The organism is Pseudarthrobacter sp. NBSH8, assembly GCF_014217545.1.
Classification (GTDB): domain Bacteria; phylum Actinomycetota; class Actinomycetes; order Actinomycetales; family Micrococcaceae; genus Arthrobacter.
In genome coordinates, this window is the sequence record NZ_CP043178.1 from 1716824 (window position 1) to 1772573 (window position 55750).

Annotated in this window: 52 protein-coding genes and 4 pseudogenes (2 of these 56 cut by a window edge); 23 read left to right on the plus strand and 33 right to left on the minus strand. The window is 63.5% G+C overall.

Annotated features, from left to right (window positions below; all coding sequences use genetic code 11):
• The 3 genes in view from hcaB to FYJ92_RS07870 are tightly spaced (at most 5 nt apart) and all read left to right on the plus strand, a layout consistent with a single transcriptional unit that may run on beyond the window.
• Nucleotides 1–782: the 3' portion of a 3-(cis-5,6-dihydroxycyclohexa-1,3-dien-1-yl)propanoate dehydrogenase gene (hcaB, locus tag FYJ92_RS07860; protein WP_185263342.1), read on the plus strand. It extends 70 nt beyond the left edge of the window; the window shows 782 of its 852 coding nt (coding positions 71–852); the start codon falls outside the window, past its left edge; the stop codon is at nucleotides 780–782.
• Entirely contained in the window at nucleotides 779–2359 is a 1581-nt protein-coding gene (locus FYJ92_RS07865; protein WP_185263343.1) for a long-chain fatty acid--CoA ligase, read from the plus strand. The genes hcaB and FYJ92_RS07865 overlap by 4 nt, the downstream gene beginning before the upstream one ends.
• A gap of 5 nt (nucleotides 2360–2364) precedes the next feature.
• On the plus strand, nucleotides 2365–2826 hold the full coding sequence (locus tag FYJ92_RS07870) for a hypothetical protein (protein ID WP_185263344.1): 462 nt from the start codon (nucleotides 2365–2367) through the stop codon (nucleotides 2824–2826).
• A 51-nt stretch (nucleotides 2827–2877) separates the two neighbouring features.
• Here the strand turns inward: FYJ92_RS07870 and FYJ92_RS07875 are convergent, their stop codons facing one another.
• Entirely contained in the window at nucleotides 2878–3690 is an 813-nt protein-coding gene (locus FYJ92_RS07875; protein WP_185263345.1) for an IclR family transcriptional regulator, read from the minus strand.
• 147 nt (nucleotides 3691–3837) lie between these two features.
• Between FYJ92_RS07875 and FYJ92_RS07880 the strand changes: the two genes are divergently transcribed.
• On the plus strand, nucleotides 3838–4407 hold the full coding sequence (locus tag FYJ92_RS07880) for a helix-turn-helix domain-containing protein (RefSeq protein WP_185263346.1): 570 nt from the start codon (nucleotides 3838–3840) through the stop codon (nucleotides 4405–4407).
• Between the two features lie 16 nt (nucleotides 4408–4423).
• Here the strand turns inward: FYJ92_RS07880 and FYJ92_RS07885 are convergent, their stop codons facing one another.
• Nucleotides 4424–4900 carry a hotdog fold thioesterase gene (locus FYJ92_RS07885; protein WP_185263347.1) on the minus strand — a complete coding sequence of 159 codons (477 nt, stop codon included), beginning with the start codon at nucleotides 4898–4900 and terminating at the stop codon, nucleotides 4424–4426.
• 204 nt (nucleotides 4901–5104) lie between these two features.
• Here FYJ92_RS07885 and FYJ92_RS07890 point away from each other — a divergent pair, with 204 nt between their 5' ends.
• Together FYJ92_RS07890 and FYJ92_RS07895 are read left to right on the plus strand one after the other, a co-directional pair.
• Nucleotides 5105–6076 (plus strand): zinc-binding dehydrogenase, encoded by a 972-nt coding sequence (locus tag FYJ92_RS07890; protein WP_185263348.1) that lies wholly within the window; start codon nucleotides 5105–5107, stop codon nucleotides 6074–6076.
• A gap of 86 nt (nucleotides 6077–6162) precedes the next feature.
• Nucleotides 6163–7899: a bifunctional 3-(3-hydroxy-phenyl)propionate/3-hydroxycinnamic acid hydroxylase gene (locus FYJ92_RS07895; RefSeq protein WP_185263721.1), complete on the plus strand. Its 1737-nt coding sequence runs from the start codon at nucleotides 6163–6165 to the stop codon at nucleotides 7897–7899.
• A 74-nt stretch (nucleotides 7900–7973) separates the two neighbouring features.
• On the opposite strand, the gene FYJ92_RS07900 is transcribed toward FYJ92_RS07895, so the two are convergent.
• From FYJ92_RS07900 to FYJ92_RS07910, 3 genes are all read right to left on the minus strand, one after another.
• Nucleotides 7974–8840, minus strand: a complete 867-nt coding sequence (locus tag FYJ92_RS07900) for an alpha/beta fold hydrolase (protein ID WP_185263349.1) — start codon at nucleotides 8838–8840, stop codon at nucleotides 7974–7976.
• Between the two features lie 405 nt (nucleotides 8841–9245).
• The gene (locus FYJ92_RS07905) at nucleotides 9246–10052 is read right to left on the minus strand and encodes a TIGR03084 family metal-binding protein (RefSeq protein ID WP_185263350.1); all 807 of its coding nucleotides are present in this window, start codon (nucleotides 10050–10052) and stop codon (nucleotides 9246–9248) included.
• On the minus strand, nucleotides 10052–11560 hold the full coding sequence (locus FYJ92_RS07910; RefSeq protein WP_185263351.1) for an AMP-binding protein: 1509 nt from the start codon (nucleotides 11558–11560) through the stop codon (nucleotides 10052–10054). Before FYJ92_RS07910 ends, FYJ92_RS07905 begins: the two co-directional genes overlap by 1 nt.
• A gap of 190 nt (nucleotides 11561–11750) precedes the next feature.
• On the opposite strand from FYJ92_RS07910, the gene FYJ92_RS07915 reads away from it, so the two are divergent.
• Complete coding sequence (locus tag FYJ92_RS07915; protein ID WP_185263352.1) at nucleotides 11751–13061, plus strand: MFS transporter; 1311 nt, start codon at nucleotides 11751–11753, stop codon at nucleotides 13059–13061.
• A 36-nt stretch (nucleotides 13062–13097) separates the two neighbouring features.
• Nucleotides 13098–14018 (plus strand): LysR family transcriptional regulator, encoded by a 921-nt coding sequence (locus tag FYJ92_RS07920; RefSeq protein WP_185263353.1) that lies wholly within the window; start codon nucleotides 13098–13100, stop codon nucleotides 14016–14018.
• Between the two features lie 554 nt (nucleotides 14019–14572).
• Here FYJ92_RS07920 and FYJ92_RS07925 read toward each other — a convergent pair.
• A complete protein-coding gene (locus FYJ92_RS07925) occupies nucleotides 14573–14980 on the minus strand; it encodes a hypothetical protein (RefSeq protein ID WP_185263722.1) in 408 nt (135 codons plus the stop codon).
• 1068 nt (nucleotides 14981–16048) lie between these two features.
• Here FYJ92_RS07925 and FYJ92_RS07930 point away from each other — a divergent pair.
• From FYJ92_RS07930 to FYJ92_RS07940, 3 genes are read left to right on the plus strand one after another with little or no spacing between them, the layout of a single operon-like run.
• Complete coding sequence (locus FYJ92_RS07930; protein WP_185263354.1) at nucleotides 16049–16339, plus strand: transposase; 291 nt, start codon at nucleotides 16049–16051, stop codon at nucleotides 16337–16339.
• Nucleotides 16340–16391: 52 nt separating this feature from the next.
• Nucleotides 16392–17042 (plus strand): IS3 family transposase, encoded by a 651-nt coding sequence (locus FYJ92_RS07935; RefSeq protein ID WP_185263355.1) that lies wholly within the window; start codon nucleotides 16392–16394, stop codon nucleotides 17040–17042.
• Nucleotides 16958–17224 (plus strand): integrase core domain-containing protein, encoded by a 267-nt coding sequence (locus tag FYJ92_RS07940; RefSeq protein ID WP_185263356.1) that lies wholly within the window; start codon nucleotides 16958–16960, stop codon nucleotides 17222–17224. The genes FYJ92_RS07935 and FYJ92_RS07940 overlap by 85 nt, the downstream gene beginning before the upstream one ends.
• Before the next feature lie 948 nt (nucleotides 17225–18172).
• Here the strand turns inward: FYJ92_RS07940 and FYJ92_RS07945 are convergent.
• From FYJ92_RS07945 to FYJ92_RS08010, 14 genes and pseudogenes are all read right to left on the minus strand, one after another.
• The gene (locus FYJ92_RS07945) at nucleotides 18173–18391 is read right to left on the minus strand and encodes a hypothetical protein (RefSeq protein WP_185263357.1); all 219 of its coding nucleotides are present in this window, start codon (nucleotides 18389–18391) and stop codon (nucleotides 18173–18175) included.
• A 232-nt stretch (nucleotides 18392–18623) separates the two neighbouring features.
• Complete coding sequence (locus tag FYJ92_RS07950) at nucleotides 18624–20108, minus strand: aldehyde dehydrogenase (NADP(+)) (RefSeq protein ID WP_185263358.1); 1485 nt, start codon at nucleotides 20106–20108, stop codon at nucleotides 18624–18626.
• Between the two features lie 40 nt (nucleotides 20109–20148).
• Complete coding sequence (locus FYJ92_RS07955) at nucleotides 20149–21612, minus strand: NAD(P)/FAD-dependent oxidoreductase (protein WP_185263359.1); 1464 nt, start codon at nucleotides 21610–21612, stop codon at nucleotides 20149–20151.
• Nucleotides 21609–21941 (minus strand): (2Fe-2S)-binding protein, encoded by a 333-nt coding sequence (locus FYJ92_RS07960; RefSeq protein WP_185263360.1) that lies wholly within the window; start codon nucleotides 21939–21941, stop codon nucleotides 21609–21611. Before FYJ92_RS07960 ends, FYJ92_RS07955 begins: the two co-directional genes overlap by 4 nt.
• The gene (locus FYJ92_RS07965; protein ID WP_185263361.1) at nucleotides 21938–23122 is read right to left on the minus strand and encodes an FAD-binding oxidoreductase; all 1185 of its coding nucleotides are present in this window, start codon (nucleotides 23120–23122) and stop codon (nucleotides 21938–21940) included. The genes FYJ92_RS07960 and FYJ92_RS07965 overlap by 4 nt, the downstream gene beginning before the upstream one ends.
• The gene (locus tag FYJ92_RS07970) at nucleotides 23119–23844 is read right to left on the minus strand and encodes a GntR family transcriptional regulator (protein ID WP_185263362.1); all 726 of its coding nucleotides are present in this window, start codon (nucleotides 23842–23844) and stop codon (nucleotides 23119–23121) included. The genes FYJ92_RS07965 and FYJ92_RS07970 overlap by 4 nt, the downstream gene beginning before the upstream one ends.
• Nucleotides 23841–24797 (minus strand): ornithine cyclodeaminase family protein, encoded by a 957-nt coding sequence (locus FYJ92_RS07975; RefSeq protein WP_185263363.1) that lies wholly within the window; start codon nucleotides 24795–24797, stop codon nucleotides 23841–23843. The genes FYJ92_RS07970 and FYJ92_RS07975 overlap by 4 nt, the downstream gene beginning before the upstream one ends.
• Nucleotides 24794–25795, minus strand: a complete 1002-nt coding sequence (locus tag FYJ92_RS07980) for a proline racemase family protein (RefSeq protein WP_185263364.1) — start codon at nucleotides 25793–25795, stop codon at nucleotides 24794–24796. The genes FYJ92_RS07975 and FYJ92_RS07980 overlap by 4 nt, the downstream gene beginning before the upstream one ends.
• Before the next feature lie 90 nt (nucleotides 25796–25885).
• A complete protein-coding gene (locus FYJ92_RS07985; RefSeq protein WP_185263365.1) occupies nucleotides 25886–26791 on the minus strand; it encodes a dihydrodipicolinate synthase family protein in 906 nt (301 codons plus the stop codon).
• A gap of 152 nt (nucleotides 26792–26943) precedes the next feature.
• The gene (locus FYJ92_RS07990; protein ID WP_185263366.1) at nucleotides 26944–27816 is read right to left on the minus strand and encodes an ABC transporter substrate-binding protein; all 873 of its coding nucleotides are present in this window, start codon (nucleotides 27814–27816) and stop codon (nucleotides 26944–26946) included.
• Between the two features lie 63 nt (nucleotides 27817–27879).
• Complete coding sequence (locus FYJ92_RS07995) at nucleotides 27880–28533, minus strand: amino acid ABC transporter permease (RefSeq protein WP_185263367.1); 654 nt, start codon at nucleotides 28531–28533, stop codon at nucleotides 27880–27882.
• The gene (locus FYJ92_RS08000) at nucleotides 28530–29138 is read right to left on the minus strand and encodes an amino acid ABC transporter permease (protein WP_255482343.1); all 609 of its coding nucleotides are present in this window, start codon (nucleotides 29136–29138) and stop codon (nucleotides 28530–28532) included. The genes FYJ92_RS07995 and FYJ92_RS08000 overlap by 4 nt, the downstream gene beginning before the upstream one ends.
• A gap of 37 nt (nucleotides 29139–29175) precedes the next feature.
• Complete coding sequence (locus FYJ92_RS08005) at nucleotides 29176–29961, minus strand: amino acid ABC transporter ATP-binding protein (RefSeq protein WP_185263369.1); 786 nt, start codon at nucleotides 29959–29961, stop codon at nucleotides 29176–29178.
• A 1486-nt stretch (nucleotides 29962–31447) separates the two neighbouring features.
• Nucleotides 31448–31609, minus strand: a pseudogene (locus FYJ92_RS08010) (adenylate kinase); the annotation flags it as partial.
• Nucleotides 31610–31614: 5 nt separating this feature from the next.
• Between FYJ92_RS08010 and FYJ92_RS08015 the strand changes: the two are divergent.
• Nucleotides 31615–31830, plus strand: a pseudogene (locus FYJ92_RS08015) (DUF485 domain-containing protein); the annotation flags it as partial.
• Nucleotides 31831–31861: 31 nt separating this feature from the next.
• On the opposite strand, the gene FYJ92_RS08020 reads toward FYJ92_RS08015, so the two are convergent.
• On the minus strand, nucleotides 31862–32374 hold the full coding sequence (locus tag FYJ92_RS08020) for a universal stress protein (RefSeq protein ID WP_185263371.1): 513 nt from the start codon (nucleotides 32372–32374) through the stop codon (nucleotides 31862–31864).
• 535 nt (nucleotides 32375–32909) lie between these two features.
• Nucleotides 32910–33566 (minus strand): annotated as a pseudogene (locus FYJ92_RS08025) (acetyl-coenzyme A synthetase); the annotation flags it as partial.
• A gap of 734 nt (nucleotides 33567–34300) precedes the next feature.
• On the opposite strand from FYJ92_RS08025, the gene FYJ92_RS08030 reads away from it, so the two are divergent.
• The 3 genes from FYJ92_RS08030 to FYJ92_RS18955 all read left to right on the plus strand — a co-directional run bounded on the left by FYJ92_RS08030 (nucleotide 34301) and on the right by FYJ92_RS18955 (nucleotide 35280).
• Nucleotides 34301–34447 (plus strand): lmo0937 family membrane protein, encoded by a 147-nt coding sequence (locus FYJ92_RS08030; RefSeq protein ID WP_185263372.1) that lies wholly within the window; start codon nucleotides 34301–34303, stop codon nucleotides 34445–34447.
• Between the two features lie 262 nt (nucleotides 34448–34709).
• Complete coding sequence (locus tag FYJ92_RS08035) at nucleotides 34710–34916, plus strand: hypothetical protein (protein WP_255482344.1); 207 nt, start codon at nucleotides 34710–34712, stop codon at nucleotides 34914–34916.
• A gap of 211 nt (nucleotides 34917–35127) precedes the next feature.
• On the plus strand, nucleotides 35128–35280 hold the full coding sequence (locus FYJ92_RS18955) for a hypothetical protein (protein WP_255482449.1): 153 nt from the start codon (nucleotides 35128–35130) through the stop codon (nucleotides 35278–35280).
• A gap of 161 nt (nucleotides 35281–35441) precedes the next feature.
• On the opposite strand, the gene FYJ92_RS08045 is transcribed toward FYJ92_RS18955, so the two are convergent.
• Nucleotides 35442–36260, minus strand: a complete 819-nt coding sequence (locus FYJ92_RS08045; RefSeq protein WP_185263373.1) for a DUF1206 domain-containing protein — start codon at nucleotides 36258–36260, stop codon at nucleotides 35442–35444.
• 124 nt (nucleotides 36261–36384) lie between these two features.
• A complete protein-coding gene (locus FYJ92_RS08050; protein WP_185263374.1) occupies nucleotides 36385–36816 on the minus strand; it encodes a DUF309 domain-containing protein in 432 nt (143 codons plus the stop codon).
• A gap of 272 nt (nucleotides 36817–37088) precedes the next feature.
• On the opposite strand from FYJ92_RS08050, the gene FYJ92_RS08055 reads away from it, so the two are divergent.
• The 5 genes from FYJ92_RS08055 (at nucleotide 37089) to FYJ92_RS08075 (ending at nucleotide 40825) form a co-directional block, all read left to right on the plus strand.
• Entirely contained in the window at nucleotides 37089–37244 is a 156-nt protein-coding gene (locus FYJ92_RS08055) for a hypothetical protein (RefSeq protein ID WP_185263375.1), read from the plus strand.
• Between the two features lie 114 nt (nucleotides 37245–37358).
• Nucleotides 37359–37649 (plus strand): transposase, encoded by a 291-nt coding sequence (locus tag FYJ92_RS08060; protein WP_185263376.1) that lies wholly within the window; start codon nucleotides 37359–37361, stop codon nucleotides 37647–37649.
• Between the two features lie 52 nt (nucleotides 37650–37701).
• On the plus strand, nucleotides 37702–38538 hold the full coding sequence (locus tag FYJ92_RS08065; RefSeq protein ID WP_185263377.1) for an IS3 family transposase: 837 nt from the start codon (nucleotides 37702–37704) through the stop codon (nucleotides 38536–38538).
• A gap of 98 nt (nucleotides 38539–38636) precedes the next feature.
• Nucleotides 38637–39686 carry an aldehyde dehydrogenase family protein gene (locus FYJ92_RS08070; protein ID WP_255482345.1) on the plus strand — a complete coding sequence of 350 codons (1050 nt, stop codon included), beginning with the start codon at nucleotides 38637–38639 and terminating at the stop codon, nucleotides 39684–39686.
• Nucleotides 39687–39718: 32 nt separating this feature from the next.
• The gene (locus FYJ92_RS08075) at nucleotides 39719–40825 is read left to right on the plus strand and encodes an NAD(P)-dependent alcohol dehydrogenase (protein ID WP_255482346.1); all 1107 of its coding nucleotides are present in this window, start codon (nucleotides 39719–39721) and stop codon (nucleotides 40823–40825) included.
• 117 nt (nucleotides 40826–40942) lie between these two features.
• On the opposite strand, the pseudogene FYJ92_RS08080 reads toward FYJ92_RS08075, so the two are convergent.
• The 7 genes and pseudogenes from FYJ92_RS08080 to FYJ92_RS08110 all read right to left on the minus strand — a co-directional run bounded on the left by FYJ92_RS08080 (nucleotide 40943) and on the right by FYJ92_RS08110 (nucleotide 49394).
• A pseudogene (locus tag FYJ92_RS08080) lies at nucleotides 40943–41580 on the minus strand (NADPH-dependent F420 reductase).
• 212 nt (nucleotides 41581–41792) lie between these two features.
• Entirely contained in the window at nucleotides 41793–42422 is a 630-nt protein-coding gene (locus FYJ92_RS08085) for an RES family NAD+ phosphorylase (protein WP_185263378.1), read from the minus strand.
• Nucleotides 42422–43030 (minus strand): helix-turn-helix domain-containing protein, encoded by a 609-nt coding sequence (locus tag FYJ92_RS08090; RefSeq protein ID WP_185263379.1) that lies wholly within the window; start codon nucleotides 43028–43030, stop codon nucleotides 42422–42424. Before FYJ92_RS08090 ends, FYJ92_RS08085 begins: the two co-directional genes overlap by 1 nt.
• Before the next feature lie 801 nt (nucleotides 43031–43831).
• Nucleotides 43832–46024, minus strand: coding sequence for an alpha-galactosidase (locus FYJ92_RS08095; RefSeq protein ID WP_185263380.1), 2193 nt, complete (start codon nucleotides 46022–46024; stop codon nucleotides 43832–43834).
• Nucleotides 46025–46120: 96 nt separating this feature from the next.
• Nucleotides 46121–47461, minus strand: a complete 1341-nt coding sequence (locus FYJ92_RS08100) for a sugar ABC transporter substrate-binding protein (protein WP_185261562.1) — start codon at nucleotides 47459–47461, stop codon at nucleotides 46121–46123.
• A gap of 73 nt (nucleotides 47462–47534) precedes the next feature.
• The gene (locus tag FYJ92_RS08105; RefSeq protein ID WP_185261561.1) at nucleotides 47535–48437 is read right to left on the minus strand and encodes a carbohydrate ABC transporter permease; all 903 of its coding nucleotides are present in this window, start codon (nucleotides 48435–48437) and stop codon (nucleotides 47535–47537) included.
• Between the two features lie 12 nt (nucleotides 48438–48449).
• Nucleotides 48450–49394 carry a carbohydrate ABC transporter permease gene (locus FYJ92_RS08110; RefSeq protein WP_185263381.1) on the minus strand — a complete coding sequence of 315 codons (945 nt, stop codon included), beginning with the start codon at nucleotides 49392–49394 and terminating at the stop codon, nucleotides 48450–48452.
• A 156-nt stretch (nucleotides 49395–49550) separates the two neighbouring features.
• Here FYJ92_RS08110 and FYJ92_RS08115 point away from each other — a divergent pair, with 156 nt between their 5' ends.
• Genes FYJ92_RS08115 through FYJ92_RS08125 form a run of 3 tightly spaced genes read left to right on the plus strand, consistent with a single transcriptional unit; the run spans nucleotide 49551 to nucleotide 53455 of the window.
• A complete protein-coding gene (locus FYJ92_RS08115; RefSeq protein ID WP_185263382.1) occupies nucleotides 49551–50783 on the plus strand; it encodes a Gfo/Idh/MocA family protein in 1233 nt (410 codons plus the stop codon).
• A gap of 21 nt (nucleotides 50784–50804) precedes the next feature.
• Nucleotides 50805–51911, plus strand: coding sequence for a LacI family DNA-binding transcriptional regulator (locus tag FYJ92_RS08120; protein WP_185263383.1), 1107 nt, complete (start codon nucleotides 50805–50807; stop codon nucleotides 51909–51911).
• Nucleotides 51908–53455 carry a glycoside hydrolase family 32 protein gene (locus FYJ92_RS08125; protein ID WP_185263384.1) on the plus strand — a complete coding sequence of 516 codons (1548 nt, stop codon included), beginning with the start codon at nucleotides 51908–51910 and terminating at the stop codon, nucleotides 53453–53455. Before FYJ92_RS08120 ends, FYJ92_RS08125 begins: the two co-directional genes overlap by 4 nt.
• 35 nt (nucleotides 53456–53490) lie before the next feature.
• On the opposite strand, the gene FYJ92_RS18810 is transcribed toward FYJ92_RS08125, so the two are convergent.
• Nucleotides 53491–53679 (minus strand): hypothetical protein, encoded by a 189-nt coding sequence (locus tag FYJ92_RS18810; protein ID WP_219729690.1) that lies wholly within the window; start codon nucleotides 53677–53679, stop codon nucleotides 53491–53493.
• 781 nt (nucleotides 53680–54460) lie between these two features.
• Nucleotides 54461–55750, minus strand: partial view of a benzoate/H(+) symporter BenE family transporter gene (locus tag FYJ92_RS08130; RefSeq protein WP_185263385.1) — the 3' portion only. 6 nt of this gene lie beyond the right edge of the window; the window shows 1290 of its 1296 coding nt (coding positions 7–1296); its start codon lies beyond the right edge, outside the window; it ends in the stop codon at nucleotides 54461–54463.

Consider the following 55750-nt stretch of genomic DNA (forward strand, 5'->3'; position numbering starts at 1 on the left):
TCGGCCGCGCCGTGGCAGAGCGATTCCTCGCCGAAGGCGCCTCTGTCGTCCTGTTCGGCCGTGACCACGACAAGCTCAAAGCCGTCGCAGAACAAACCGGCGCAGCAGACCGGGTGTTGACTATAGCCGGTGACGTCCGCGAGCCGGAGTCAATTCGGGCGGCGGTCCAGGAAACGGTTGATCACTTCGGCAAGCTGGACATCCTCGTGCCCAACGCGGGCATCTGGGACTACAACCGCTCGGTCACAAGGCTCACCGGGACGCAACTGTCGGAGGCCTTCGATGAGCTGTTCTCCATCAACGTCAAGGGCTACCTCCTGACTGTTGAGGCGGCCTGGCGCGAACTTGTGAAGTCCCGCGGATCCATCGTCATGACCCTGTCGAACTCCTCCTTCCATCCGGCCGGCGGCGGAATCGTCTACACTGCCTCGAAATTCGCCTGCCGCGGCCTGGTGACCCAGCTCGCCTACGAACTGGCCCCCAAAGTGCGCGTGAACGGCGTGGCCATCGGCGGAATGAACACCGACCTGAGAGGCCCGGAATCGCTCGGACTCAACGACCGTTCCATCTCCGATTCCTTCGCCCGCTCGGAGATCACCGGCCACAATCCCCTGATCCCGCTGCACGACTCCTCGGTTGAGCCCAAGGACTTCACCGGCTCCTACGTGCTGCTGGCTTCACGGTCGAACGCCAGCAACATCACCGGGGCCATCATCCCCGCGGACGGCGGCATCGCCGTCCGCGGTTTCGGCAGCAACGCTGCGGGAGGCGACGACCTTTGACGCGCTCAATCGACATCAATCCGGCCGCCGGCGTCCTTCGCCAAGCGCGGTACTTTCCCCGCAACACCGCCCTGATCTATGAGGGCGAGGAGCTTGACTACGCGGCGCTGGCAGCACGGATCGAGGAGTATGCCCGGGCCTTTGCCGCCAGCGGTGTCAGACGCGGTGACCGGATCGGCTACCTGGGGCTAAACAGCAGCACCTTTATCATGACCATGATGGCGGCCTGGTGGATTGGGGCCGTTTTTCAGCCGTTCAACTTCCGTCTGGCGCCCCGGGAGATCGAAAGCCTCATCGCCACGTCCAAGCCGCGCTTGCTGATCGTGGAACCCGGGCATCAGGACGTCATCGATCGCGCGGACGGGCTGGACACCAACTCGCTCCAGCTGGTGCTGGTGGACAACGATTCGGCTGCACCCGCTCCGGTTCAAGCGCAGCTCGAGGACAACTGGACGCCTCTGAGCCGTTTTCTGGCATCTGGCAGCGGCGCGGAGACGCCCGAGCCGGCGACTGCGCACGACGACGACCTGGCCATCCTGATGTTCACCTCCGGAACTACCGGGGAGCCCAAGGGCGTGCAGTTGACGTTTGGAAATATCTGGTGGAATTCCGTCAACGTCGACTCACTCGTCGACACCCGTCGCGGTGACGTCAATCTGGCGGTGGCACCGCTGTTTCATATTGGCGCGCTGAACGCCCTGACCATCCGCCTGCTCGTGCGCGGTGGCACAACGATAGTCCGACGCAACTTTGATCCCCGACAAACTCTCCGGGACATCGAAGAGTACCGCGTAACCCAGGCCTTCCTGGTTCCGGCCCAGCTCTCGGCGATGCAGCAGACGGACGAATTCCAGCAACACGACATCTCCGGCCTGCGTGCCCTGATCTGCGCCGGCGCCCCGGTCCCGCCGATACTGCTAAAGCAGTACGAAGGCAAAGGAGTTCCCGTGCAGCAAGCCTGGGGACTGACGGAGACATCACCGTTCGCGACCTACCTGCCCGTTGAACTCACGTACGCCAAGGCGGGCTCCTGCGGCATCCCGATGCCGCACACCGACATCCGGATCGTCGATCCCTTCACCCTGGAAGACGTAGAGAAAGCCGGCGAAACCGGCGAAATGTGGGTCAAGGGGCCCAACGTCACCAGCGGATACTGGAACAACCCCGAGGCCACGGCGTCCGCTTTCCACGCTGGCTGGTTCCGTACCGGAGACATCGGTTACCGCGACGAGGACGGATTCTTCTTCATCGTCGACCGGCTGAAGGACATGATCATCACCGGCGGCGAAAACGTCTATCCCGCCGAGGTGGAGCGGGCGCTGATGGAATTCCCCGGCGTCCTCGACGTGGCCGTCGTCGGCGTCGAAGATTCAAAGTGGGGTGAGTCCGTAGTGGCCGTCATGAGCTGCAAGGACGGCCAGGTTCCCACAGTGGAAGAGGTCAGGGAATTCACCAGCAAATACCTTGCCCGCTACAAACTGCCCAAGCGTTTGGTCATCACCGGCGCAGTGCCCCGCAACGGCTCGGGCAAGCTGGACAAACTCAGCATCCGGCAGCTCGTCAACAAGGAAGGGTAATCCGAATGTCTTCCGAAGATGTGGACCTGCTCAAATGGCCCGAACCGCTGCCGCCGTCGTGGCAGTGCGTTCCGGAGCCCCCGGTCACGGGCTGGGACGCGGTCTTCAGCGTGACCGAGAACGGCAGGCCGGCCGGCACGGTCAGCGTTGCCTTTGTGGTCTCGACACCGATCGCCGCGGCCTATCCTGCCGGATTACGGGACCGGCTCATCCATCCCGATGCGGAGGCCGGCGCGCCGGTTATTCAGCTGGTCTCGGAGCGGGTCATGGCCGCGGATCCAACCTGCCGCAGGCTGGTACTGGCCGTTGATGAGGGCGATGTCGCCGGAATTGCCCGCGGCGAGGCGGCAGGATTCCGCTACGTCCTCGACGTCGATGTGCCCGGCAGGTCCTTGTCATTGCTCGCCGCCGAACCGGAATCAGTACTTGAGGACTCACGCCACCTAGACGACGTGCCCACGAAGTAGGTCCACAACGTAAGATCCTGCACATCTTGTGCCTGCACAGGAAGGGCGGCGTCAGGCGCCCTGCACCAGCCGTAGTTGATGCTGCCGCTGTGCGCTTGCCGCTGCCACGGCACGGCCGGCCGCGTAGCAGACCTTCCGCAGCGCGGTGGCCTGGGAATCGGGAATAAACTTTCCAGCGGGACCGGAAACCGACAACGCAGCCACCGGCCTGCCGTTGGCCCCCATGACCGGAGCTGCGATGCAGTTCAGCCCCACAAGGATTTCCTCGCGGTCGTAGGCGAGGTTGGTTTCCCGCACTCTGGCCAGTTCAGCGCGGAAGGCGTCCGGCTCCGTAATCGTAGCTGGTGTCCAGGCGGACAACTGCGACTGCAGGACCTGCTCGGTGGCATCCGGGTCATAGGACAGCAGCATTTTGCCCACCGCGGTGCAGTAGGCGGGGGCTTGGCCGCCGATGCGTGAGGGGCTGCGGACCTGCAGGTGGCCGTAGAGCTTGTTCAGGTAGACCACTTCGGTGCCCACCAGAACCGCAAGGTGGACCGTCTGGCGGCTCATCTCATACAGGTCAGCGAGGTAGGGCGTGAGCGCATCCCGGATCCGGCCATGGGCCGCGCTCTCATTGTTGGCACCGAGGTTATGGATCAGTTTGCCAAGCCGGTAGGCGTTGCCTGCCCGTTCCACGGCGCCGCTGCGCTGCAGCATCGCCAGAACCCGGAAGGCCGTGGACTTGGACATGTCCGCCCGGCGGGCAAGTTCACTGACGCCGGCACCGGTGAAGGCATCATTGCCAAAGGCGCTGAGCAGTGCCATGGCCTTGTCGACGGCGGCGCGGTCATCGCGCCCTGCGGCAGCAACACTGGATGCCATATTAATCCTTTAGCAGGGGGTCGCGCCCGTCCACGGACCGTATCCCAATTGGCTTGGGCCGGCTTCGATGACCGGCTCTTCCAGTTTGCGTCCAACACTGGAGTATGTCAAACATGACTAAACGTCATTTATAAGTGACAATGGAGTGTGTCGCTTAACGATCTCGTATCCAGGAACGTCCGCCGCTTCCGGGCGGAGCGGAACCTCACTCTCGGGGAGCTTGCCCGCAGGGCTTCGCTGTCCAAACAGACGCTGTCCAAAATCGAACAGGGTGGGGGAAACCCTACCGTCGGCACACTAGAGGCGATCGGCGAGGCGCTGGGACTGAGCTACCGCGGGCTGCTGACTGAGTGGGGAACCAAGACCCTTGTTTCCCGTGCGATGGACGCTGCTTGGGTCCGCACGCTCGTCGGTGAAGAACGCAATCTGGACCGCATTTACGGCTCGGGCTATGTCCGCACACAGGTTGTCACCGTGGAGCAGACCCAGCGCGTGAGACTCGTTACAGCGCAGACCCTGGGCACCCTGCATCAGCTCTACGTCATCGAGGGCAGGCTGGAAGCCGGCCCGGAGAACGAGATGCTCGTCCTCAGCATGGGGGACTTCGCGCGATTCCCCGGCGACGTGGACCACGGCTACCGCAGCCTCGGCGGACGGGCCATGTTCCACCTGACAACCACAACCCCCGAGGTGCCGCAGTTCACTGCATCCAAATGACGGGCCGGTGAACGGCTCAGCGACCCCCCTCCGGCACCCGGCCACGCTCCTCCGGAACGGCATAACCGCTCGGTACCTCCAGAACGGCGAGAGTGCATCGGGAAATGCACACCAAAGCGCCGGCGTCGTTGGTGATCCGCACCTCCCAGACGTGGGCACGCCGACCGACGTTGACAGGACTCGCCGCACCATGGACCCAGCCCGTCGATGCCGGGCGGATGTGATTGGCATTGATTTCCTGGCCGACCACGTGGAACCGGGTACGGTCCACCGCGAGGTATCCCGCCCAGGAGGCCAGCGTCTCGGCAAAGGCCACGGAGGCGCCGCCGTGCAGGACCCCTGCAGGCTGGACCGTCCGGCCGTCGACGGGCATTCGTCCGTGCAGCGCGGTGTCCGTTACCTCCGTAATTTCGATGCCGAGGTTCGAATTGAGGCTCTGCGCGCCCCTTCCATTGAGGTCTGCCAGGTCGACCGCGCCGTGCCAGAGTGTCATCCGATGCTGTTCCTTCCGAGAGCGGCCTTTTCGTTGAAACGCCGCCCACCACGCTAAGACCCCGATACCGGCGGTGTGCCCGTGCATTCCGCCTGACGGCACGCTTTGTGGCCCATGACACCAAGGCTTGCCACCATGGATGCATAACCAGCGACAGCCCGCCCTCTGGTGCTGTCCGCGACATCCGAGGAGCCCGGAAACCACATGCTTGCCGCTGTTGCTGTCCGCCAGAATGCTGACGATCCGCTGTCCGGACTTGAGTTGCGTGACGTCCCGGTGCCCCAGGCGGGGCCCGGGTGGACGCGAGTGAAGGTTAAGGCCTCATCCCTGAACATGCATGATGTCTGGACGCTCCGGGGCATCGGGCACGATCCCAAGAACATTCCCATCATTCTTGGCTGTGATGTCGCAGGGGTCACCGACAAGGGCCGCGAAGTGGTGGTGCATCCGATCATTGCCGATCCCGACGCCGGCCGCGGCGACGAAACGCTGGACCCCAACCGGGCGCTGCTCTCGGAGCGGCACGACGGCGGGTTCGCCGAGTACATCGTGGTGCCGGACCGCTGCCTCGTGGACAAACCGGCCCACCTGAGCTTCGAGGAGGCGGCCTGCCTGCCCGTGGCCTGGTCCACCGCGTACCGGATGCTCTTCACCCAGGCCAGCGTCACCGCGGGCGACAAGGTCCTGGTCCAGGGAGCCGGCGGCGGGGTGGCCTCTGCTGCCATTGCCATGGCGGCGGCCGCAGGAGTCACCGTCTACGCCACCAGCCGAACCGAAGCCAAACGCCAGCTGGCACTTGAGCTCGGCGCCCATGCCGCCTTCGAATCCGGTGCACGCCTGCCTGAGCGGGTGGACGCCGTCATCGAAACCGTCGGCGAAGCAACCTGGGCACACTCGCTGCGGTGCCTTCGCCCGGGCGGCGCGATCGTCATCGCCGGGGCAACGAGCGGCACGGCACCCGACGCCGACCTTGGCCGGGTGTTCTACCAGCAGCTGCGCGTCCTGGGTTCGACCGGCTCGACCCGGCACGAAACCGCCGCGATGCTGCGTCTTCTGGCCAGCACCGGGCTCCGTCCCCGGATCGACCGTGTCCTACCCCTGGAGCGGATCCATGAAGGCTTCCAGGCAATGATCGATGGCGAGCTACACGGGAAGGTTGTCATCAGCGTCCCCTGAGAACGTTCAGCCCCGACGGATGACGGGCCAACCACCCAGAAGTAATTCCAGCGACCCTGGCAACGCCGCCAGGAGATTAGGTGAAGATGAAAGCCACCCACGAAAGTGAAGTCCTCATCATTGGTGCCGGCCCGTCAGGGCTGGCACTCGCAAACATCCTGGGCATGTACGGACACTCTGTGACTGTTCTTGAAACCCTGGACCGGCTGATCGACTACCCCCGCGGGGTAGGCCTGGACGACGAATCCTTTCGCACCATTCAGACCCTCGGCCTCGCGGAACAGGTCAAGCCGCACACCACTCCGCAGCACATCATGCGGCTGGTCAACGGCGCCGGCAAGACCATCCTGGAAAACAATCCGGAGACCATGGAGTTCGGCTGGCACCGCAAACACAGCTTCATCCAGCCCGAAGTCGACCGGGTGCTGCACGAGGGGCTCTCACGTTTCGACAACGTGCGCGTGCTGTTCGGCCACACGGTTGAAACTGTCGAGGAGGACTCCGACGGCGTCACTGCCGTCGCGCTGTTTGCCGGCGCCGAAGGGGCAGAGGAACGGCGTTTCTCGGCGCAGTATCTGGTGGGCTGCGAGGGCGGAAAATCCCCCACCCGGAAGCGGCTGGGTGTCAGCTTCGAAGGTGAATCGCCGTCAACGCGGTGGCTCGTTGTCGACGTCAACAATGATCCGCTCGGCACCCCGAACGTTTTCCTCGGTGCTGACCCGAAGCGGCCCTACGTCTCCATCGGCCTTCCGCATGCCGTGCGTCGTTTCGAGTTCATGTTGCACGACGGGGAAACGGAAGAACAGGCGACAGACCCAGACTTTGTGAACCGGATGCTCAAGGACCACGTTCCGGATCCGTCTAGCCTGCAGTTCATCCGCCGTCGCGTCTTCACCCACCACGGACGCGTGGCGGGCTCCTTCCGAGGGGGGCGACAGCTCATTGCTGGCGACGCCGCCCACCTGATGCCTGTGTGGCTGGGACAGGGGTGGAACTCCGGAATGCGTGACGCCACGAACCTGGGCTGGAAATTGTCCACCATTCTTCGCGGCGCTGCCTCGGACCGGCTGCTGGACACATACACCTCGGAACGCAAGGAACACGCCAAGGCGATGGTTGACCTTTCGCTGACCTTCGGCGCCGCCATCAAGCTGACCAATCCGGTCGCCGTCGCGGCCCGCGACGCCGCCTCCGCGGTCCTCAACCTGTTGCCCCAGGTCAAGAGCTACTTCACGGACATGCGGTTCAAACCGATGCCGCGCTACACCGTCGGCGTGCTCGCGGACCCCACCACCCTGGAGCCTGGTCATGCCGCCGCAAAGCTGACCAGCCGGCTGATTCCGGTGCGGACGGCCAAGAACAAGGTGTCGCCAGTCGGGGTCCAGTTTCCGCAGCCGTGGGTGACTTCCAAAGCGGGGACCAACATCCTGCTCGATGACGCGATCGGGAACTGGTGGTCCGTCCTGGTCTGGGGCAACAGCCCCACCGATGTCCTGCCTGCGGAGTCCCTTGCCCAGCTCAAGCTGATGGGCGCCCGCCTGGTCTGCCTGCTTCCCGAGACCCAGCGCACTTGGGCCGAAGAGAACATGGATAAGGATGTCCTGGTCCTCGGAGACCACACCGGGCAGATCAAGAAGTGGTTTGATGACCGGCCCACCCCCCTCGTGTTCCTCCGCCCGGACCGATTCGTCGCCGGTGCCTGCCTCGTGCAGAATGCACCGGCCACCTTGAATGCCATCCTGCAGTCGCTGGAGTTCACCGCTGACGGCCCGGCTGTCCCGGCGTCCGACGTCGCGACACCTCTCGTGGGTGTCACTGCCTGAATCCAGGCAAACAAAAACTGGTGGCCGGCTTCCCTGAAGGGGAACCGGCCACCAGCGTTTGGCGGCTGTGCGGTTTAGCGGGTGACGCCGCGGGCAGCCAGGTACTGCTTGATGATCGTGTTGAACTCCTCGGCGCGCTCCACCTGCGACCAGTGTCCACACTGGCTGAAGATGTGCGCATCGGCTGTGGGGATGATATTTAGCAGCTCCCAGGTGCGGGAAACCGGGATCACCACATCTTGGACCCCATGGACGAGCAGTACGGGAATATCCAGTCTGGAAAGAACGTCAAAGTCGAGCGGCAGCTCAGTGCGATCACGGTCACGCGCCGCAACGACATCGGCCAAACGATCGGAGGCTGTATCGTTCAACGCCGCCTGGTAACGCAGTGCGACCAGTTCGTCGGTGACCAGGGACTTGTCCACAACGAACAGCTCCAGCGTCCTGCGGATGCCGGCTTCGGAAAGGTCTGGCTTGGAGTGTCCGGCAAGGGCGCCGGTGAGCTTGGCGCCGCCCGTGCCCATGGAAATGATGCCGAGCAGCCGCTCCGGGTAGTCGATGGCGAACTGGAAGGCCAGCCAGCCACCTAGGGAGTTCCCCACGATCCACGTTTTCTCAATGCCCAGCGCGTCGAGGACGCGAACCGCATGGCGGACCCATTCCTTGATGCCGTACTGGGTGCCTTCGGCCACTACCGACTGTCCATAGCCAATGGAGTCGATCGCGATGCAGCGCGCCTGTTCGCTGATCTCCGGCAGGTTCAGCCACCAGTTGGCTGCAGCGGTGACTCCGGTGCCGGAACCGTGTAGGAAAAGAATCGGTGTGCCCTCGCCGATGTCGTGGTAGTGGGTGATCTCGCCCTCAGCGGTCTCAACCCACTTGTCTTCCAAACCAAAGAACGGGGCGGTGACATAGTTGGGGACTTGAGTTTGTGTCGTCATATCTGTGGCTCCTGAACTGACGGCGGCTAGCCGCGGGAATGGCAAGGCAGGCCCTGCATGGGGTTCCATATCACGTTAGGCATATCCGGCACCTGTATGTGGCTGGCGTTCCGCCATGCGGCACACGGGCTCAGGTTGTCTTTGTCCCGGGCGCAGCCCTGATGGCTACATGTTTAGTAAGGCAGCGGCCAAACGCGCCGGCACCCGGGAACTAGTTGTCGGTCGTAGTCGGCGATGAATGATCGTTTGTAGCGTAAGTTACGTGGCTTCGCTTGAAAACCTCGAAGCCGCCGTGGCCCGTTTGGGGAAGACCTGATCAACAACGGCCTGGACAGGCTTCCTTTCAGATGACCCCGCCGCAGGCTTCCGCGCACACGGGATCTCGCCCGATCGCCCAGAAGTAGTTCATGAGATTTTCGTGGAAGACGATGAGAGCGGTTCCCTCCCATGCCCGGGAGGGCCGGCATAGGCCTGCGCCAGGTTGGCCCACGTTTCCGCAACTTCCCCGGTGGTCTTGAGGGAAACATCGTCGATATGCCGTCGGCGAGTGGCCAGCAGTGCGAACTCCAGCGCATCCCCGATCACCCGCTGGGTTGCATGCTCCGGTCCCCACGACCAAGTTTCGCCTTCGAAGGTTAGTTCGACGCGGATCTCGTCGGGGGGGACGGGCAGTCCGTTGACCTTGAAGCTGTAACCGCGCGCGGCCACGGCCAAATGGGCGATGTGGCGCAGCCGTGAGGAACGTGGGGGTTTAAGGCCCAGGGCGTCCCGGATGTCTTGGCCGTGAGCGAAGGTTTCCATGATCCGGGCGCTGATGGCTGCCGCGGCGCCCATAGGCGGTCCGAACCACGGCATTCGGCTGGAGGGGTCGGAGCCTTCCAGGATTTCCGCAGCGCGGCGCTGCCCTGAGACCCAGCGCCGCATAATGACTTCCGGGGCCTTGGTCGCGCCTGATGCGGCGGCTTCGTTGACGACACCTTCGGGATCGGCGAGAACGCGGTTGCGCAAGGCGTCAAACTCGTCCGGCGAGCATAGGGCCAGCGCGAGGGCTTCGTCAGTCCAGGTTAGGTGGGCGACTTGATGCCTGATATCCCAGCCAGGGGCCGGGGTAGCGAGCTCCCAGTCTTCAGGGGAGAGAGGGGACAGGTCCGCTTCCAAGGCCTGAGTCTCGTCGACCCAGTCTCGGATCAGGCCCCTGATGGATACGGCCATCAGGCGGCCAGCTTTTTCAGTTCATTCTTCATGATCTTTCCTGTGGCGTTCCGCGGCATGTCAGACAGGAACTCGAAACTGGCCGGAACCTTGAATGCAGCCAATCTCTGCCGGCACCAGGACCGAAGCTCGTCTGAAGTGCACGCGTCTGCATTGACGACGACGAATGCTTTGCCGACCTCCCCCCATTTCCCGTCAGGGACGCCGATCACGGACACCAGCACCACAGCGGGATGCTGGTAGATGACGTTCTCTACCTCGGCGGGGTAGACGTTCTCACCGCCGGATATATACATGTCCTTCCACCGGTCCACTATGTGGAAGATGCCGGCAGCGTCGAAACTGGCTGCATCCCCGGTGCGCAGCCATCCGTCGGGCCGGATGGCTGCGGCCGATTCCTCGGGCTTGTTCCAATAACCGCGCATCAGCATCGGCCCGCGGAGCCACAGTTCACCGATGGAACCGGCGGGCAACGGAGAGCCATCTGCACCGCGCACGCTCGCTTCTGCGTGCATCGCCGGGACGCCGACCGCAGACTTGCCATCGCTGCCGCGGGGCGGCATGGCCAGCAGCGACGAGCCCGCCTCCGTGACCCCGTAGATTGACATGACGTTAACGCCGCGTTCCTTCCAGAGGTCGACCAAAGCTCGCGGCACGGGTGAGCCCCCTACGGTGGCATTGACGGGCAGGAACTCGGCTTCCGCAAAGCCCGGCTGTGTCGCCATGAATTGGAAGTTGGCCGGTACACCGCAGAAATGCGTGACTCCAGTCTTCCGGTCTTGGAATAGACGCAACGTTTCGGCGACGTCGAATGACTGCATGATCAGCGCGGTGCCGCCGTGCATCAACAGCGCGTTGGCATAAAGATGCAATCCCGCCACATGGAAAGTCGGCAAGACCGTGAGCCCCACCGATTCCGAACTCACGTCGCCCGCGTAGGCCGAGTTCTCGATGTTGGCTCGCACGCTGCGAAAGGTGTGGACGGCGCCCTTTGGCAGCCCCGTTGTGCCGGACGTGTACACGATGACCCAATCGTCGTCCTCCGTCAGGTCTTGCCGCCACGCGGTTGCCGGAGCGGACGCGACCGCCTGCTCGTATCGGCCTTCCGGGCCCTCTCCCCAGCTCAGCCGGCTGACAAGCGTCTGACCCCCGGCAAGTTCCTGGGCCAGTGCATCGTTGGCGCCGTCGTGGACGAGAAGCTTTGGACTAAAATCCTCCATGATGGCCTTTAACTCATGGGGGGAAAGGCGCCAGTTCATCGGCACCATGATCGCCCCCACTCGGGCACATGCGTAGAGGATCTCAAAGACCCGCGGATTGTTCTGAGCCAACACGGCAACCCGGTCGCCCTTACGGATACCAATGGCCTCCAGATGCCCAGCCAGACGGCTAGTGCGTTCCACCAACTCCGCGTACGTCGTTGTCTGGCCGGTGCTTAGATCCCGGAGTGCAGCTTTGTCCGGAACGCGTGAGGCTTGAAATTCCAGCCACGGGACGGGGTTGCCCATTGATCCTCCTTGATATGGGTTCGCACGATCGAAGACCACTGTATGCATGTGACAATGCGCAAGGGAACGTGAATAAAGCGGCATCCTTCGTTGGAAATAAAGGTTTGACCCGTCGTGATCGTCCACGACACGATCTGTTGAGCGTAAGTGACCGCCGTCACGACGCCCCTCTACCAAATCGAAGGAGCCAATGGTGGCCACTTCTGCAACCACACCAATGCTTACGCCCCAACGCGTCCGCCCCCGAACAGCCCGCGACATGGTCGCCGTAAACATCGGCAACGCGATCGAATGGTTCGACTGGAACGTTTACGCCATCTTCACCCCGTTCTTCGCCGCACAGATCTTCCGCGCCCAGGATCCCGTGTCAGCCACGCTATCGACGCTGGCGATCTTCGCCGTCGGGTTCCTCATGCGCCCTATCGGTGGTTGGGTGTTTGGTCTGATCGCCGACCGTAAAGGACGACGCTTCAGCCTGACGCTCGCTATCATGCTGGCAGCAGTAGGCAGCCTCATGATCGCTGTAGCCCCAACGTTCAATCAGGCCGGCGTATGGGCATCTGTCGTACTGCTGCTGGCCCGCTTAGTACAGGGCTTCTCCCACGGAGGTGAGACCGGCTCAGCGTTCACATATCTGGCGGAAATCGCGCCGCACAACAAACGTGGACTCTGGGCATCCACCCCGTGGATCGGGGTCGCCCTAGGCACAATGCTTGCCACTGGGTTCGGCGTCCTGCTCACCAGCGTGCTGGATAAGCAGCAGATGTCGGAATTCGGGTGGAGGATCCCGTTCGTGATGGGCGCTGTGCTGGGTCTCTACGGGTTGTTCCTGCGGTTCCGCATGGCCGAGTCAGAGGTCTATGAAGCCAACAAGGAAGAGGATGGACACAGCCAATCCCTGCGTGACACTTGGCGTGTGTTGGTCGAGAACCGCCGGGCCGTGCTCAACATCGCGATCCTGTCGTCCAGCGGCGTGGTCATCTTCTACACCTGGTTCATTTTCGCCCCCTCTTACGCCACCACGGTTTATGGCGTTCCAGCGAGCCAAGCCCTACTCGCCGGCTTGGCAGGTCAGGCCGTGTTCCTCCTCGCGATCCCGATAGCGGGAGCGATTTCTGACCGAGTCGGTCGTCGCCCGATGGTGATCGCCTACACGCTTGGATTCGCCATACTCGCCTTCCCGCTGGAATGGATCCTTGGACCATCCGCCCTGCGCGTATTCCTGGCGATGGCCCTGGCATCGTTGATCCTCGCCACGTGCTGCGCCCCGCTTGGGGCCATCTTCACGGAACTCGTTCCGACTCGGATCCGGGCAACGGTCGTCGGAATGACGTACGGCGGATTCTCAGCTATCTTCGGCGGCACGGCCCCCTACCTGAACACCTGGCTTTCGAGTATCGGTCTCCACGCAGTGTTCGTCTGCTTCGCGATCGTGCTTTGCATGCTTACCTTGATCGTGTGCCTGCGGTTGCCAGAGACCAGAGGCATGAAGATGGAGTAGTAACAGAAGAAACCCCCAGCACAGGAGGCGGCGTCGATGCCGAAGTTCACATTCAGGCAGCTCGAGTATTTTCGGACTATCGCGATGAACGGCAGCATCAGCGCCGCCTCTGAGCAGGATCATGTGTCTCGTTCGGCGCTGGCCGCTGCCATGGACGAGCTGGAGCGGTCCCTCGAGTGCCAACTATTCGTCCGGCACAAATCACAAGGCATGGTGCTGACGCCGGCTGGCGAACAGGTGCTGGGCATGGCCCATGATTTGCTCAATGCCGCTTCTGACTTGGAAACAACCGCCCGTGGAGGGAACCTAAACGGCAATCTTGCCTTTGGATGCTTCACCTCACTAGGCCCAACACTGATTCCGCGGCTCTTCGACTACTTTCGGCAGCAACACCCCGGCGTCACTCTGCGTTCCTACACCGAGCCACTCGATAAGCTCCTGGATCTCTTACGCACGGGCGAGATCGAGATGGCGGTCAGCTACAACCTCGACGCCGACCCCATTCTGCAGACCGAGCCCCTCTACAACGCCCGGCTTCACGCCATATTGCCTGTCTCGCACCCCCTTGCATCGGCGGATGTTGTCGATGCCGCCACGCTTGCGGCCGAACCACTTATCCTCCTAGATACACCGCCGAGCCCGGAGTTCGTTCGCAGCTACTTCGCCGTCCAAGGACTCACTCCTAACATTCAGCACCGCTTCAAGAACTTCGAGGTCATCCGCTCCCTCGTTGCCCGCGGCGTAGGATATTCCTTAGTCATCCAGCGACCGGCAATAGACCTGTCCTACGAGGGACTCGAATTGGTTGCCCGTCCGCTAAATCCTCGACCACGAGAAGAAACTGTCTCCTGTGCGTGGCCGTCGAACAGAAAACTCTCACCAAACGCACGGGCCGCCCTTGACGGACTGCGTGCGGTCGCACGTCCTGTCCATAGCTTGGACCCCTACAGCCCCTAGTGTCGGCGCAGAGGTTATATAGGCTTCAGGATCACCGGCGCGCTGGATTTCCCGAACGCGCCATCACCATTCCCAACCTTTGGAAACCTCACCTGCGGTTCCAGGAACGACCGCAGCGTCCGGTACAGCCTGAGTTCTCTTCACCAATGGCCGTCGCGCTGTCGCAGGAGGCGCGCCTCCAATGTCGGACCTTCTGTCGCGTTACCGCCCAAAACTAATGACGCACCCGAGAAACCCGAGGGTTTGCGCGACTCCAAGTGAGACGTGCGGGAGCTGTAGCCTGAGGCTCACAATGCCTCGCCAGCGCTGACACACGCATTTCAAGTCTCCGAGAGAGCGGTACTTAGTGGAAGTTGCGAGGATCCTGCCGTGGTGGTCGGCGGTATCACTGGCATCGGAACTGCTGCGATCCGACGGACACGTCACGCAGACCTGCCCGTAACTCCCGGAGTCAGATTTGACTGTTTCGACGGGAAAGAATTTGAAAAAATGAGCCCGCACCGGGTGTCGGGACAGCCCTCCCGGTTAAGCACCTACTCATACCGCCCACGCGTTCAGAAGGCCAGCGGAGCTGACATCACAAGACTCTCAAAGGAGGGGCGTGCGAAGGCGGGCTCAACGGACAGCTCCTGCCGGACGAGATCGTCCGAGCCGCCGGGGACTGCCTCAGCCGACGGATGAACCAAGCCGAACAAGACCTCTATGGCAGCGGCGAAGTCGTCCTGACGGCCGGCTTCGGCTAGCTCCCGGGCGCGGACGGTTGGTACATGAAGCAACTGCCTGAGCATGCGACGAAGGGCCAACTCCACTTCCTCTGCATTTGCCTCACTGCCCTGCGTTACTCTGACACGCTCCATTTCAGTGCTGAGGGTTTGCTGAGCGTGTCGGCGAAGGGCAACGATGGCCCAATAAATGGAGCGGCGCTTCTGCTGTTCCTCGAATCGGCGGACCGCTTCCTGGATAAGATCGCGGGCGTTTCGAAGGTCGTCCGAGAAGGCACAAACGCTGAATGATCAGAAAGAGGACAACGCTATGCCGTCGTCGGCCAGCTGGACGCGCGTTCGGGGCGCGGCCCTGATCGTTGGCACCTGTGGCTGCGGCTTGTGGCGCCGCCGGGATTCCGTCGTTTCGTGTGGCTCTGTCAGTCCGCGGTCGGCGTCTGGGCACTGCCCGGTCATGCAGCGGAACGCCTATCGGATCATGAATGGTTTGAAGGGAGATGACCTCGTAAAGCAGAGCCTTGAACCTCAGAGCGCCGTGCGGCCTGCCGGAGACTCGGCAACGAGCGCGGGCAGGACCCGTTTGCAGCCGCGGTTGAACTTCTCGAGCAGGATCAAGTTGTTCAGGGCAAAAGAAGCGCCGCACCCTATCGATGCGGGGTGCGGCTGTTTGGGGGAGGCGTTTGGTGGGGAGAATTGGGGGTGTGGACAGTGTCCACACTTTGGGTCACGGACTGGGCCGTACCGGTGCCGGACTGGGCCGTACCGGTGCCGGACTGGGCCGGATTGCGGAGGTTTTCGGGGGAGTGGCGGAAATTCAAGGGCTGGAACCCGGTTCGAGTCCCACCTCGGGCACGTGTTTTCCCTGGTCAGGGGCTTTTTGGTGTTTTTTGGTGTGCACATTGTGCACACTCTTTCCTCTGACTTGATTTTCCGGGGTGTGTGGGTCCCGGAGGCCCTGTTCGGTTGTGGGGGAGCGGCTCACTACGGCGGGCCGGGTCCCGCCTGGATGGGCTTCTTCTGGGAGTTCATCCTCGTTCGTCCTTCCGTTGGGTTTTTGCCTTCACCACTTCATGATGGCTAAGGCCGCATACAACATGACTTGCTTATTACTCTTTAGATCGACCTGGGGTGCTCTTTTAGGACGACATACTTCTTGACCTCGTCGGGGGTGGCCAAGCCCACCAGCAGGTGCCGTCGTCGGTGACCTTGTGCGGTGACACGCAGAAACGCGCCCTGCCTTGGGGCCTGGGTGCATAATCGGGTGAGGTGTACTACTGATGTGAGACACAGTTTGAAAGGATTGTGCCCATGTCTTCCCGTCCCACTTATTCCGATGAGTTCAAGGCCGATGCCGTGAATCTCGTCATCTCCTCCGGCCGTTCGCCCGCCTCGGTGGCCCCCGAGCTGGGGATCTCCGTGACCGCGCTGAAGCGGTGGGTCCAGCTGCATCGGGAAGGAGAGGCCGGCTCCGGCGGCAAGCCTGATGACCCCGTGGATCCCGCGAAATACAAGGCGTTGGAGGCCCGGCTGCGGGAGCTGGAACGGGAGAATGATTTCCTGAAAAAAGTTTCGGCGTTCTTCGCCAAAGAACAACGGTAGAGGACCTCTACCGGCTTGTTCAGGAGAAGAACGCCGAATCCCTATCACCTGGATGTGCGCCCGGCTGGGCGTCCCGCGGGCCTCGTACTACCGGTGGCTGGACCACGAGGAATCACCGACGGCTGCCCGGCACCGGGAGCTGACCGGACTGGTAAAGGCGATGTTCGATTCCTCCGACGGGATCTTCGGCCACCGCATGGTCCACACCAAACTCTCCGCCGCCGGTGTGGAGATTTCCGTAGGGACGGTCGCTGCCATCATGGCGGAGAACGGCTGGGCGGCCAAGCGGATGCGCGCCTTCAAACGCACGACCATCCCCTCGGACCCGGACAAGGTCTTCGCGGACCTCATCGGCCGGGACTTCACCTCAGATACCCCCGGCACGAAGCTCGTCGGTGACATCACTTACCTGCGCACCGGCGAGGGCTGGCTGTACCTGGCCACCGTCATCGACCTGTGCACCCGCATGGTCGTCGGCTGGGCCATGGCCGATCACATGCGCGCCTCCCTGGTCACTGGCGCGCTGGCGATGGCCAGGGACCGCGGACACCTGGCCCCGGATGCCATTTTCCACAGCGACCGCGGCACCCAATACACCTCCCGGGAAATGGGCGCCTGGTGCACCGGCAACAGAGTCCGCCAGTCCATGGGGGCCACCGGGGCTGGGACAATGCCGTCGCCGAGTCGGCGTTCTCATCCCTGAAGAACGAGTTCTACCACCACCACAGCTTCGCCACCCGCCAGGACGCCCGCCGGGCAACCATGCGCTACATCGAGGTGTTCTACAACCGCTGGCGGCCCCACACCAACAATGAGGGGCTGCCGCCGGCCACAGCAATGGCCAACTTCAAGACCAAAAACCAGCCGCTACCCGCGGCCGCCTAACCCCCAATAGAAACCAACCGGCTGTCTCACATCCTTGACACACCTCATTGTTCTTGGTGGGGTGCTGCTGTGTGTATGGGTCCTTGTTGAACGCCGGGTCGAATTTCCGCTGGTCGACCTGACTCTGATCCGGCGCGGTGGGATCGGCCTCCCGATCATCGTTGCACTTCTCTTTGGCGCACAATTGTTCGGGTCCCAGACCCCTAGCGCTCTGTTTCTCCGGGCCGATCCTGCGACCCTGCATTACGGCCTTGGCATGAGTTCGTCCGCGGCGGGTCTGGTCCTGGCCATCTTTGCCTTTGCCGCTTTCTTGGGGGGCGACTGTGAGCGACCGTGTGGCGAAATGGTTCGGGGGACCCAAAGCCATCATGCTTGCTGGCTTCTTGGGTGCAGCGGCCTACATACTGATGATTTTCGTGCGGGGGAACGCCCTGACTTTTACCGTATGGCTTGGTCTGTCCGGATTCAGTGGCGGAGTAATTATCGGCGCCTTGCCCACCATTGTGGTGAACCGGGCACCGGCAGACTCCGTCGGCATAGACTCGGCTGTATATAACACCGCAAGGACAGTCGCCGGGGCGGTCGCGGGTGCAGTCTTTGCCTTGGTGATGTCCTCACTTATGACCACCAGCACCGCGGGCGGGATCACGGTCCCTGTTTCATCCCACCTGTCGTATCAGGCAGTGTGGGGGATCTGCGCGGTGATTTGCGTTGTTCTCGCCATTTTTGGCCGGCCGGATGGGCCAGCCACTTGCCAGCCCTCCGGCTGACCTGGATGCCGGTGCGGAATCTACAGCAGTAAAAGAACCAGCGGCCACCTGACCGTCGTCGATCCTGGAGACGGGATCCGCGCACCCATCGTCGCGTCCCACTGACGGGCTCCGTGCGAGGCGGCTCATTAGCTGCCTCGGGCGGAGTTCGTCCCTGTGTCAGGGAGTCCCAGCGGCGTCACTGGATCATGGGGATGTATTCGCCCGTATGCCGTTCGGAATCGTCGAAGAAATGCCCCAGACGTTTGGGCGTACGGAGCACAACCTGCCTGCGGACGCTCATGCTTGCCCGGAGCATGCTCTGAATCTTGGCTTCCAGTTGATGCACGGCGGAGAGGCTGCGCAGCCAGACGTCGAACACCGGGTGGCCCGCCGCTGGCGTTGGCTGACCGTGCATTTACCTGTTGGCAAGCGAACTCTATTTGTCCGACGCTTCGGCGTAGGCTCCGAATCCCGGCACATGTATCCCGCCGGCGAGGATCCACCAATAGGAGTCGCTGGCATCCAAGCGCTTGCCTATGCTCTGCCGGCTGGTCTCCTGCTCGGGAACATCCCGGCGCTGTGCCCTGCTCCCGGGCCGGTCCACACACGCCGGCTAAGAATCTGCCACACCGGGACCACAACCACGGCTACGCCTCCCGCCGGCCGTCCACCAGCCGAGGCACCCCAAGGGGATTATCCCCGCGGAGTGCCTCCGGCAGGAGGTGCTGGGGGAAGCCTTGGTAAGCGACCGGCCGCAGGAAGCGTTCGATCGCGGCCGTGCCCACGGACGTGCTTCCGGCGGCGGTGGTGGCGGGGTACGGTCCGCCATGCTGCTGCGCATATGTGACCGAAACACCTGTTGGCCACTGGTTCCAGACCACCCGACCCGCCTTGCGGGCCAGGATCTCCACAAGTTCGGCCACCTGGCAGGAATCAGTTCCATGGACGGTGGCGGTCAGTTGACCTTCGAAGGTCTCGGCGAGCTCGGGGAGTTGGGACTCGTCGTCGTACGTGATGACTACGGCGGTGGGTCCGAAGCATTCGGTTTGGAGGGCATGCGGCTCCGACAGCATGTCCGCGGCAGTGGTGAGGAGGAGCGTCGGACCCGGGGGATCGGCCAGTGGGCCTGCTCCCTGGGCCAGCACCGTGAGGCGCGGGTTTGACTGCAGGTTCGCCAGGACGTCGGTGTAGCCGGACTGGATCCGTTCATTAAGCAGGGGCGCGGCCGGTGGCAGGGCGGCGTCGCGCAGGGCCTCCACCATCCCGTATCCAGCCGGAACAAAAAGCGTCCCGGGCTTGGTGCAGAATTGCCCGGCCCCCATGGTGAAGGAGCCCACGAACCCCTGGGCGATCTCCGCACCACGCTGGCTTGCTGCGGCTTCGGTGACGAAGGCCGGGTTGTTGCTGCCCAGTTCCCCGAAGAAGGGGATCGGTTCCGGCCGGGAATTCGCGATATCGAACAGTGCGCGGCCGCCAGGGATGGACCCCGTGAAGGCGCCGGCTTTGACCCGAGGGTCGCGCAGGGCTGCGGCTCCCGCGGCAGTCCCGGCGATGAGGGCGAACGTGCCGTCCGGAGCGCCAGCCTCGCGAAGCGCGGAGGTCACCACCTCGGCTGTGAGCCGGGACAGTCCGGGGTGGCCGGAGTGGGCCTTGAGCAGCACCGGGCTGCCTGCAGCCAGGGCTGAAGCGGTGTCGCCGCCGGCAACGGAGAACGCGAAGGGAAAGTTGCTGGCCGCGAACACTACTACGGGGCCCACGGGCACGCGAACTCGCCGCAGGTCCGGTCGCGGCGCGCCCATTGGCCACTCGGCGTCGGCGTGGTCGATGCGGGCGTCAAGGTAGCCGCCGTCGCGCAGCTCTTCCCCGAAGAGGCGCAGCTGGAAGGTAGTGCGTTTGAGCTCTCCGCGCAGGCGCGCCCCGGGCAGGTGGGTTTCCTGTTCGGCTTCGGGAATGAGCTGGTCGGCTGCGGCATCCAAGCGGTCCGCGACGGCGTCGAGCAGCCGGGCGCGCTCGGCGGGACGGAGTGCGGCCAGTGGCGCCGCGGCCGTTTGGGCCGCTGCCAGCAGTTGTTCCAGCTCGGCGTCGGTGGTGGGCTGGAGTGCGACGGCGGAGGCCGGGGCGATCGTGGTCATGCGCAGTCTCCTTTCGGGAGGCAGGGTCAGAAGGGGAAGTTCAGTCGTCCGTAGTTTGGAGGGCGGCGAGTTCGCCGATCCCCACGGGTGCAGCCAATGGTCGTTTTGCGGCGGCGGACAGGCTTTCAATGGTGGGAGCACCACCCGGGCCTGCGCCCAGGCAGGCGGCCGCGAAACCGCAGACGCGGCCCTGGCACCAGCCCATTCCGGCGCGGGTGAAGGATTTGAGTGTGCGGGCGTCGCGGGCTCCCAGGTCGTCCCGGGCCCCGGTGATCTCGCCGGCCGTGACCTCTTCGCAGCGGCATACGGTGGTCTGCGGAGCGAGCCAGTCCTGCCAGGCGGCGGGCACAGGGTGGGCACGGTGCATGGCCTCGGCGAAGCGCCGGTGCCGCACCATGGCACGCAGGCCCTGCAGTGCCGCGGCGGGTTCCGGAGCGGCTGCTGCGGAGGTGCCGGCAGTGAGGCCCTCGAGCACCGCCAGGGTAGCGCCTCCGACACCGGTGACCTCCCCGGCAAGGAACAGGCCGGGAATGCTGGATTCCTGGCGGTCGGTGACGACGCCGACCAGGGAGCCATCGGCATCCAGGCGGGTTTCAACTCCGAGGGACAGGGGCAGCTCCATCTGCGGCGTGAAACCCCAGCCGAAGCCGATGACGTCCACGTCCCGGTAAACGCGCTCCGTGCCGGGCCGGACCCGGCCGGCGGCGTCCACCTTGGCTGTGCGCACGCCGGAGGCGCGGCCGTCTCCCAGCACCTCCGTGACGATGGTCCGGATGCGGTACGGGATCCGGTGCCGGGCGAACACGGCCGCGTACTCCACTCCCTCGACGGCCTTCTCGGGCACACCCGCGGCTGCCTTGAGGTGCGGCAGCCAGGCCTTGGGTGAGGACGATTCGAGCACTGCGGGGACCTGTCCGCCGGCTTCGGCAATGCCCGCCGCCACCGGTAAAAGGAACGGGCCGGTGCCGGCGATGACGAAGCGCTTCCCCGGCAGGGCTCCGTTGCCCTTGATGAACGCCTGGATTCCGCCGGCGGCCATCACGCCGGGCAGGTTCCAGCCGGGAACCGGCAGCTGGCGGTCGTAGCCGCCGGGGCACAAGACCAGGCGGCGGGCGACGACGGTGCTGCCGCCGTCGGCCGTTCCGGACATCGGGCCGGCCGTCACGGTGGGCGTTGTGCGGACAACGAATCCGGCGTCGACCTTTTCCGCCATCCAGACCTGTTGGCCGGGCACGTACGTGATCCGGCCCGTGTGGCTGGCGGCGTCGAAACGGGCACGGAGGTCCCTGTAGGTCCGCCAACCATGGTGGCCTTTACCATCGGGGTTGGGCTCGACGGTTTCGGGGCGGTGCCGCCAGAACTGGCCGCCTGGTTGGGGGCCGGCATCCACAACCACGACGGCGGCTCCGGCCTCGGCTGCCGAAACGGCCGCTCCCAGCCCCGCCGGCCCCGCACCCACGACGGCAACATCCGCTTCAACGATGCCCGGAACCGCGGCACTCATTCCCGTCCCCCTTCGGATCCAGCCAATGGACGTACGTTGGGCTCGCAGGAACCCTTGATGTCCATGCCCTCGCGCACTTCCACCAGGCAGGCGCGCTGGTTCGGTACGCCGTCGACCGCGACGAGACAGTCGAAGCACACGCCGATGCCGCAGAACAGCCCGCGGGGACGTGCGTGCTTGCGCGTATCGCGCCAGGCGGTGATGCCGTTGGTGACCAGCGCCGAGCCAACGCTTTGGCCCGCAGATGTCCTGATCGGACGGCCGTCAAAGCTGAGGGTTATCTCGCCCGGCGTGCCAGGCAAGTTGTCTCCTGATGTGTAGGCGCTCATGCTGTGGCCTCCTCTCGGTGTGTTGTGCTGTTGGGGGCTTGTTCGCCGAACCGGGCCGGGGCAAACGGGGCCAGGTCAAGATCCGGAGACTGGCCGGCCAGGGCCTGTGCCAGGAGCTTGCCCGTTCCCGCGGAAAGGCCAATGCCGGCACCCTCATGGCCGGCCGCATGCCACAGTCCGGGGGCGCGATCGTCATGGCCTATCACCGGGAGGTGATCCGGGCAGTAGGGCCGGAAACCGTGGTAGTGGCGGATGGCCTTAACGTGTTCGAGGAAAGGAAAGAGCGCCACGGCGTTACCCGCCAGGAGCCGGAGCGCGTCGGTGCTCACCGTGCGGTCGAAGCCGACGCGTTCGCGGGTGGAGCCGATGAGGATGGTGCCGCTGGGGGTTCCTTCGACCACTGGTGAGGCCTGGAGTCCGGCGTCGGAACTGCCCACGTTGTCGATGTACTCGGCCGCATAGACCTTGTGGTGGACCATGGGCGGCAACGGCTCGGTGACCATAACGAAGCCGCGGCGGGGGAGGAAAGGTACGCTCACCCCGGCCAGCGCGGCGAGTTGGCCGGCCCACGTCCCGGTGCAGTTGACTACGGCCGCGGCGGAGAAGTCGCCGCGCGGAGTCTGGACGCCGGTGACGCGGTCTCCGCTCCTAAGGAAGCCGCTAACGGGCGTATCCGCAACGAAACGTGCCCCGGCCTGAGTCGCCAGCCGGACCAGGTGCCCAGCAACCAGCATGGGCTGCACCTGGCAGTCCTCCGGGTAGAACGCTCCGCCCACGGCGTCCGGTGTGATGTGCGGTTCGGCTTTCCGCAGCTCATCCGGGTCCAGCCTGTCCACAAGAACGCCGTAGCCGGACTGGGAGGCCATCACACGGTTGAGCGATGCCAGACTGCTTTCGCGGGAGGCCACGATGATGCCGCCCTTGGACTCGAATTCCCAGAGCCGCTTGTGCTCAGCCAGGTCGCCATGCCACACGTCCAGGGAGTAGCGGGTCAGTTCAAGCTCGGGGCCGAGTTCCTTGTCAGAGACGAGGATGTTTCCTTCGCAGGCCGACGACGTGCCGCTGGCGGGGAGCCCCTTGTCCAGGACGGTCACGGTGAGGCCCTGTTGCGTTGCGAAATAGGCAGTGGCGGCCCCGATTACGCCTGCGCCGATGACAAGCACATCGCTCGCTGCGTTCATGTCTGCTGCTCCTCGGCTGTCTCGGTCTCTCCGGTGGCCCAAAGGCCACGGGCGTGGCTGATGTGTTGGCGCATCAATTCAGTCGCCGCGGCTCCATCTCCGGCCTCGATGAGGTCCAGCAGGACGTGGTGTTCCTGGGCGGAATCGGCCAGCCGGTTGCTCTCGCTCAGGATCTTGAGGCCGTACAGGCGGGTTCGGGACCGGAGGCTGGTGGCCAATTCAACAAGCTGGCCGTTGCCGGCGTACCGCAGAAGCTCCGCGTGGAAGATGCGGTCCGCGGAAAGGTAGGCAGTGAGGTCGCCCTGCCGCGCAGCATCAACAATGTCGTCGGCCATGGACCGCAGGACCTTGACTCCGGATGGTGGAACAGTGCCGGCCACGTCGCCAACAACCGGCGGCTCGAGGAGCAGGCGGATCTCCGTAAGCTCGTCCAGCTCCCGGTCGCTCATGGTGGTGATCCGGAAGCCTTTGTTTTTGACTGTCTCCACCAGGCCTTCGCGCGTCAGGTCCATCATTGCCTCGCGCACGGGTGTGGCTGAGACACCGAAAGCGGCGGCAAGTGCCGGTGCGGAATAGAGGGTGCCCTCCTCCAACGTGCCGGCGATGATCGCTGTGCGCAGGGAATCGGTCACTGACTCGCGCAGGCTGTGCTGGCGGCCGAGCGGGGCGATCGGAAGCTGGTTGTTGGTTGGCACGGTGAGCACTCCTTGTACGGGATTCATGATCGAGTGCCTCCTTCATACACCAGGCTGGCGATCACGAGGTCTTCCCATGCCATCCCCACCCCGGCGTACAGGCAGGGCTTTCCTGCCGAGCGCCCGAAGTCGCCTTTCACAAGATCGCGGAGGTTGGCGGGACGGATCGCTTGCCACTCCTCTGCAGACCGTGCAGGTATCAGGTCCCCGGCTTCGCGCAGCGCCGAGGCCCGTCCCTCGACCACGACGTCGCTGCGCCGCACAAGGGCGGCATCGACCTCCCGGGCATCCAGGCCGTGCTGGCCCACCGCTGCCACTACGGCACCGGGGGCAACCAAGCCGCCGTCGAACAGCGGCGTACGGGAGGAGGTTGCGCAGATCACCACATCGGCGTCGGGCACCTCCGCAGGGGTTCCGGGGCGGACTTCGATGCCCTCTGCGTCCAGCTGTTCGATCAGCGCCGACACCCGCTCCGGGCGCCGGCCGACGACGGCGAGGCTCGCCTCCGGGAGCACGGCGTGCGCGGCGCGAAGATGGTTGAGCGCTTGTACGCCGGTGCCGAACACGAGCACCCGGGTCGGGCCGGGGTGACGGGGAGCGGCGGGGCGGGGCGCCGAGGCAAGGATGTGCTTGATGGCCAGCAGCGTGGTGGCCGGTGTCCGGATGGCCGTGAGTTCGTTGCCATCCATCGTGGCCAAAGGGGTTGACGTGTCTGAATGGAAGAGAATATAGACCCCCTGGATCTTTTCCAGCCCCCGTGCCGGGTTGGCTGGGGCCACGGTGAGCGCCTTGATCCCGCTGTACTCGCGGTTTGTTGCAGGCATGAGCAGGAATTCGCCGTTTGGCGCGGGGCTGAACAACCGCGGGCTGTCGTCCTCAGGGTCAACCACGTTCAGGAGCGCCTGCTCAATGGCATCGATGGCCGTTGTCCAGGGAGCAGCAGCCCGCACCGACGCCGAATCAAAGTAAGGAATGTTCACAGCAGGAACCCCGCAGGAAAGGGATCGGTGGGATCGAGGAAATACTGTGCGGTGCCGGTCAGCCAGGCCCGTCCTGTGACGGTGGGGATCACCGCTGGACGGCCGGCGACTTCCGTCTCCTCGACTAGGCGGCCGATGAAACGCGAACCTATGTAGGACTCGTTGACGAAGTCCGTGCCCAAGGCCAGCTCGCCGCGGGCGTGCAGCTGGGCCATCCGGGCGCTTGTTCCTGTGCCGCAGGGTGAGCGGTCGAACCAACCAGGGTGGATGGCCATCGCGTGGCGGGAATGCTCCGCTGTGGACCCCTGCGCCTTGAGATACACGTGATGGCAGCCGCGGATGTCGTCGCGCTCCGGGTGGACCGGTTCGTCCGTGGCGTTGATCGCGTCCATGATCGCCAGTCCGGCCTTGAGCAGGTCATCCTTGCGTCCGCGCTCGAACGGCAAATTCAGGCTGTCTAGGTCTACGATCGCGTAGAAGTTTCCGCCGAACGCCAGGTCGTAGGACACCGGACGGAACCCGGGCACTTCGACCTTGGCGTCGAGCCGCTCAACGAACGATGGCACGTTGCGGATGGTCACGGACTCGGCCTGCCCGTCTTTGACTGCCACCTCTGCGATCACCAGGCCGGCAGGAGTGTCGAGCCGTACGGTGGTAACGGGCTCGACGACGTCGACCATGCCGGTCTCCACCAGGACGGTTGCGACCCCGATGGTGCCGTGGCCGCACATCGGCAGCAGACCGGAAACCTCGATAAACAGCACGCCGAAGTCCGCGTCCGGACGCGTGGATGGCTGGAGGATGGCCCCGCTCATCGAGGCGTGGCCGCGCGGCTCGGTCATCAGGAGGGTACGGATCCAATCGCTGTTCTCCATGAACCACAAGCGGCGCTCAGCCATCGTGTCACCGGGGATCGTCCCGATTCCGCCGGTGATGACCCGCGTGGGCATGCCTTCGGTGTGCGAGTCCACGGCGTGGAAGATGCGGCTGGTTCTCATGGAATACTCCCTCTTTGTTCCATCTGTTGCTCCGTAACTGCCCCTTGGCGTCCCAAGGGGCAGTTACGGAACTGGCGGTGAGCTGGTCGGTTATTTGTAGCCCTTGGCGAGTGCTGCTTCGGTGTCACGGATGACGGCGTCGCGCACGGCCGGGGTGAGCGGACCGCGCGGCGGGCGGCAGGCGCCGCCGCGGAGGCCAACGACGTCCATGGACAGCTTGATGGCCTGGACGAACTCCGTCTTGCTGTCCCAGCGGAGCAGCGAGTGCAGGTCGCGATAGATTTCGCGGGCCCGCTCGAGGTCTGCGACATCGCCGGAGGTGGAGAGCCGGTAGAGCTCGAGGGTGGCTTCCGGAATGGCGTTCGGGTAGCCCGCCACCCAGCCCACGGCACCTGCCAGGCCCATTTCGACGACGGTATCGTCGGTCCCGATCAGGAGGTCCACTTCGGGAGCGAGTTCCTTGATCTCGTAGGCGCGGCGGACATCGCCGGTGAACTCCTTGACGCCGACGATCAGGCCTTCGCCGTGCAACCGGGCGATCAGCTGCGGGGTCAGGTCCACCTTCGTGTCGATCGGGTTGTTGTACGCCACGATGGGCAGCCCGACGGCGGCCGCGAGGCGGTAGTGGTCCACTACCTCGTCATCGGTGGCCCGGTAGGAGTTCGGGGGGAGCAGCATCAGGGCGCCGGCGCCGGCTTCGGCGGCCTGTTCCGCCCATTTGCGGGTTTGCAGGCCACCGTAGGCGCCCACGCCGGCCATGACGGTAAAGCCTTCGGGGGCGGCGTCGACTGCCGTGGTGATTACCCGGGCGCGTTCTTCTTCGCTGAGGGTCTGGTATTCACCCAATGAACCATTCGGGGCCACACCGTGGCAGCCTGCGTTTGCCAGGAATCGGACGTGCTCGGCGTAGGCGTCGTAGTCCACACTCAAGTCGTCATTGAACGGCAGTGAGGTAGCGACGAGCACTCCATGCCACGGCTTACGGGTTTCAGTCATGATGGATGATCCTTTCGGTTGGCACGCTTGGCGCGTGTGCTGCAGCCGTGACGTACCTCACGGCCAAACTTACCATGTGACATTGCACAGGTTGCTAAAAATGGGTGATGGATTTCGTTGAGGTCAGGTTCCGATGCGATCGGGCACCGGGGCTAGCTGGCCGGAACCACGTACTGTTCGGCGGCGACCTTGCCAAGCCCCTCGGACAGGCCGGCGTCGATCAGTAGTTTCGCGATCGTTCCGTCTTCGCGCTGGGCGACAATTCCGGCGTCGAGCGCTTCCTTAAGGCTTGTGTTGCCTTTGGTGATCGGGAAGGCAGCCTCGGGGGCATTCTTGATGGCGCCGACGCGCGGATCCGGCTTCTCGTTGGAAAGGGCCACGGTCACACCCTGGGCATCCTTGAACTGGAGCACCTGCACGCCATAGGCGTCGACGTCAGCGTCGAGCCGACCGGCGTCGAAATCGGCCTTCAGCTCCACGCTGCTGGGGTACGTCACCAGGCGGTCGCCCAGGATCTTCTTGAGGTCCTCGACCCAGAGGTAGCCGTCGATGGTGCCGACCTTGTTCATCTTTTCAAGGTCGGTCACTGTGGTGGCGCCGGACTTGGAGACGATGCCCATGCCGTCAAGGTACGTGGAGGCGGAGAAATCAACAGCCTTGAGACGCTTCTCGGTGGCGTCGATCGTGCCGAGGGCGAGGTCGATGTTTCCGCCCGAGATGGACTGGACGGCGTCGGCATAGGTGGCCTGCTGGTACACCGGGGTCAGGCACTCATCCGTGGCGATCTTGTTGACGATCTGGATGTCGATGCCTGTCGGGGTGCCCGAGCCATAGCTGCTGAACGGCGGGATATCGATGACTCCGATAGTGAGCTTTCCCGGGGCGACGGTATGGATGTCTGTGTGCTTAGGCGTGCACCCTGAATTGCTGGCATCCGAGGTCCCTCCGCAGGCAGAGAGGCTGAGGCCCAGTGTGAGTGCGCTCGCGGTCAGGAGTCCGGCTGTCTTGATGCGATTGTTGATCATGATTGCTCCCGTGGTGGTTGGTTGGGGGACTGATGGAACGTTGACGATGATGCGGGAAAACGGTCAGGCGTGGCGGGCCATGCGTTTTTCGAAGAAGACGGTGATCCAGGTGGCGGGCATTGAGATGGCGGCGTAGCAAAGACCGGCGAGGGCGAAGATCTGCAGGTAATTGAAGTCCTGGCTGCCGATGTTGTAGGCGGACTTCATCAGCTCGGGGACTGCGATGGCGTATGCCAGGGACGTTCCTTGGAACATTTGAATGGCAACACCCATGAGCCCGGGGATTGCCGAGCGCATGCCTTGGGGCATGATGACCCGCCAGAAGGTGTGCCGCTGGGCGAGCCCCAGGGCGCTGGAAGCCTCGAGCTGTCCGCGGCCCACAGACTGGATGCCGGCCCGCATGATCTCGGACGAGTAAGCGGCCGAGTTCCAGATCAGTGCCAGGCACGCGGCGGTGATGCTTTCGAAGGCGATGCCGAACTTCGGCAGGCCGTAGTAGAAGAGGTAGAGGATCACCAATGCCGGTGCCCCCCGGCCGATTTCGACGACGGCAAGCGCCAGGGTGCGGACGGCCAGATTATTTGCGCTCACCATGACGCTGAGGACCAGGCCCAGCGGGTAGCCGGCGACGATTGATACCCCTGCGATCAGAAGGCTGACGCCAAGGCCGGACATCATCTGCGGCAGGTATGCTGCCCATTCGGTAAGCCAGGTCATGCGTAAACAGCCTTCCTCATGCGGGAATCGAGTCTGCGGGACAGGTAGGCGACCGGCAGGCTGAGCACGATGTAGAGAATGCCCACCAGCATGTAGGGCAGGATCCCCTCGACGGTGGGGTGCTGCCGGGCGAAGGACTGGGACTGGAAGACCATCTCGGCAACGATGATCGTCGAGGCGATCGAGGAGTCCTTGAGTAGACCGGTCAGGTAGGTGGCGATGGACGGCGACACTATCCGGAAGGCCTGGGGGACCATCACGCCGTAGAACGTGGTTCCGCGGGTCAGGCCCAGTGCGTGGGCAGCTTCGCCCTGTCCACGCGGAACTGCTTGGAGTCCGCCACGATAGATTTCGGCGAGATAGGCCATGGAAACCACACCCAGTCCGACTATCGCTGCGGCAACGGGGTTGAACTTGAAGGTTCCGATCTGGATGCCGAACTTGAGCAGGAACAGCCAAACGATGATCGGCACACCCCGGACCAGGTCGACGAAGAGCCGCGACGCCAGCCGGATAAGCATGTTCGACGACGACAGGCCTACGGCCAGTGGGACGGCGCCTACTATGCCGATGGCGAATGCCGACAGGGTCAGCGCGATGGTCATGGGCAAGCCTTGGAGTACTGCTGAAAGGGCGTCCATATCAGCGCTCCAGCACAGCTCGCAGGAAGCGGCGGGTCCGGGCCTCCCGCGGGTCGCTCATGATGGCGTCCGGGTCGCCCTGTTCGATGATCTTGCAATCGGCCATGACCACGAGCGTGTCGGAAACGTCCCGGGCGAACTGCATCTCATGCGTGACCACGATCATCGTCATTCCATCGGCCGCCAGTTCGCGCATGACGGCCAGGACCTCGAGCCCCACTTCGGGGTCCAATGCCGACGTCGGCTCATCGAACAGCATGATGCTCGGATCAAGTGCCAGGGCGCGGGCGATGGCGATGCGTTGTTGCTGGCCGCCGGAGCACCTCCCCGGGTGTTGGTTCGCCTTCTCCCTGAGGCCAACCCGTTCCAGCAGCTCCAACGAGCGCGCGTCGGCCGCTTCCTTGGTGCGCCCCAGTACTTTCTGCTGCGGAAAGCTGATGTTTTTCATTGCGGACATGTGCGGGAACAGGTTGAAGGACTGGAACACCATGCCCACAGTGCTGCGCAGGGCGGCAAGGTCCTTGTTGTTGACCACCTTGCCCGGTTCGATGGTGTGCCCGGCAACCTGGATGGTGCCGGAATCGGGACGCTCCAAGAGGTTGATGCACCTCAGGAACGTGCTCTTGCCGGCACCCGAGGGGCCGATAAGTGCTGTGACCGTACCCGGCTCGACGTGCAGGGACACGTCGTCGAGGACAGTGTGGTCGCCGTAGCGCTTGGAAATGTTGTCTAACTTGATGCCCGTACGGGGCGCGAGCTTGCCGTCTGCAATTTCTGAAAGGGTCATAGCGATCTTCCATGTGGGGACCAAAGGGCCATCGGTCGATGTGGGCCATGTCACGTGATATGTGAAATGGTACATGTCACAGGGTCTCAATGGAAGAGGGGTTTTCGAATTTACGGACGCGCGGGTCGACGGCCCTCGCTATGGCGCTCCGCCGGTAGGGAGCGACAATCGTGCTGGAAGCATTCAGCGTAGCGTCCCACGAGGTTCTCTTAAATTTGCAGTACGGGTTGGCCTGCCGACCCTGACTGCACACCGCGCCGGTCCCGAGATGACGATTCCAAGGCCCATTAGGATCCCAGAGGAGCCGACAGCACTCCTTTTCGTCAGCCTGCAGGAGAAGTAATCCTGACCACTGAATACGGCCACGCAGGGCGGTTGCCCGCGCAAGGGGCGGAAACCAAAACGAACGGTCCAGGACGTGGGACTGGACACCCAAATCATGAAGGGATAGTGACCTGCCGATAACAATGATTCGTCATGGCGGCCCCCGTCGCGGTAACGCCTGGCTGCGCGCGGGTTTCGCCCAAGGTCCTGGGTTCCGCGATGGCAAGGGCGGATCATACTTGTCAGTCAGGGGTGGTTTTGGCAAACCGGCAAGGCAGCGGTCGGTCGGCGCCGGTGCTCATGGTGTTCAGCGTCTGGCCTCCTCGTGTTTGATCAGGCGTGGTCCGACTCCTTAAGGCATGGCATGTTCGGAGGGAGGGACAAGCCGCGATGTCGTTTTCCATTCCCAGCCTGCGAGTTGCCCCGTATTGGGGGTACTCGATGGCGGCCGTCGGCGGGGCCACGCCGCGGCGCTGGAACAACGTATTCAGAACGGTATAAGCGCACGCACACGACAGAACTGCCTCGGCCGGAGGGTCGCGGCAGTCGCTTGGAAGAGCAGCAAAGTGGGCAAAAAAGAAGTGTGGACACTGTCCACACATTCGGCTTCGGACTGGGCCGTACCGCTGCCGGACTAGGCCGGATTCCGTATGTTTCCGCGGGAGCCCAGTGTTTGCAAGGGTTGGAATGCAGTTCGAGTCCCACCTCGGGCACGTGTTTCCCCTGTTCAGGGGCCGGTGGGCCTCTGAGTGTGCACAAGCTGTTCACTTACGGGCCCCTTCGGGGGCCTTTTTTGGTGGTGGCCGTCGCGGCTCCTACGTTGCTTGCGAGTGGTGTTGCTTGTCACTTGTTCATGGCAGGAGGCGCCAGGAACTGCATGACCGGTCGGTCCCGTGCGGGCGGTTTGCCTTGGATGTACCCATTCCTGATGTCACGACTGCTCATGGGGGAGTTTCAAGGTGACTGCATGACCGAATGACTCAGCCTGCGGAAAGTTGTGGCGTGGCGGGTTCTGGAAGAGTCCTTATGACTCGCTCAGGGCTGTTGCCAATGGTGATTTCTGCCGCTGCCCGAGGTGGACCTGCTGTAGTCGAGGCACGGACCCCGCTCGGTTTAGAGCCATCGCCGTCTTCCAGTCAAGGAAGAAAAAGACTCTGGCCTGCCGGATGACACGCTCGGTGACCTCATCAACGATGCCGATGCCGTCAACTCGGGTCAGGATGCCGCGCTCGGCGGATGTGGCCACCACGGCTTCCGTTTGCTCGTGGTAGAGGCCGAGGCGGTGGCGCATGACGGCTTCGTTGTCGTCGCTGCGGCCCTGCTGGCTATTATGCCGCCGGATTCATGTCCATCAAGGTCTGGGGAAACATCAACATCGGGCTCATCATGGGCCTTCTTCAGTTTGTTTCCACCTTCGCCATTACGGGCTGGTATGTCAGCTACTCCAACCGGAAACTGGACCCCATCGCCGCCGAAATCCGCCACGAAATCGAAGGCCACGAGTTCGACCAATCCGGCAACCGAGTGGACGGAGCGGCGAAATGAGAGGGACCCGGTTCCTGTGAGAAGCCGTGTCTTACGGCTTGAGAGGCGGAATCCCGGCTTTTCCAGGGGTCTGCCCTTTCGCCTTGGAGCCCTTCCACAGATGATGGGAGCGGTGGCTGCTTTCGGCATGCAGCACCAAGACGGGGCAGTCCGCGTGGGCAACACACGCAGAGCTCACAGAGCCGAGGTGCATGCCAAGGAAACCCCCATGGCCCCGGCGTCCAACCACCAGCAATGAAGCGCCGGCCGCCACTTCCACGAGCTTCGCCGCAGCCGGTCCGCGGACCAGTTGCGAGGTCAGTCTTTCCGGAGTCTCCTCACCGAACGCCTTTTCCAAGGCGTCCGCAAGAGTCTTCGCCGCAGCCGCTTCAAACCGGGCGAAATCGGGTGGAACATATCCGGCGTAAATCTCCGGAAAATCCCAACAGGCAATAGCGACAATGGTGGCGTTCAGGGCCGGCGCCAGCTGTGCCCCCAGACGGAGCGCCTGGATGGACGATTCCGAACCGTCCACACCGACAAGAACGTTGGCTTCCGCATCCATGATCATTCTCCTTCGAAGGTGAATCCCCTGGGTTGTTCCTAGTCTGCAGCTCCCATTAGCGGTAGCTGTGTGCCGAGCATATGCGCACCCGCAGGCGAACGGAACTGCCTACGGATGTTTCTCGGGTCTGTCCGGGAATCCGATGCTATTTAGGTCCAATCACCGAAGGAGCCGCATGGGCTAAAGCAGTGTCCACGGGTCCGTCCAAACCGTGTAACCACTCGCCTTATCGACAAATTCGCGGGAGCAAGAGCCTTGAGCTGCTATCCAGAGACCGGACGAGTCGGGCATGACATCTTCGACCATGCCCCGTCGGTGAAGGTCATTGTCGAGATGAACGTCCACCACCCTTCCGGCCATGGATTCCCATTCATCCCTGCGGCGCATCTTTGGGATTGCAACGCGTCTGTTAATCATTCTGTGTACGTCCTAAGTAGGGCCGGGTTCAATTCCTGCTGGCGTTGTGCGTGGGTGAGGAGTCCGTCCGTGCCCAGGCGGCTGGCTTCAGCTAAGCGTTTTTGAGGGTTGGGTGGGGCTATTTTTTCAGTGATTGGGCGATCTGGGTCATGACGGTGTTGTCGGCCAGGGTGGTGGCGTCACCGGATTCGCGGCTCTCAGCGATGTCCTTGAGGAGGCGGCGGACGATCTTGCCGGAGCGGGTTTTGGGCAGTTCCGGGACCACGAGGATGGTTTTGGGTTTGGCGATGGGCCCGATTTCCTTGCCCACGTGGTTGCGGAGTTCGGCGATGGTGGCGTCGCCGGTGTCCACGGCGTCGCCGCGCAGGATAACAAACGCGACGACGGCCTGGCCGGTGGTTTCGTCCGCGGCGCCCACAACGGCGGCTTCGGCCACGGAGGGGTGGGACACCAGGGCGGATTCGATCTCGGTGGTGGAGAGCCGGTGCCCGGAGATGTTCATAACGTCATCCACGCGGCCCAGGAGCCAGATGTCGCCGTCCTCGTCCTTCTTGGCGCCGTCGCCGGCGAAGTACATGCCTTCGAAGCGGGACCAGTAGGTCTCCTTGAAACGTTCGGGGTCGCCCCAGATGCCGCGGAGCATGGCCGGCCAGGGTTCCCGGATCACCAGGAAGCCGCCATGGCCGTCCGGCACGGATTCGCCCTGCTCATCGACGACGTCCACGGCGATGCCGGGCAGCGGGACCTGGGCGGAGCCGGGCTTTAATGTGTGGACATTGACCCTTCTCGGGTCCCTCTGACACTGGCCGCGGGCGGTGCCTGGCGCCGCGGTGGCCTATGAAGTGATGTGGGTGACGGGTTGAGGGCTCTGGCTGGTGGGCGCTTCGCTGCTGGGATGTGGGGCGAATTGGTCTCCTTTCTAACCTTTTGATGTCCGTGGTTGGCCTTCACCTATTCATGTCCCGGCGTTGTGGTGAGGACATTACTTGAGGGAACTTTCTTGAGGATTTTTCTCTTCGGTTCGCTTCTTTCTGTCGCCGCAAGGGGAGGACTTGGGGCCGTTTGTCCGTCCACAGGGGTGTCGACGGTGTCCACACTTGGCTGCTAAGGCAAAAATGGTGTGCACAATGTGCACGCCCTGGACCTCGGCCACCGCTTAGACGTTGGCGGGGGAGAGTATGACCCCGAACCGGTAACGGCCCCAGGCCTGGTCGCCAAGGTCCGGGCCGTCGGGGGATGGGGTTCCGGCTGGCTGCGGTTCGAAGCGTTTGCCACCATCGGCGTCCTTGCACTTTTCTGCTCTCGCAGCCTCGTCTGCAAGTACCCCGGGCTCTGGGGGCGGCGAGCGGGGGCGCACGTCTTCTTCCGCGGTGAGTCGAGGTGCCACAAAGCTTCGGGCTGCCGATCGGATGGTGTCAAGCCTTATCGTTTTGCCATTTGCAACAACCCGATCCTGACATATGGTGTTACGAACCACACGATTTTCGCGGGGTATTAAAGGAGACTCTCATGCTGCTCTGGATAGCTATCGTTATCGCAGTTCTCTGGCTTCTCGGCCTGCTCGGAAACATAGGCGGCGGGTTAATTCACATACTTTTGGTCATCGCCGTGGTCGTATTGGTCATCCACTTCATTCGCGGCAGGTCACGCGTTTAATACGAAACTGTGGTCCGCCGATGCGGGACGGCGAGATGATCTGCCGCCGCGTTCTCGGGTAAGGCTCGGAAGTTGAACACATCCTTCAATCATTGCTGCCGGAGGGGTCCCGGCTCTCTACGTAAGGGCTGGATCGGGCCCTTCCGGGCTCCTTCTGCAACGCCGATAATGGACCCTTCGTCATCTGCCGGTACGCAGCAGAGGTGTTCTCCGAACAGTTTGATACCCTGAGGCGTCGGTACTGGTTTGGTACCATAAATGTATGGCTATGAATCTGCGTGTTCCCGCGGAGCTGGACCGGCGATTGGACCTGCTGGCTGACGAGGAACATACCTCTAAGTCTGCGTTGCTGCTTCAGGGTGCAGAGCTTGTGCTGCAGCGCCACCGGAGCCGTCGGGACATCAGCGAGGGGCTGGATTTCGTTATGAGCCATGACGCGGAGCTCCTGACCCGCCTTGAGGATGCGTGACCGCGAACCTCGAGATTGCGGATGCGCTGCAGGTCGTTGAACGGTACGGGTTCCATATCCGCGACATTGGGCTACTTGCCTCGGCTTAGGCCCGGCCGGCAACAACTGTCTTGGGTGCGGAGGCCTATCCGCAGTTGCCGACGAAGGCAGCTGTCCTCCTGGATTCGGTGGCCCGGTTCCATCCTCTAATCGACGGCAACAAACGCACGGCGTGGACGCTGATGGTTCTGATGCTCTGGATCAACGCTGCCGGCATGACTTCACCACTGATACGGCATTTGATCTCGTGGTGGGGGTGGCCGCCGGCGATGTCTCACTTGAAGTCAGCGCCGGGCTGATTGCCATGCATCTCGTCAGGCGCTAGTCGACGGTTTCGTGCGCTTGCCGGTTGCGTGGTTCCTGAGCCGTCATGTGATTCTGTACCCGTCGGGTCATGAGATGACTGACGCGCTCCTGGCGGCTCCCGGGCGGGTCGGCCGTTCCCCCAGGTCAGTGGAGCAGGAGCCGGCCGCGTCGGCGGGCGGCTTACATCCGCGCGACTTTGGCCTTAACCATCAGGTAGACGCCATAACAGATCAGACCGGCGCCGACGGCGGTCAGCATATAAACTCCGTAGGGCTGCTCGCGCAGGGCCTTCAATCCTCCGTCCAAGCCGGTGGACTCCTGAGGGTGGGCGTTAACTGTGGCAATGATGACCAGCAGTCCCACCAGAAACAGTGCGATGCCCTCTGCTACGTAGCCGACCACGCCCAGCCCCGTCACAACGGACCGGCCGGTGCCCGAGGACGGCAGCCGCAGATCCTTCCTGAACGATGCCTTGCATCCGAGGACCACGAAGACAATGCCGACGACGGCGACCGCGGCCCCGATGGCGATCAGCAGGAACGCACCCCCGGGTGCTTTCATTATTGAGACCGTGAAATCGCTGGTGGATTGTCCGCTGTTCTTGCTGTTTCCGCTTGCCGAGGCAGCGAACGTCAGCGCGATGACGGCGAACACCACCGCCTTGCCTGAGGCGGCAAGTTTGTTCCCCACCTTCTTCTTGGCTTCCAGCTGACCGTAGGCGAACACGGCGTTACCGGTTTGCCAGAGCGCCAGCGCCACACAGGCAGCGAATCCGGTCCACAGCAGCAGCAGTCCGCCGGGCTGGCCGGCGAGCTGGGCGACGGCCCCGCCCTGGTCCGCCTCTCCAGCCTTGCCGGAGGCCAACTGGATAGCGACGGACCCGGTCAGAACGTGCAACACGCCGCTGACGGCAAAACCTGCCCTGGCGGCGATCACGAGAGCCCTGGAGTTCGATGCGTCCTCCACCGCGTCCGCGGCGTCCTTCAGCTCTTTCTTCATTTTCCGATCCTCAGTGCCAGCGCGAGCAAATGCGGTGGTGTGCAACACGCCTATTTTCCCACGGGAACCCACGCTCAAACAGGCCCGGTCTGAGCCGGCGAAGACGAACTGACCCGGAGCCGGCTCAGGGGCCGGTGCGCATGCGCTCGCGCGCGCAATTCACAACGGCGGACAAGTCGAGCCCGTAGGACGGCCCGTCGCCGGAACCGTACTCCTCGAGTCGGGCCGCACCGCGCTCGAAGAGCCGGTGCCCGCCAACACTGTTACCCCGGGCGGCGTGGGTGAGCCCGACGCAGATTTGGGCGAGTCCTTGCCAAAGGTTGCGTTCTTCGGCCGGTCCGGCTTTCCAGCGGGCCTCGAGTACCTCACTGGCGGCGAAGGGCCGGCCAGCTTCCACCAGGCTCCGGGCCGAGACCAACGTCTGCGCCGGTGGCAGCGGCTCCTCCGAGACCGGTTCGACGCCAGCGCTTCCGTACGGCAGCGGCCGTCCAAGAGCGTCACGTGGCAGGGCCTGCCGGGGGCGCCTTGAAGCGTCCCGATCCCTGTCGCCGGTCATTGCAGTTTCCGCCCTGGGCGTCCGTGGACCTTACTAACCTTCATCCGCCCAATCCTAAGACCCCGGTCCTTCGAACATTCGTCACCGCGCTAAAGTCCGCTGGGTGGTCTCGTCGGCGTGTTCATCCACCAGACGCGAGGTGTCGCCACGGTCCATACCCAAAGCCGACTGCGCGGAATATACTTTAGCTCCCACCCCACACTGGGAGAGAAGTGATGATGCGCGGATTTGGCAGACGCAGATTGGGCGGACGCGGACTAGGTCTTATCGGGGTGATCTATCTGGTCATCGGACTGCTGGTTGCTGGAACTCACGGCTACCTCGTGGCCTGGAACATCCCGGGCAATGTTTTGGAAGGTCTGGCTGCCATACTTCTCTGGCCGCTCGTCGCGTTCTTCGCCGTCGATCTGCATGCCCTAATCGCTTGAACCCAACAAGAATCAAGCCGCACGACGACAGGACGTACGCAGCTACGCTTCGGTTGAGGTGAGGTGTATGAGGTGTACTACTGATGTGAGACACAGTTTGAAAGGATTGTGCCCATGTCTTCCCGTCCCACTTATTCCGATGAGTTCAAGGCCGATGCCGTGAATCTCGTCATCTCCTCCGGCCGTTCGCCCGCCTCGGTGGCCCCCGAGCTGGGGATCTCCGTGACCGCGCTGAAGCGGTGGGTCCAGCTGCATCGGGAAGGAGAGGCCGGCTCCGGCGGCAAGCCTGATGACCCCGTGGATCCCGCGAAATACAAGGCGTTGGAGGCCCGGCTGCGGGAGCTGGAACGGGAGAATGATTTCCTGAAAAAAGTTTCGGCGTTCTTCGCCAAAGAACAATGGTAGAGGACCTCTACCGGCTTGTTCAGGAGAAGAACGCCGAATCCCTATCACCTGGATGTGCGCCCGGCTGGGCGTCCCGCGGGCCTCGTACTACCGGTGGCTGGACCACGAGGAATCACCGACGGCTGCCCGGCACCGGGAGCTGACCGGACTGGTAAAGGCGATGTTCGATTCCTCCGACGGGATCTTCGGCCACCGCATGGTCCACACCAAACTCTCCGCCGCCGGTGTGGAGATTTCCGTAGGGACGGTCGCTGCCATCATGGCGGAGAACGGCTGGGCGGCCAAGCGGATGCGCGCCTTCAAACGCACGACCATCCCCTCGGACCCGGACAAGGTCTTCGCGGACCTCATCGGCCGGGACTTCACCTCAGATACCCCCGGCACGAAGCTCGTCGGTGACATCACTTACCTGCGCACCGGCGAGGGCTGGCTGTACCTGGCCACCGTCATCGACCTGTGCACCCGCATGGTCGTCGGCTGGGCCATGGCCGATCACATGCGCGCCTCCCTGGTCACTGGCGCGCTGGCGATGGCCAGGGACCGCGGACACCTGGCCCCGGATGCCATTTTCCACAGCGACCGCGGCACCCAATACACCTCCCGGGAAATGGGCGCCTGGTGCACCGGCAACAGAGTCCGCCAGTCCATGGGGGCCACCGGGGTGTGCTGGGACAATGCCGTCGCCGAGTCGGCGTTCTCATCCCTGAAGAACGAGTTCTACCACCACCACAGCTTCGCCACCCGCCAGGACGCCCGCCGGGCAACCATGCGCTACATCGAGGTGTTCTACAACCGCTGGCGGCCCCACACCAACAATGAGGGGCTGCCGCCGGCCACAGCAATGGCCAACTTCAAGACCAAAAACCAGCCGCTACCCGCGGCCGCCTAACCCCCAATAGAAACCAACCGGCTGTCTCACATCCTTGACACACCTCAATTCAAGGTGAGACCCTTCCGACGGACAAGCCGGGCACACTCTCGATGACGGTGCGACAGCCCGCAGGCGTTGTTGTCAGCATGGCGCCCTGGAATGGAGCCGGCGTGCTCGCAGCCCGGGCCATTGCCTACCCCATCGTTTGCGGCAACACCGTGGTCTTCCGCGCTTCGGAAACCAGCCCGAAGACCCATGCGATCATTGCGGAGGTCCTGCACGAGGCCGGTGTACCTGCCGGTGTCCTGAACTTTCTGACAAGCACGGCCGAGGACTCTGACCGGGTGGTGGAAGCCATCATCGCGCACCCGGCGGTCCGCCGGATCAACTTCACCGGCTCAACAGCAGTGGGACGCATCATTGCCGAAAAAGCTGCCCGCTATCTTAAGCCGGTACTGCTTGAACTCGGCGGCAAGGCACCGTTTGTCGTCCTTGATGACGCCGACATTGATGGCGCCGTCAACGCGGCTGTCTTCGGGTCGTTCCTTTACCAGGGCCAGATCTGTATGTCGACCGAACGATTTGTGGTCGATGAGAGTGTCGCCGACGAGTTTGTTACGAAGTTTGCGGCCCGCGCAGCGCAGCTGACCGCCGGAGACCCCGTCACGGACGAAACCTGCATCGTCGGACCGATGATCCGCGAAGAGTCTGGCGCGCGCATCAATGCATTGATCGATGATGCACTCGCGAAGGGCGGAGAACTTGTTGTCGGGGAGCGTGCCGATGGTGCTTCGATGCCTGCCACCATCATCGACAAAGTGCGGCCCGAGATGTCCATCTACGATCAGGAAACGTTCGGCCCGATCACCACGGTAGTCCGCGTTTCCGGCGTTGAAGAGGCAGTCCAGGTGGCCAATGACACCGAATACGGTCTCGCGGCCGCGGTCTTCGGGGCCGACAGCACGCGTGCTCTGCAGGTAGCCATGCGCATCCAGGCCGGGCATGTTCATGTCAACGGAGCAACTGTACAGAATGAGGCCCAGGCTCCGTACGGCGGGATGAAGAACAGCGGGTTCGGCCGGTTCGATGGCAGGGCAGTTATCAACGAGTTCACGGAACTGAAGTGGATCACGGTGGAGCAGCCGGACCAGCAGTACCCGTTCTGAATCCAACCCCTGACCCATCCTTGAGGAAAGACATGACTATGCAGGTAACCGCAGCAGTGGCCCGTGAACCCCGGCAGCCGCTCACGATTGAAAAACTCGAGCTGGACGATCTCCGTCCGAATGAAGTGCTAGTACGGATGGTGGCCACGGGTGTGTGCCACACGGACGCGATTGTGCGTGACCTAGTCTATCCGACACCCTTGCCCGCCGTGCTTGGACACGAGGGCGCCGGAGTCGTGGAGAAGATCGGGGCTTCCGTCACGACCGTGCAACCGGGCGACCATGTCCTGCTCGCAGCCGCCTACTGCGGAAAGTGTGACCGCTGCCGCTCCGGCGAGATGGCGTACTGCGAGAACCTCTTCGCGGCAGACTTCGGTGGCAGGAGGCCCGACGGAACAACAGCGCTGAGCAAGGACGGCGAAGTGATTTCCTCCCACTTCTTTGGCCAGTCGTCGTTTGCCTCGTACGCCAACGTCGTTGAGGAAAGCGTCGTCCGTGTCGGTTCCGACGTCCCGCTCGAGGTTGTTGCACCCCTGGGGTGCGGCATCCAGACCGGGGCCGGCGCCGTCCTCAACGAACTCAAACCCGCCCTGAACAGCACGCTCGTGGTCATCGGTACCGGCGCCGTGGGATCCGGGGCCATAATGGCCGGTGGGGTTGCGGGGTGCGGCCGCATTATCGCAGTGGACGTCCACACTTCCCGGCTCGACCTCGCCAAAGAACTGGGGGCGACGGACACCATCAACACCCAGGACGTGGACCTCACGGAAGAGATTCTTCGCCTGACGGATGGCCGCGGAGCTGATTACGTCGTTGATACAACAGCCCGGCCGGAGTTGCTCCGCAAGGCAGCTGACGCTCTAGCTCTCCGCGGCACCTTGGCCCTGGTCGCCGCCGCCAAGCCCGGAACAGAGGTCTCCTTTGAGATCGGTCTTTCCCTGGTCAAGGGCTGGACGTTCAAAACCGTGATCCAAGGCAGCTCCGTGCCCCAGGTGTTCATTCCCAAGCTCATCGAGTTGTGGAAGGAAGGCCGTTTCCCCATGGACAAGCTGATGAGCAACTACAGCCTGGACGAGATCAATCAGGGCTTCGAGGACTCCGCCAATGGAACGGTCGTCAAGCCTGTCATTGTCTTCTAGCAGTCTGGTAGTCACCTGACGGCGAGGATTCGTGAACCTCACGCAGGAAGAGGACGACGGCGGGTGCGTACCCGCCGTCGTCCTCTTCCTGTGTCCGGGGGCTGTCGTCCGGTTAAACTACTTGGTGACCAAGAGGCCAGTGTCCCAGTTGAAATCGGCGAACTCGGGGTTTGCCTGCATGGTCATGAGCACGAACTGGAAGCCCTCGAGTTCCCTTGCGCGTTTGAGTGGACCGACGACGAGCGGGCGCATGCCGCCGCCGCTGACGAGGTTGCTGACGGCCGCGTTGGCACCCGCATTGTCTCCGGCGATGAAGACATCCAGCGGCTGTCTACCTGACTCGCCGGCAACCAGGGTGCCCGCAGAGGTCGTGTTGAAGGCCTTCACGACGTTCGAACCTACCGGCGTGAGTTGGGCGATTTCTTCGGCGGCTGAGTTGCCGGGTTCCACAACGAGGGAATCGAAGGTATCGAAGTTCACGGGGTTGGTGATGTCCACGATGGTCTTGCCGGCCAAAGCTTCGCCATAGGCGCTGACGACCGACTTGGCGGCGTCGAAGGGCACGGCCAACACCACGATGTCACCCTGGGGGCATCGTCCGTCGTGCCGAAGGTGACGCCGGTGCCAAGCTCGGTGGCAAGCTTCCGCGCTTTGGTCCCGTCTTGTCCGAGGATCTCAATAGTGTGGCCGCCGGCGAGGGCGCGGGTGGCAATGCCACGAGCCATGGTGCCGTTTCCAACGGTCCGACCGGGCATATCGGAGGGCAGTGGTCTTCGTGACGGCCTTGCGTTCGCTCATCGAAACCTCCATGGCTCACAGTGCCGGGCCAGCGGATACCACCCCAGCAGACGCGCCGCTACGCGGGCATTACCAAATGATTCTTCGATAGCAGCTACGCGGGCATCTTTGATGAGTCAACGCGGGTACTGGTGCCAAATTTCGGATACAGCTAATCTGCTGGTGACGGCTAGAGCACGACGCTGGTCTGGTATCCGATCATCCCGGCAGCGGCGACGATGTCTCTCAGTACAGCGGGGGATTTCAAGGGGGCGGAGAACTCCGGGGCTGCGGGCATTGGATTGTCAGTCCAGAGCGCTGTGACCGGCCGGCCGCCGGCAATTGCGGACGGAGCTACGACGCCGTCCAGGTCCGACCAGGCTTCATGAATGGCTCGGGCCCAGGCCCGGGTGCGGTCTTTCTGCTGCAGGGCGATCTGCGCTGATGCTCCGGCCCTGGTGAGCCACAGCCCTCGAAGGTCGGCGATCTCCACGTCACGGGTCGTCTTGAGTGCCGTCACGTATGGGTCGTCCCGGTCCACGTCGACGAACCTGGTTTGCTGGAACACCTCCGCCAGGCACGTCAGCACGTCGTCGCCGAGGTAGGCGGCTCCAAGAGGTGCGTGGTCGGCCTCGGGAAGAGGATGCGGTTCCCATCGGGCGCTTACGACCGGACCCCAGGTTCGGACCCTGTTCCAGGGTGTGATGAACGCCGATGAGGTGAAGTGCACACGCCACAGGATACTGCCGGCAGGCAGAACCGCGGTCTCGCAGCCGAGTGTCCTGAGGTCATCAACGGAGGGCGGGTACTGGTCTGCCATCAATATCCGGCCGCCAGTGCGGCGGCCATGTTGACGACCGGTTCTGCGGAGCCGCCGGCCTCCAGCCACACCTTCACTGTGACAGGCTCTCCGTCGAGCTGGAGGTCAGGTTGTGGCGTGAGGAAAAACCCTGCCACGGCCTGCGGGTGCAGGTCTTCCGGAAGGGCTCTTAGGACCACGTCAAGGCGAGGCGTGGCTTTGCCGGCGGGGGTGAACTGCCAGTCCGGGAAAACGAGGCGCCCGTTGACCAGATAGGAGTACAGCTTCCGTTCCGCCCTGTAGTGCCTGACGGTGGACGGCGACAGGCCAAGTCTGTCTGCGACGTCCGTGGCAGAGTGTGACGTGGCATCCGTCAGCACCCGGGCCGCGGTGCTGTTCGCCGAGGAGCGTGCCACGTCCTTCTGAGTGGCGGAAATCCCCGAATGAGTCTCCCAGAAGGTGCGGTCCCGCGCTGGCAGGTCGGCGCCCGAGAGCTTATTCTGCATGTCCTCCAGGGCGTCGATCAGTTCAGCGGGGGAAAACGAGAGGGACGTGTGTGAGAACCACTCCTCCACGCTTTGCGTGCGGGCATTTCCTTTGGTCCGGGTCTTCGAGTCCTTGACGGTCATCGCGGCTCCTTTCACTTAACGCACAGTATATGCCAGTGCCGCTAATTGTGGGAAGGAGTCGCCCCTCCGCAGTGCGTCCTCGGGGGACTTAGTCATTGGGAAAACCTCAGGGGCGTAGTTGTAGAAGTCCACTAATTCGGTCAGCTGGGCAGCGCCCGTCATGCAGTGGTTCGGGCGCAGGCTAATGAATGTTGGAGGAGGTGATCTGTTGATGAAATGTGACCAGAGCTTGGCACTGGACGGGGTTCGCCGGCTTCCCGTGGGATCGGACATGGGCATGTGCACTGCGCCTGGGCTGGAGCCTGACCGCCGGCAACGGTGGAAAGAAAAGAGGGTGTGCACAATGTGCACACCCTGGGCTTCGGATCGGGTCGTCCCGGGTTCGGTTCGGGACGGATTGGTGATGTTTTCGGGGGAGTTCAGTGTTTGCAGGGGCTGGAATGCAGTTCGAGTCCCACCTCGGGCACGTGTTTTCCCTGTTCAGAGGCTTGCGGGCCTCTAAGTGTGCACAAACTGTTCACATTTGGGCCCCTCCGGGGACCCTTTTTTGTTGGTGGCCGTTGCTGTCGCCGGCGGCTGCTTGCCTACTTGGTCGATGGTTTTGGTGCGTGTTACCACTTCATTGTCGTTCACGGAGTGGGCTACATGACCGCTTCCTGCAGGGACAAGACTGTGTGCGAACCGATGTACCTGGTGCCACCTGTGACCAGAAATTTCATGTACATCCTCATTGGGCGAAGACTACCCCGACGTTCCGGCGGCTCCGGACATCGGGGAACGTCGGGGCAGTCATTCCCATTGCTACAGGGCGATGATTTTAAGCAGCAGTGCGTGTTCCGGGTTGAGGGCGGGCATGGGCAGGCCCACTTCGGCCAGGAATCGGCCGCGGGCTACTGCGCCGTCCGCTAGCCAGGCCGGGGGCTGGACCTGGGTGAAGGTGTTGGCGTAGTCTGCATCTGCCGGGGCTGGGAAGATGGCTTCCACCCGGTAGTCCCGGTCAGGTTCCAGGCCGGGGATGGCGATCCGTCCCGGCTGTTCTGCGAAGGCGGTGCCGGTGCTGACCAGGGCGAACAGGGCCGCCGTCGTTCCCTGTGTGGCACCACTGGGGGCCACCACACCGTGCAGCATCAGGGAATCGTCGGACATGTCCGCGCGGACCATGCGCCCGGAGTGGATCAGGGCGCGGTGTTCCTTGTAGAGGGCGATGAAGCGTTTGAGTTCCTCGCGCTCGGCGCCCTGGACGCTGCGGACGTCCCATTCCATGCCGAAGTGGCCGAACAGGGCGGTGATGGCGCGGAAGGACAGGTCGTGGGTACGGGCCGTGGTGTGCGAGGTGGTGGGGCCGATGTGTCCGCCCACCAGCTCAGGCGGAACCACGACGCCGGTCCAGCGCTGGATGGTCTGGCGTTCCAGGGCGTCGTTGCAGTCCGAGGCCCAGATGCGGTCGGTGCGTTCCAGGATGCCGAGGTCCACCCGGGCGCCGCCGGAGGAGCAGCTTTCAATCTCGACGCCGGGATGCGCCTTGCGGAGTTCGTCGAAGAGCCGGTAGGCGGCAAGGGTCTGTTCGTGGACGGAGGAGCGGCCGCCGTGGCCGTGTTCGAGGAGGTCCCGGTTCTGGTCCCATTTGAGGTAGCTGATGTTGTTCTCGCGCAGCAGGGCGTCGACACGGTCGTAAATGTACTGCCATGCGTCCGGGTTCACGAGGTCGATCACATGCTGGTTCCGCCATTCAAGGGGCAGGCGGCCGCCGTCCTTGTAGCTGTGGACGGATGGACCAACGATCCATTCGGGGTGTGCGCGGGCAATATCGGAGTCCAGGTTGACCATTTCGGGTTCCACCCAGAGCCCGAATTCCATTCCGCGCGAGGTTACGGCGTCGATCAGGGGCGTGAGGCCGTCGGGCCAGAGGGTTTCGTCGACGTACCAGTCGCCGAGGCCGGCGTGGTCGTCGCGGCGGCCGCGGAACCAGCCGTCGTCGAGGACAAAGCGCTCGACGCCGAGTTCGGCGGCGGAGTCGGCCAGTTCGATCAGGGTGGACAGGTTGTGGTCGAAGTAGACCGCTTCCCAGACATTGAGCACTGCGGGGCGGGGCTTGCCGGCGGGCAGGCCGGTGGTGGCTGCGGGGAGCACGTGGTGGGGGCGGGATCGGAACCAGGTGTAGAACGCCTCGCTGATGCCGTCCAGGCCGTGGTCCGAGTACGCGGCAAAGAGCGCCGGTGTGGTGTAGCTGGCACCGGGTGCGAGGATGACCTCGGCCGGGCCCAGGAGTTCGGAGCCGCCGATCATGGTGCGGCCATCGCCAATGCTGTCCGCGAACTGTTCGTGGTTGCCGCTCCAGGCCAGGTGCGTGGCCCAGACTTTCCCGTGGCGGTTGCCGAACCCTGCGGTGCCGGCGGCGAAGAGCAGTGAGGAATCGTGTCCGGTGCGGCCGTGCCGGCCGGTGCGGACCCAGGTGCCCTGCTGGATGGGGCGGCGCTGCGGGTGGCGTTCCCGGCACCAGCGCCCGGTCAGGTCAAGGAGTTCGACGGCGTCGGGCGCCACCGGGAGGACGGTGGCCAGTTCGTCGAGTTGATAGGGTGTGGCGCCGTCGTTGGTGAGGGTGTGGCGCAGCTCCAGCAGGCCGCCGTCGTGCAGTGTCAGTGCGGACGAGACGGTGAGGCCGGCGTCGGCATCGGTCTGGACGATGATGGCGGAAGTCCCCTGGGCACCGGCGCTCACGACGCGGAGGCGGGCTGAGAAATCGAGGCCGGAGACGCCGTCGGTGATGCGGTGGCCGCGGAGGGCGGGACGGCCGCGCCAACTGGACGATGCCTGCGGCAGGAGGCCGGCAGGCACATTGGCGTCGATGGATGACGGCGGGATAGCGGCCGTGAGGATAGCGAGGTCCGGCAGCGTGCTGCCAAGATCCGCGCCCCAGTGGATGACCTCGGCCTCCCGGCTGTCGAAGCTGATCACCAGGCTGGTGCCGGCGGAACGGAGATGCAGGGGGTCCATAAATACAGTCCTTCTAAAGGGTGGGAGTAATAAAAACTAGGCTGTGCGCCGCGGGCAAGACGATGCCCGCGGCGCACAGCCGGTCACGCGGGTGGCCTACTTGAAGAGGGCGTTGACCTTTTCGTTGGCCTGGGTGAGGGAACTGGCCGGGGCCTTGCCGGAGATCACTGCGTCCATGGCGGGGTTCATGATGCCGTCAACTTTGGCAGCATTGTCCGCGATCGGGAACAGGAACGTCGTGCCGTCCTTGACATGCGTTGTGAAGGCGCTGACGTCGATGCCCTTTTCCTTGAAGGCCGCGGCGGCCTTTTCGGACGAGGAAGTGATGGCGGGGAAGACGACGGCCTTGGAGGCCACGACGTCCTGGCAGTCAGTCGAGGCGAGGTACTCGACCCATTTGACGGATGCGGCCGGGTTCTTGGTGCCGGCGTAGATGGAGTCGGCCAGGCCGTTGAACATGGACGCGCGTTTGCCGTCCGGTCCCGTCGGGGTGGGGGCGATGCCTGTGTCCACTCCCTTGTAGCTGGTGTACTGGCCGGTCGTCCAGTCGCCCGACGTGTTGATGGCGGCCTTTCCTGCGCCAAAGTTGTCCTGCATGCTGGCGCCTACCGTTGTTTCAAGTTTGGGCATGTAGCCCTTGTCCGCCAGCCCGGCCCACCAGGCGATGGTTTCCTGGAACTTGGGGTCGTCGTAGTTGAACTTTGTGCCCCAGGGGTTTTTGTCCGTGTGGGTCCAGCCGGTGGTGGCCGTCAGGAAGCTCCACTGTGTCTGGCCCTGGCCCGAGCCCGAGGACTCCAAACCCAGGCCGTAGACGGCCACTTGGTTTTTGTCGAAGCCGGCTTCGTCTCCGCGTTTACCGTTCTTGTCAACGGTCAGGTGGGCGATGGCCTTTTCGTAGCTGCCACCATCCGTGGGGTTCCAGTTCAGGGTGGCCATCTGTTCGGCCGTGATGCCGGCGGCGTCGGTCATGGCCTTGTTGTAGAACAGGCCCACGGTGTCCCAGTCCTTGGGCAGGCCGTAGCGCTTACCGTCCTGGCCCACCCACAGATCGGCGAGGCCCTTGTTATAGATGTCCACGTCGATCTTGTCGTTCTTGACGGCGTCGTCGAGGGCGAGGAGCTGCTTCTTGTCGGCGTGCTCGGGGTACTTGGAGAGGTGGTTCGTGAAGACATCAGGGGCGTTTCCGGCGACGAATCCGTTGGTCAGGGTGGTCCAGTAGTCACCCCAGCCGCGCTGGGTGATCTTGACCTTGATGTCCGGGTTGGCCTTGGTGAAGTCTTCCGCGCACTGCTCGTAGGCGGGCAGCTGATTGGAATCCCACAGCCAATAGTCGATTTCGCCTTTGGCGTCACCGGCGGTGGTGGATCCGCCGCCGCAGGCGGAGAGGGAGATGGCGATGGCTGCGGCGGCAGCGACTGCGCCGAGGGATTTTTTCATGTTGGACCTTTCGAACAGGGCATGAGGTTGCCCGGAGGGGAGTTGGTAAGGGTGAGTGGTTGGGGTTGGCGGTTTATTTGATGCCGGAGAATCCGATGGAGTTGACCACCTTCTTGCCGAACGCGATGAACAGGATGAGGATGGGCACTGCCGCAACGATGGTGGCGGCCATGAGTCCGGACCAGTCCGGGGCGCCCTGGGGGGACTGGGACTTGAAGACGCTAAGGCCCACGGTGAGGACGCGGATGCTCTCGTCGTTGCCGACCAGCAGGGGCCAGAAGTATTCGTTCCACTGGCCGATGAACGTCAGCAGCGCGAGCGTTGCCATGGGCGCGGCGGCGTTGGGCAAGACGATCTGGAAGAAGATACGCAGGCTCTTGGCCCCGTCGAGCATGGCTGCCTCTTCCACTTCGCGGGACATGCTCAGGAAGAACTGCCGCAGGAAGAAGATGGCGAACGCGGACATGAACAGGAAGGGCAGTGTCAAGCCGGCGAACGTGTTCAGCAGACCCAGGTTCTTGATCATGAGGAAGTTGGGCAGCGCGGTGAAGATCCCCGGAATCATCATGGTGGCCAGGAACACGGAGAAGACCACGTCACGCCCGGGCCAGCGGAGCCGGGCGAAGGCGTAGGCGGCAAGTGCGCTGAAAAAGACCTGGCCTGCGGTAGTCACTGTGGAAAAAAGTATCGAGTTGCGCAGGTACAGCCAGAAGTCGATCGCTGCCCCGGAACCTCCTTCGGCGATGGCCTCTTCTGTGGTCTGCATTCCAAAGACACGCTTGAAGGCGCCCCAGGAGAAGTCGGCCGGCAGGAGATTAGCCGAGTTGGAGGCCAGCGAGTGGTTGCTGGAGAGGGCCGTTCGGAGCATCCAGAGGAACGGGAAAATGGTGAGGGCCAGTGCGAGGGCGATGACGGCCCACGCACCGATGCGGTGCCAGTCGAGGGCTTTTCGTGTGGTGAGTGTTTGAGTGGTCATGGCTGGGGTTCCTTAGTCCAGATCCGATTCGTTGCCTTTGAGGAACTTCATCTGGAGGAAGGCCACGAGTGCAAGGATCACGAAGAGAATGACGGACAGGGCGGAGGCGTAGCCGAAGTCCGATTCGCCGAAGGCTTTTTGGTAGATGTACATCTGGATGACGCGGGTGGCGTTGACCGGACCGCCGCCGGTGGTGACTGCGACGGTGTCGAAGACCTGGAAAGATCCGATGACGGTGACCACCAGGACCAGTGCCAGGACCGGACGAAGGAGCGGCATCGTGATGGACCAGAACGTCCTGGTTGGGGAAGCCCCGTCGAGTGAGGCGACCTCGTAGACGTGGTGGGGGATGGACTGGAGGCCGGCGAAGATCAGCAGAGCGGTGTAGCCCATATGGCGCCAGACGTTGACGAATGCGATGGTGGGAATGGCCCACTGCTCGCTTCCGAAGAACGCGATCCGAGGACCGCCTAGCCAGCTGATGATTTCGTTGACGATGCCCAGCTGGTAGTCGAGCATCCAGAACCACAGGAGAGCGACAATCACGTTGGCCACCAGGAATGGCAGCAGCAGCGCTCCCCGGATGAACGTGGATTTAGCCACGCGGTGCATCAGCACCGCCAGGCCGAGGGCGATGACTGTCTGGAAGACGATGTTGATTGCGACGTACTGGATGGTCACAGCCATCGCATTCCAGAAGAGCTCATCCTTGAAGATCGCCGTGTAGTTGTCGACGCCGACCCATTTGGGCTCTCCGAGGATGCTGTACTCGGTGAAACTCAGGTAGACGCCGCGGACGGTGGGAACCAAGCTAAAGGCCACGAGGCCGATCATCGCCGGCAGGATGAACAGAAACGCGATCCTGACGTCACGCAGTTTGGCCCTGCGACGGCCCCGGCTTGAACCCTGGGGCGCCTTGTGAGTGGCGCCGGGTGGGTGCTTGGTAATTGTGGTCATCTTTGATCCCTCTCCTGTGAGGTAGGTAACAATTGACCGCAACTCTACGCGCGTTGCAACGGAAAATGCAATACCCATTCGCTGGAATACGCAGGTTTACTGCTGGGCCAAAGAAAGACCTTGACGCGCGTAGATTCCATGCGCATACTTTCTTCCATGACTTCTTCAATTGGAATCGTTGGTGCAGGACAGTTCGCAGGCGTGTTCGCCAAGCTCTTCGCTGCCCACCCGGGAATCTCAGACATCTATTTCACCGACCTCATCACTGATCGTGCAGAGACCCAAAGCAGCAGCGCCGGCGCGGCAGGGACGTTCGAGAGTTTCGAGGCAATGCTTGAAAGCGACGTCGACGCCGTTGCGATCTTCACCCAGCGCTGGACCCACGGACCCCTGGTGGTGCAGGCGCTGCGCGCCGGCAAGCACGTCTACTCCGCCGTGCCCATGGCGATCTCCGAAGAGGAGATCGCAGAAATTATCGAAGCAGTCCGGGAGACCGGGCTGACGTACATGATGGGCGAGACCAGCTACTACAACCCCGCCACAGTATTCGCCCGCAAGAAGAATGCCGAGGGTGCCTTTGGCCGAATCTTCTACGCGGAGGGCGACTACGTCCACGACATGGACCTCGGCTTCTACGACGCCTACCAGTACAGCGGCGGAGATAACTGGAAGCGCACCGCCAGCTACCCGCCCATGCTCTACCCCACCCACTCCGTGGGCGGGGTGCTCGGAGCAACCGGCTCCCACGCCGTCAGCGTCAGCTGCATCGGCTACCGGGATGAGCGCGGCGATGGCGTCTTCGACCGCGAGGTAAGCATGTTCGACAACGACTTCTCCAACGCCAGCGCCCTGTTCGAACTCGCCGGCGGCGGGTCCATGCGCATCAACGAGTTCCGCAGGGTGGGCTACCCCTCCCACCTGCGCGAGAGCCGCTTCCGCTACTTCGGCACCGAGGCAAGCATGGAACAGCTCGCCCTGGTCAGCGTCTGGCAGGACAAACACGCCGTGACCGACATCAGTGACCAGCTCGAGACCCAGGCCACCATGGACGTGGATGACCCCATGCTGGCCGACGTCGCCCCCGCACTGCGTGATGCCTTTATCTCCGGCATGGCATCCGTGCACGACGCCGGACGCCTGCCGGCAGAGTTCCGCGGCCTGCCCAACGGCCACGAGGGCAGCCACCACTTCCTCGTGGACGACTTCGTCACCGCCATGAACACCGGCACCCTGCCTCCGGTCAACGCCTGGGAAGCCGCCCGCTATACCCTTCCCGGCATCGTTGCCCACCAGTCCGCCCTGCGCGGCGGCGAACGCCTGCCGGTGTCCGACTTCGGCGACGCCCCGGCAGGGCTGCCCCGCCCGGTACTTCGCGAGTCCGCCAACTGAAACGCCGCTAGCATGGTTGTCATGCCGCACCCGACCTCACAAGCCAAGCCGATCACACGCGACGATGTCGCCAGGCTGGCAGGGGTCAGCCCCGCCGTCGTCAGTTACGTGGTCAACGGCGGGCCCAGGGCCGTTTCTCCTGCGAACGAGGCCAAGGTGCGGCAGGCAATCAGGGCGCTGGGTTACCGGCCCAACGCGGCAGCCCGGGCACTTGCCTTGGGCTCCAGTGAGATGCTCGCCATGATCGTCCCCGATGCCATAAATCCGTTCTACGCCTCGCTCGCCCGCGCCGTCGAAAACGCCGCGGCCGAGCGGGGCTACACCCTCCTGCTGGCGGATTCCCAGGACTCGCTGCGCACAGAGCGCCGCCTGATCAAGAACTTCGCCGCACGGAGGGTGGACGGCCTGTTCCTCTCCAGTGTGCTGTTCGAACCTGATCTGATGGACCTTGAACAGTCAGACATTCCCGTTGTGCTCCTGAACCACCCCGCCGACCTCGCCACGGCAGGCAGTCCCGCTGTGAAGAAAGACGGTGCGGGGGGCCGCGGTCCTTATGCCGTTGGAGTGGCCTTCCGGGAGGGGGCACGCATGGCGGTCGAGCACCTCATCAGCCACGGCCACGAACGGATCGGGCTGGTCATAGGCGGCAATGCCGACAGTGAGCTTGACGCACGCGAGGTCGGATGGCAGCAGGGCATCCAGGCTGCCGGCCTCACGGAGGGCCCGATCATTCGGGTGCCGTTTACCCGCGAGGGCGGGTACCGTGCCGGACAGGAGCTGCTGGCCCGCAGCGAGCGGCCCACCGCCGTATTCGTAAGCTCCGACCAGCAGGCTGCGGGCCTGCTCTGCGCCCTCCACGAGGGCGGCCTCCGGCTACCGGAGGACCTCGCCGTGTTCTCCTTCGACGGCGCACCCGAATCTGAATACACCTGGCCCCGGCTCAGCACAGTCGCCCAGCCCTTGAAGGACTTGGCACAGGGCGCCCTGAACGCCCTCCTAGCCTCGGGGCCCGGACAAGAACCCCACACCAAAATCTTCCCCGCCGAACTGGTATTCCGCGCATCCTGCGGCTGCCACACGCCCGCGGCGTACCCCACCGATTACCCATTAAGGCACCCAACGTCATGACTGCCACTTCCGCCCACGAGGATGACATCTTCAGGCCCGCCATCCACTACACGGCCAAAAACACCTGGCTGAACGACCCGAACGGACTGGTCTACCACGAGGGCATTTATCACCTCTACTACCAGAACAACCCCTTCGGGAACGTTTGGGGCAACATGTCCTGGGGCCACGCCACCTCGGTGGACCTGGTCAACTGGGACGAGCAGCCCGTGGCCATCCTCTGCGACGCGGAAGAGGACATCTTCTCCGGCAGCATCGTCATCGACCAGCACAACACCAGCGGCCTCGGCAACGGGCAGACCGCCCCACTGGTGGCAATTTACACCAGTGCCTACAAAGACAGCTCAGCCCGCAGGGGCACACAGGCCCAGTCCCTGGCCTGGAGCTCCGACGGCGGCTACACCTGGGCCAAGCACCAGGGCAACCCCGTCCTCGACAGGAACTCCGCAGACTTCCGCGATCCGAAGGTGTTCCGCTACGACGGGCCTCCGGGCAGCTATTGGGTCATGGTGGCCGTCGAAGCAAACGAGCACAAGGTGGTCATCTATGGCTCCGATAACCTTAGGGACTGGCACTACCTCAGCAGCTTCGGACCCGCCAACGCCACCGGCGGCGTCTGGGAGTGCCCTGACCTTTTCCCTTTGCCGTTAGACGGCGATGAAGAGCAGACCAAGTGGATTCTCACCGTGAATCTCAACCCCGGCGGGCCCAATGGCGGGTCAGGGGGCCAATACTTTGTCGGCCAATTCGACGGTGTGGCCTTCACATCCGAAACAACCGTCACCGACGGCGGCAGCCAAGCGGGCGAGCTCGACGCCTATCACTGGCTCGATTGGGGACGGGACTACTACGCGGCCGTGTCTTTCAACAACGCACCCGACGGGCGCCGTCTTATGGTCGGCTGGATGAACAACTGGCAATATGGGGCCGTCATCCCGACTTGGCCGTGGCGCAGTTCGATGTCTCTCGTACGCGAAATGTCCCTGGTCACAGACCACGGCCAGCCCCGGCTGTCCCAACGGGTCGCCGACGAATATCGAAAGGGCAACTCACAGTTGGTGAGCGCCTGGTCTGATCTTGAAATAGATGAAGGAACGTGCCAGCTGGACGCCGGAGCACCGGTAGACATAATCGACGTGACCTTCATCCCGGGAGCCGCAGAGGAATTCGGACTCATCATTCGAGGCAAGGGCACCGACGGAACACGCATCGGCATCCGCCCCTCCGAGAACCGGCTCATCATGGACCGGACAAGCTCCGGCAACACGGAATTCCATGACGCCTTTGCCTCCACCGATACGGCCCCACTGAAACCGGCCTCCGACGGGTCATACACTCTCAGCCTCTTCATCGATCGCTGTTCAGTGGAAGTCTTCGCCCAAAACGGCCAGGTCACCATGACAGGGCTTATATTTCCCAGGCCGGACAGCACCAGCCTGTCGCTTTACGCAAAAGGGGGGACCGCCGCCGCCCCCTTTCTGAAAGTGACACGACCCGCGGAGCCACCGGTGCGAATCGCAGAGCCACTGGTCATGAGCCGGTAGCGCCTAACTGACCAAGGAGTAAGGCTTGCCAAGGTTCAGAGTGTGTCTTCGTGGATGTCGGCCGCCCACCCCGAAACAGACACCGTGTGGACAATGTCCACCCCCTTGACCTGCAGGGTCTGCCGGCACCACTTCATGCGTCTGGACGTTCCATGCGACATGACCTGGAGGGAATCGGGCGTCCCTCGCCTCGTGACGGTTTGATCGGCTGCCCAACTGGCCATCTCGTTGGTCCTTTCCTCTGCTCGTCCGGATTGTGATGGCACGTATCCATGTTCTGCGTCGACGATTCTGATATGACCTGCTGGGGGAGGCCGGGCGTGGAAGCTCATTTCGGATTGTGCTCCGCGACCTCGCGCTGTCACCTCTCCATGCCATCCGCCCGCGGTTCCGACATGACCCTGCGAAGAGATGTTCGCGAAGCCCTGCGGTGGACGCATGCGCTATGGGGCTGTGGGATCGCCACGTCGATCAATGCCCTGTCGGCGTGGCTGCTTGCCGGCACAGGCCTGGCATGCAGCCCGAGGGCACAGCCGACAGAGTCCCGACACGGCGTCGGAGGGATGTGGGACCGCGCCACGCCTGCAGCTGAGCAGTGTTGTCACAGCTCAGGAGCATTTGAACCCCTGTGTGCGGACAAATTTCCGAAGAAAGTGCGGACACGCGCACGGTCTTCGGCAAGTCACCAAACGCATCACGCAAATGTGCGGGTTCGCGCGCTTTCGCCTCCGGCCGCGGGCAAACGACATCTTCGAGTTGTCGGATGCCGCCACCGGCGTCCAGTCGTCCTGGGCTGAGTCGGTTGTTACCATCCCCTGTCTGTCTGGGTTTTGGCGGTCTTAGCTAGGCCCACCGGTACTGACGGGGTCGAATCGTGGCCTTGCCTTGAAATTACGACGGCCAGCACCCTTCGCAGCTTCAAGGGCCGTCTGGTTGGAGCGTTGGGGCTACCACGGCGTGATTCCGGTGATGGGCCGAGGGGGTTCTGCGGCTACCACGACCGCGTCAGGTCGCGGCGTGGTCCTGTCGCTCGAGCAGGCGGGACAAGGCGTAGCCGATGAGCACACCCCAGAAAGCGGCATGGATGTTGAACAGATCCAGGCCGGAGATGGTTACGACGAAAGTCACTAAAGCTCCCAGGGTGAAGTTCGTGGCAAAAGCGGTCACGAAGGCCTGTTGGAGGGCACGCATCATGGCGATTCCCCCCAGGGCCAGAACGAAAGCTTCGGGGGTGGCCAGCATGAGGCGGGTGAGTGTGGGCGCTAGTAGGGCGCAGACCAGGGATAGCAGTGCGTAGATCACCGCGGCCGTGTACTGGCGGTTTTTCTGTCCGGAGGCGGTCAACAGGGCGTTGGTGGGCCCAGTGACACAGGCGGAGACCGCGCCGAGTGTGGCGTTGAGCAGTGAGAAGACGCCCGAGATCATGGCGAAGGCATTGATCGGAGGCTGGTGTCCTGCGGCCCGGAGCACAGCTGTGCCTTGTCCGTTCTGTACCACCAGGACCGTGAGCGCCAACGGGATCACGAGTTCCAGTTGTGCGGCCCACGTGAACGCGGGGGCTGTGAACACGGGCATGGCCAGGATCGGTCCGCCCTGGGACATCGCGAACCGGCCACTGAGCACGACGGCTACGACGCCTGCCGCCAAACTACCCAGTACCGGAGGGAGGCGTCGGCCCAGGGAGGGCACGGCGGTGAGAACAAGGAACGCCACCACCATGGGTGCCGCCACTGCGGGGTCGGCCCGTGTGGAGGAGACGATGTCCGTCCCGAACCGCAGGAACACGGCGGCAACCATGGCCATGACGATCGGAACGGGGATCGCGGCCATGATTGGACGGACTACTCCGGATAAGCCGAGGGCGAGAATCAGCACTCCGGCGGAGAAGAACGCCCCTACGACTTCGGGAAACGACAGATGCTGCAGCGACGGCCCCAACAGCACGGTCCCTGGGATGGACCAGGCGAAGCCCAACGGCTGGCGATAGATCAGCGACATGACCAGGGTCGCCGCGCCGGCGGAGAGGAAGATGGCGAAGACCCAGGATGCGAGCTGGGCCTCTGTCAGTCCGCCGAGCGAGCCGACGGTAAGAGTGACTGCTACGGGCCCGGATGCGGAGAATGCCAGTCCGACGACGCCGTTCGAGGCGTAGTGTGGGCCGATGTCCCGCAGGATGTCCCGCAGGATGTCGCGCAGGCCGGCCGGACGGAGCGTGGGCCGTTCGAAGCGTGGGTGGGCTCCATGGCCCGGGCCGGTTCGCGATCCGATGGTCAGAGGTGCGGCCCTTGGGGCGCG

Coding starts and splice junctions, on each gene's coding strand:
- FYJ92_RS07990 (WP_185263366.1), bottom strand. CDS start 27,816: ATGATCAACAATCGCATCAAGACAGCCGGACTCCTGACCGCGAGCGCA.
- FYJ92_RS08075 (WP_255482346.1), top strand. CDS start 39,719: ATGACTATGCAGGTAACCGCAGCAGTGGCCCGTGAACCCCGGCAGCCG.
- FYJ92_RS08090 (WP_185263379.1), bottom strand. CDS start 43,030: ATGACCGTCAAGGACTCGAAGACCCGGACCAAAGGAAATGCCCGCACG.
- FYJ92_RS08125 (WP_185263384.1), top strand. CDS start 51,908: ATGACTGCCACTTCCGCCCACGAGGATGACATCTTCAGGCCCGCCATC.
- FYJ92_RS07970 (WP_185263362.1), bottom strand. CDS start 23,844: ATGAATCCCGTACAAGGAGTGCTCACCGTGCCAACCAACAACCAGCTT.
- FYJ92_RS07875 (WP_185263345.1), bottom strand. CDS start 3,690: ATGGCATCCAGTGTTGCTGCCGCAGGGCGCGATGACCGCGCCGCCGTC.
- FYJ92_RS08005 (WP_185263369.1), bottom strand. CDS start 29,961: ATGACCCTTTCAGAAATTGCAGACGGCAAGCTCGCGCCCCGTACGGGC.
- FYJ92_RS07900 (WP_185263349.1), bottom strand. CDS start 8,840: ATGACGACACAAACTCAAGTCCCCAACTATGTCACCGCCCCGTTCTTT.
- FYJ92_RS07930 (WP_185263354.1), top strand. CDS start 16,049: ATGTCTTCCCGTCCCACTTATTCCGATGAGTTCAAGGCCGATGCCGTG.
- FYJ92_RS08045 (WP_185263373.1), bottom strand. CDS start 36,260: ATGAAGAAAGAGCTGAAGGACGCCGCGGACGCGGTGGAGGACGCATCG.
- FYJ92_RS08120 (WP_185263383.1), top strand. CDS start 50,805: ATGCCGCACCCGACCTCACAAGCCAAGCCGATCACACGCGACGATGTC.
- FYJ92_RS08065 (WP_185263377.1), top strand. CDS start 37,702: ATGTGCGCCCGGCTGGGCGTCCCGCGGGCCTCGTACTACCGGTGGCTG.
- FYJ92_RS08085 (WP_185263378.1), bottom strand. CDS start 42,422: ATGGCAGACCAGTACCCGCCCTCCGTTGATGACCTCAGGACACTCGGC.
- FYJ92_RS07920 (WP_185263353.1), top strand. CDS start 13,098: ATGCCGAAGTTCACATTCAGGCAGCTCGAGTATTTTCGGACTATCGCG.
- FYJ92_RS07985 (WP_185263365.1), bottom strand. CDS start 26,791: ATGACTGAAACCCGTAAGCCGTGGCATGGAGTGCTCGTCGCTACCTCA.
- FYJ92_RS07910 (WP_185263351.1), bottom strand. CDS start 11,560: ATGGGCAACCCCGTCCCGTGGCTGGAATTTCAAGCCTCACGCGTTCCG.
- FYJ92_RS18810 (WP_219729690.1), bottom strand. CDS start 53,679: ATGGCCAGTTGGGCAGCCGATCAAACCGTCACGAGGCGAGGGACGCCC.
- FYJ92_RS08105 (WP_185261561.1), bottom strand. CDS start 48,437: ATGACCACTCAAACACTCACCACACGAAAAGCCCTCGACTGGCACCGC.
- FYJ92_RS08060 (WP_185263376.1), top strand. CDS start 37,359: ATGTCTTCCCGTCCCACTTATTCCGATGAGTTCAAGGCCGATGCCGTG.
- FYJ92_RS08100 (WP_185261562.1), bottom strand. CDS start 47,461: ATGAAAAAATCCCTCGGCGCAGTCGCTGCCGCCGCAGCCATCGCCATC.
- FYJ92_RS07995 (WP_185263367.1), bottom strand. CDS start 28,533: ATGACCTGGCTTACCGAATGGGCAGCATACCTGCCGCAGATGATGTCC.
- FYJ92_RS08035 (WP_255482344.1), top strand. CDS start 34,710: ATGGCTATGAATCTGCGTGTTCCCGCGGAGCTGGACCGGCGATTGGAC.
- FYJ92_RS07915 (WP_185263352.1), top strand. CDS start 11,751: ATGGTGGCCACTTCTGCAACCACACCAATGCTTACGCCCCAACGCGTC.
- FYJ92_RS07950 (WP_185263358.1), bottom strand. CDS start 20,108: ATGACCACGATCGCCCCGGCCTCCGCCGTCGCACTCCAGCCCACCACC.
- FYJ92_RS08095 (WP_185263380.1), bottom strand. CDS start 46,024: ATGGACCCCCTGCATCTCCGTTCCGCCGGCACCAGCCTGGTGATCAGC.
- FYJ92_RS08050 (WP_185263374.1), bottom strand. CDS start 36,816: ATGACCGGCGACAGGGATCGGGACGCTTCAAGGCGCCCCCGGCAGGCC.
- FYJ92_RS07945 (WP_185263357.1), bottom strand. CDS start 18,391: ATGCACGGTCAGCCAACGCCAGCGGCGGGCCACCCGGTGTTCGACGTC.
- FYJ92_RS07935 (WP_185263355.1), top strand. CDS start 16,392: ATGTGCGCCCGGCTGGGCGTCCCGCGGGCCTCGTACTACCGGTGGCTG.
- FYJ92_RS07870 (WP_185263344.1), top strand. CDS start 2,365: ATGTCTTCCGAAGATGTGGACCTGCTCAAATGGCCCGAACCGCTGCCG.
- FYJ92_RS07955 (WP_185263359.1), bottom strand. CDS start 21,612: ATGAGTGCCGCGGTTCCGGGCATCGTTGAAGCGGATGTTGCCGTCGTG.
- FYJ92_RS08115 (WP_185263382.1), top strand. CDS start 49,551: ATGACTTCTTCAATTGGAATCGTTGGTGCAGGACAGTTCGCAGGCGTG.
- FYJ92_RS07965 (WP_185263361.1), bottom strand. CDS start 23,122: ATGAACGCAGCGAGCGATGTGCTTGTCATCGGCGCAGGCGTAATCGGG.
- FYJ92_RS08020 (WP_185263371.1), bottom strand. CDS start 32,374: ATGGATGCGGAAGCCAACGTTCTTGTCGGTGTGGACGGTTCGGAATCG.
- FYJ92_RS07890 (WP_185263348.1), top strand. CDS start 5,105: ATGCTTGCCGCTGTTGCTGTCCGCCAGAATGCTGACGATCCGCTGTCC.
- FYJ92_RS07885 (WP_185263347.1), bottom strand. CDS start 4,900: ATGACACTCTGGCACGGCGCGGTCGACCTGGCAGACCTCAATGGAAGG.
- FYJ92_RS07905 (WP_185263350.1), bottom strand. CDS start 10,052: ATGGCCGTATCCATCAGGGGCCTGATCCGAGACTGGGTCGACGAGACT.
- FYJ92_RS08000 (WP_255482343.1), bottom strand. CDS start 29,138: ATGACCATCGCGCTGACCCTGTCGGCATTCGCCATCGGCATAGTAGGC.
- FYJ92_RS08030 (WP_185263372.1), top strand. CDS start 34,301: ATGCTGCTCTGGATAGCTATCGTTATCGCAGTTCTCTGGCTTCTCGGC.
- FYJ92_RS07980 (WP_185263364.1), bottom strand. CDS start 25,795: ATGAGAACCAGCCGCATCTTCCACGCCGTGGACTCGCACACCGAAGGC.
- FYJ92_RS07895 (WP_185263721.1), top strand. CDS start 6,163: ATGAAAGCCACCCACGAAAGTGAAGTCCTCATCATTGGTGCCGGCCCG.
- FYJ92_RS07960 (WP_185263360.1), bottom strand. CDS start 21,941: ATGAGCGCCTACACATCAGGAGACAACTTGCCTGGCACGCCGGGCGAG.
- FYJ92_RS08110 (WP_185263381.1), bottom strand. CDS start 49,394: ATGACCACAATTACCAAGCACCCACCCGGCGCCACTCACAAGGCGCCC.